Origin of the sequence: Ureibacillus aquaedulcis, from assembly GCF_030418165.1 — a bacterium.
In the GTDB taxonomy this organism is placed as follows: domain Bacteria; phylum Bacillota; class Bacilli; order Bacillales_A; family Planococcaceae; genus Ureibacillus; species Ureibacillus aquaedulcis.
Window position 1 is genome coordinate 115,344 of sequence record NZ_JAUHTQ010000008.1, and the last position, 57,671, is coordinate 173,014.

The 57,671-nt window shown below is 41.1% G+C and carries 49 protein-coding genes (1 of these 49 only partly in view); 43 read left to right on the top strand and 6 right to left on the bottom strand.

Translation table 11 applies throughout. From position 1 onward, the window contains the following. Positions 1-258: 258 nt before the first annotated feature. The 19 genes from uppS to QYB95_RS12140 all read left to right on the top strand — a co-directional run bounded on the left by uppS (position 259) and on the right by QYB95_RS12140 (position 22,443). Positions 259-1,041, top strand: a complete 783-nt coding sequence (gene uppS, locus QYB95_RS12050) for an undecaprenyl pyrophosphate synthase (protein WP_301138575.1) — start codon at positions 259-261, stop codon at positions 1,039-1,041. 5 nt (positions 1,042-1,046) lie between these two features. Beyond that, the gene (locus QYB95_RS12055; RefSeq protein WP_301138576.1) at positions 1,047-1,832 is read left to right on the top strand and encodes a phosphatidate cytidylyltransferase; all 786 of its coding nucleotides are present in this window, start codon (positions 1,047-1,049) and stop codon (positions 1,830-1,832) included. Between the two features lie 98 nt (positions 1,833-1,930). Beyond that, positions 1,931-3,076, top strand: coding sequence for a 1-deoxy-D-xylulose-5-phosphate reductoisomerase (gene dxr, locus QYB95_RS12060; RefSeq protein WP_301138577.1), 1,146 nt, complete (start codon positions 1,931-1,933; stop codon positions 3,074-3,076). A gap of 49 nt (positions 3,077-3,125) precedes the next feature. Further along, the gene (gene rseP / locus QYB95_RS12065; protein WP_301138578.1) at positions 3,126-4,385 is read left to right on the top strand and encodes an RIP metalloprotease RseP; all 1,260 of its coding nucleotides are present in this window, start codon (positions 3,126-3,128) and stop codon (positions 4,383-4,385) included. A gap of 473 nt (positions 4,386-4,858) precedes the next feature. Further along, the gene (locus QYB95_RS12070) at positions 4,859-6,565 is read left to right on the top strand and encodes a proline--tRNA ligase (protein ID WP_301138579.1); all 1,707 of its coding nucleotides are present in this window, start codon (positions 4,859-4,861) and stop codon (positions 6,563-6,565) included. 114 nt (positions 6,566-6,679) lie between these two features. Continuing rightward, the gene (locus QYB95_RS12075; RefSeq protein ID WP_301138580.1) at positions 6,680-11,008 is read left to right on the top strand and encodes a PolC-type DNA polymerase III; all 4,329 of its coding nucleotides are present in this window, start codon (positions 6,680-6,682) and stop codon (positions 11,006-11,008) included. A gap of 359 nt (positions 11,009-11,367) precedes the next feature. Beyond that, a complete protein-coding gene (gene rimP / locus QYB95_RS12080; protein ID WP_301138581.1) occupies positions 11,368-11,844 on the top strand; it encodes a ribosome maturation factor RimP in 477 nt (158 codons plus the stop codon). A 22-nt stretch (positions 11,845-11,866) separates the two neighbouring features. After that, a complete protein-coding gene (gene nusA / locus QYB95_RS12085) occupies positions 11,867-13,018 on the top strand; it encodes a transcription termination factor NusA (RefSeq protein WP_301138582.1) in 1,152 nt (383 codons plus the stop codon). A gap of 210 nt (positions 13,019-13,228) precedes the next feature. Beyond that, positions 13,229-13,507 (top strand): RNase P modulator RnpM, encoded by a 279-nt coding sequence (gene rnpM / locus QYB95_RS12090; protein ID WP_301138583.1) that lies wholly within the window; start codon positions 13,229-13,231, stop codon positions 13,505-13,507. Then, positions 13,504-13,809: a YlxQ family RNA-binding protein gene (locus QYB95_RS12095; protein WP_301138584.1), complete on the top strand. Its 306-nt coding sequence runs from the start codon at positions 13,504-13,506 to the stop codon at positions 13,807-13,809. The genes rnpM and QYB95_RS12095 overlap by 4 nt, the downstream gene beginning before the upstream one ends. A gap of 14 nt (positions 13,810-13,823) precedes the next feature. Next, complete coding sequence (gene infB / locus QYB95_RS12100; RefSeq protein ID WP_301138585.1) at positions 13,824-16,166, top strand: translation initiation factor IF-2; 2,343 nt, start codon at positions 13,824-13,826, stop codon at positions 16,164-16,166. After that, the gene (locus QYB95_RS12105; RefSeq protein ID WP_301138586.1) at positions 16,166-16,444 is read left to right on the top strand and encodes a DUF503 domain-containing protein; all 279 of its coding nucleotides are present in this window, start codon (positions 16,166-16,168) and stop codon (positions 16,442-16,444) included. Before infB ends, QYB95_RS12105 begins: the two co-directional genes overlap by 1 nt. Positions 16,445-16,573: 129 nt before the next feature. Further along, positions 16,574-16,915: a 30S ribosome-binding factor RbfA gene (gene rbfA, locus QYB95_RS12110; RefSeq protein WP_301138587.1), complete on the top strand. Its 342-nt coding sequence runs from the start codon at positions 16,574-16,576 to the stop codon at positions 16,913-16,915. A gap of 58 nt (positions 16,916-16,973) precedes the next feature. Beyond that, positions 16,974-17,213 (top strand): hypothetical protein, encoded by a 240-nt coding sequence (locus tag QYB95_RS12115; RefSeq protein WP_301138588.1) that lies wholly within the window; start codon positions 16,974-16,976, stop codon positions 17,211-17,213. Positions 17,214-17,236: 23 nt separating this feature from the next. After that, positions 17,237-18,145 carry a tRNA pseudouridine(55) synthase TruB gene (truB, locus tag QYB95_RS12120; RefSeq protein WP_301138589.1) on the top strand — a complete coding sequence of 303 codons (909 nt, stop codon included), beginning with the start codon at positions 17,237-17,239 and terminating at the stop codon, positions 18,143-18,145. 19 nt (positions 18,146-18,164) lie between these two features. Further along, positions 18,165-19,121 carry a riboflavin biosynthesis protein RibF gene (ribF, locus tag QYB95_RS12125; protein WP_301138590.1) on the top strand — a complete coding sequence of 319 codons (957 nt, stop codon included), beginning with the start codon at positions 18,165-18,167 and terminating at the stop codon, positions 19,119-19,121. A gap of 130 nt (positions 19,122-19,251) precedes the next feature. Continuing rightward, positions 19,252-19,521: a 30S ribosomal protein S15 gene (gene rpsO, locus QYB95_RS12130; RefSeq protein ID WP_301138591.1), complete on the top strand. Its 270-nt coding sequence runs from the start codon at positions 19,252-19,254 to the stop codon at positions 19,519-19,521. Between the two features lie 436 nt (positions 19,522-19,957). Continuing rightward, positions 19,958-22,072, top strand: coding sequence for a polyribonucleotide nucleotidyltransferase (gene pnp, locus QYB95_RS12135; protein ID WP_301138592.1), 2,115 nt, complete (start codon positions 19,958-19,960; stop codon positions 22,070-22,072). 179 nt (positions 22,073-22,251) lie between these two features. Continuing rightward, positions 22,252-22,443 (top strand): hypothetical protein, encoded by a 192-nt coding sequence (locus QYB95_RS12140; protein WP_301138593.1) that lies wholly within the window; start codon positions 22,252-22,254, stop codon positions 22,441-22,443. Positions 22,444-23,057: 614 nt separating this feature from the next. On the opposite strand, the gene QYB95_RS12145 is transcribed toward QYB95_RS12140, so the two are convergent. Then, the gene (locus tag QYB95_RS12145) at positions 23,058-24,341 is read right to left on the bottom strand and encodes an ABC transporter permease (RefSeq protein WP_301138594.1); all 1,284 of its coding nucleotides are present in this window, start codon (positions 24,339-24,341) and stop codon (positions 23,058-23,060) included. Next, positions 24,331-25,026, bottom strand: coding sequence for an ABC transporter ATP-binding protein (locus QYB95_RS12150; RefSeq protein WP_301138595.1), 696 nt, complete (start codon positions 25,024-25,026; stop codon positions 24,331-24,333). The genes QYB95_RS12145 and QYB95_RS12150 overlap by 11 nt, the downstream gene beginning before the upstream one ends. Before the next feature lie 239 nt (positions 25,027-25,265). Between QYB95_RS12150 and QYB95_RS12155 the strand changes: the two genes are divergently transcribed. From QYB95_RS12155 to dapA, 6 genes are all read left to right on the top strand, one after another. Then, positions 25,266-26,492 carry a M16 family metallopeptidase gene (locus tag QYB95_RS12155; RefSeq protein ID WP_301138596.1) on the top strand — a complete coding sequence of 409 codons (1,227 nt, stop codon included), beginning with the start codon at positions 25,266-25,268 and terminating at the stop codon, positions 26,490-26,492. A 348-nt stretch (positions 26,493-26,840) separates the two neighbouring features. Beyond that, positions 26,841-27,107: a YlmC/YmxH family sporulation protein gene (locus QYB95_RS12160; RefSeq protein WP_301138597.1), complete on the top strand. Its 267-nt coding sequence runs from the start codon at positions 26,841-26,843 to the stop codon at positions 27,105-27,107. Further along, positions 27,108-27,890: a dipicolinate synthase subunit A gene (locus tag QYB95_RS12165; protein ID WP_301138598.1), complete on the top strand. Its 783-nt coding sequence runs from the start codon at positions 27,108-27,110 to the stop codon at positions 27,888-27,890. Further along, a complete protein-coding gene (locus QYB95_RS12170) occupies positions 27,884-28,474 on the top strand; it encodes a dipicolinate synthase subunit B (RefSeq protein ID WP_301138599.1) in 591 nt (196 codons plus the stop codon). Before QYB95_RS12165 ends, QYB95_RS12170 begins: the two co-directional genes overlap by 7 nt. Positions 28,475-28,554: 80 nt before the next feature. Continuing rightward, the gene (locus tag QYB95_RS12175; RefSeq protein WP_301138600.1) at positions 28,555-29,592 is read left to right on the top strand and encodes an aspartate-semialdehyde dehydrogenase; all 1,038 of its coding nucleotides are present in this window, start codon (positions 28,555-28,557) and stop codon (positions 29,590-29,592) included. Positions 29,593-29,605: 13 nt separating this feature from the next. Continuing rightward, a complete protein-coding gene (gene dapA / locus QYB95_RS12180; RefSeq protein WP_301138601.1) occupies positions 29,606-30,508 on the top strand; it encodes a 4-hydroxy-tetrahydrodipicolinate synthase in 903 nt (300 codons plus the stop codon). Between the two features lie 140 nt (positions 30,509-30,648). On the opposite strand, the gene QYB95_RS12185 is transcribed toward dapA, so the two are convergent. Further along, positions 30,649-31,563: a nuclease-related domain-containing protein gene (locus tag QYB95_RS12185; protein ID WP_301138602.1), complete on the bottom strand. Its 915-nt coding sequence runs from the start codon at positions 31,561-31,563 to the stop codon at positions 30,649-30,651. Positions 31,564-32,537: 974 nt separating this feature from the next. Here QYB95_RS12185 and QYB95_RS12190 point away from each other — a divergent pair. The 18 genes from QYB95_RS12190 to QYB95_RS12275 all read left to right on the top strand — a co-directional run bounded on the left by QYB95_RS12190 (position 32,538) and on the right by QYB95_RS12275 (position 55,619). Then, on the top strand, positions 32,538-34,205 hold the full coding sequence (locus QYB95_RS12190) for a ribonuclease J (RefSeq protein WP_301138603.1): 1,668 nt from the start codon (positions 32,538-32,540) through the stop codon (positions 34,203-34,205). A 151-nt stretch (positions 34,206-34,356) separates the two neighbouring features. After that, positions 34,357-36,708: an FtsK/SpoIIIE family DNA translocase gene (locus QYB95_RS12195; protein WP_301138604.1), complete on the top strand. Its 2,352-nt coding sequence runs from the start codon at positions 34,357-34,359 to the stop codon at positions 36,706-36,708. 179 nt (positions 36,709-36,887) lie between these two features. Then, complete coding sequence (locus tag QYB95_RS12200; RefSeq protein WP_301138605.1) at positions 36,888-37,616, top strand: GntR family transcriptional regulator; 729 nt, start codon at positions 36,888-36,890, stop codon at positions 37,614-37,616. Positions 37,617-37,670: 54 nt separating this feature from the next. Next, entirely contained in the window at positions 37,671-38,753 is a 1,083-nt protein-coding gene (locus tag QYB95_RS12205) for a BMP family lipoprotein (protein ID WP_301138606.1), read from the top strand. 441 nt (positions 38,754-39,194) lie between these two features. Beyond that, the gene (locus QYB95_RS12210) at positions 39,195-40,736 is read left to right on the top strand and encodes an ABC transporter ATP-binding protein (protein ID WP_301138607.1); all 1,542 of its coding nucleotides are present in this window, start codon (positions 39,195-39,197) and stop codon (positions 40,734-40,736) included. Continuing rightward, a complete protein-coding gene (locus QYB95_RS12215) occupies positions 40,733-41,782 on the top strand; it encodes an ABC transporter permease (RefSeq protein ID WP_301138608.1) in 1,050 nt (349 codons plus the stop codon). Before QYB95_RS12210 ends, QYB95_RS12215 begins: the two co-directional genes overlap by 4 nt. A gap of 1 nt (position 41,783) precedes the next feature. After that, positions 41,784-42,743, top strand: coding sequence for an ABC transporter permease (locus tag QYB95_RS12220; protein ID WP_301138609.1), 960 nt, complete (start codon positions 41,784-41,786; stop codon positions 42,741-42,743). Between the two features lie 465 nt (positions 42,744-43,208). Continuing rightward, on the top strand, positions 43,209-44,471 hold the full coding sequence (gene yfmF, locus QYB95_RS12225; protein ID WP_301138610.1) for an EF-P 5-aminopentanol modification-associated protein YfmF: 1,263 nt from the start codon (positions 43,209-43,211) through the stop codon (positions 44,469-44,471). Positions 44,472-44,477: 6 nt separating this feature from the next. Further along, a complete protein-coding gene (gene yfmH / locus QYB95_RS12230) occupies positions 44,478-45,773 on the top strand; it encodes an EF-P 5-aminopentanol modification-associated protein YfmH (RefSeq protein WP_301138611.1) in 1,296 nt (431 codons plus the stop codon). Then, the gene (gene ymfI, locus QYB95_RS12235; protein WP_301138612.1) at positions 45,774-46,502 is read left to right on the top strand and encodes an elongation factor P 5-aminopentanone reductase; all 729 of its coding nucleotides are present in this window, start codon (positions 45,774-45,776) and stop codon (positions 46,500-46,502) included. It abuts the gene before it with no gap. Between the two features lie 44 nt (positions 46,503-46,546). Further along, positions 46,547-46,801 carry a DUF3243 domain-containing protein gene (locus QYB95_RS12240; protein WP_301138613.1) on the top strand — a complete coding sequence of 85 codons (255 nt, stop codon included), beginning with the start codon at positions 46,547-46,549 and terminating at the stop codon, positions 46,799-46,801. A 399-nt stretch (positions 46,802-47,200) separates the two neighbouring features. Then, positions 47,201-48,001 carry a DUF3388 domain-containing protein gene (locus tag QYB95_RS12245; protein WP_301138614.1) on the top strand — a complete coding sequence of 267 codons (801 nt, stop codon included), beginning with the start codon at positions 47,201-47,203 and terminating at the stop codon, positions 47,999-48,001. A 174-nt stretch (positions 48,002-48,175) separates the two neighbouring features. Next, positions 48,176-49,063 (top strand): helix-turn-helix domain-containing protein, encoded by an 888-nt coding sequence (locus QYB95_RS12250; RefSeq protein ID WP_345783718.1) that lies wholly within the window; start codon positions 48,176-48,178, stop codon positions 49,061-49,063. 136 nt (positions 49,064-49,199) lie between these two features. After that, entirely contained in the window at positions 49,200-49,778 is a 579-nt protein-coding gene (gene pgsA / locus QYB95_RS12255) for a CDP-diacylglycerol--glycerol-3-phosphate 3-phosphatidyltransferase (protein WP_301138616.1), read from the top strand. 12 nt (positions 49,779-49,790) lie between these two features. Further along, positions 49,791-51,044 carry a competence/damage-inducible protein A gene (locus tag QYB95_RS12260; protein ID WP_301138617.1) on the top strand — a complete coding sequence of 418 codons (1,254 nt, stop codon included), beginning with the start codon at positions 49,791-49,793 and terminating at the stop codon, positions 51,042-51,044. 237 nt (positions 51,045-51,281) lie between these two features. Beyond that, positions 51,282-52,349: a recombinase RecA gene (gene recA / locus QYB95_RS12265; RefSeq protein ID WP_301138618.1), complete on the top strand. Its 1,068-nt coding sequence runs from the start codon at positions 51,282-51,284 to the stop codon at positions 52,347-52,349. A gap of 913 nt (positions 52,350-53,262) precedes the next feature. Continuing rightward, positions 53,263-54,816 carry a ribonuclease Y gene (gene rny / locus QYB95_RS12270; RefSeq protein WP_301138630.1) on the top strand — a complete coding sequence of 518 codons (1,554 nt, stop codon included), beginning with the start codon at positions 53,263-53,265 and terminating at the stop codon, positions 54,814-54,816. 299 nt (positions 54,817-55,115) lie between these two features. Then, positions 55,116-55,619 carry a nucleoside-diphosphate sugar epimerase gene (locus QYB95_RS12275; RefSeq protein ID WP_301138619.1) on the top strand — a complete coding sequence of 168 codons (504 nt, stop codon included), beginning with the start codon at positions 55,116-55,118 and terminating at the stop codon, positions 55,617-55,619. 65 nt (positions 55,620-55,684) lie between these two features. Here QYB95_RS12275 and QYB95_RS12280 read toward each other — a convergent pair whose 3' ends face one another. The 3 genes from QYB95_RS12280 to QYB95_RS12290 form a co-directional block, all read right to left on the bottom strand. Beyond that, positions 55,685-57,064 (bottom strand): MFS transporter, encoded by a 1,380-nt coding sequence (locus tag QYB95_RS12280; protein ID WP_301138620.1) that lies wholly within the window; start codon positions 57,062-57,064, stop codon positions 55,685-55,687. Between the two features lie 84 nt (positions 57,065-57,148). Then, a complete protein-coding gene (locus tag QYB95_RS12285; RefSeq protein ID WP_301138621.1) occupies positions 57,149-57,442 on the bottom strand; it encodes a Dabb family protein in 294 nt (97 codons plus the stop codon). Next, on the bottom strand, positions 57,439-57,671 hold the end of the coding sequence (locus QYB95_RS12290; protein ID WP_301138622.1) for a flavin-dependent oxidoreductase. It continues 1,030 nt past the right edge of the window; only the last 233 of its 1,263 coding nucleotides appear in the window; the start codon falls outside the window, past its right edge; the stop codon is at positions 57,439-57,441. The genes QYB95_RS12285 and QYB95_RS12290 overlap by 4 nt, the downstream gene beginning before the upstream one ends.

Genomic DNA, 57,671 nt, shown 5'->3' on the forward strand with positions numbered 1-57,671 from the left:
TTGACTTTAAAAAAATCGGTCAAGATTAGTCGCAATTGTTAAGAGAGTTTGGATGTGCCAATACATAATACTCATCATGAATTGAAAAATATTAGAAATTATACGAGAGAACGTAAGACACAATCCTTTGTTTTTGATATGATTAGAAAAATACAGTTTTCACACGAGAATCCATATTTTTCTTATTTCTAAAAATATAGGGGATCGTATCCTTAAAAAGAAAAACGTCCAAAATGTTGTCAGGTGGGGGAATTGCTGATGTTAAAAAAGCTATTTAGTAAATCAAAAAAAGGAAAGCACTCTTTGGAGGTCAAAGAATCTCTTGTAAGTAATGAATGTTTACCTTCCCATATCGCAATTATTATGGATGGCAACGGACGTTGGGCAAAAAAAAGAGCAATGCCTAGAATTGCCGGGCATCATGAAGGAATGCAGACTGTACGTAGAATTGCCCGTGTTGCAGACGACATAGGCATCAAAGTGTTAACGCTTTACGCATTCTCGACAGAAAACTGGAAAAGGCCGAAATCAGAGGTGGATTACCTAATGAGTCTTCCTCAGATGTTCCTAAACTCCTTTATGCCAGAATTAATGGAACGAAACATCCGAATTGAGATGATTGGCGATAAAGAAGGCCTCCCATCGAATACTAAAAAGGCTTTAAATGAAGCGATGGAAAAAACCAAAAATAATACAGGCTTAATTTTAAATTTTGCCATGAATTATGGAAGCCGTGCTGAAATAGTTAAAGCAATGAAGGATATAATGGTAGAAGTCGATGATGGGAAGCTGACTTTGGATCAAGTCGATGAAAAAACGATTGATCAATATTTATTGACATCAACACTTCCAGAGCCCGATTTACTTATCCGTACAAGCGGGGAAGTGCGTCTAAGCAACTTTATGCTATGGCAACTCGCTTATACTGAGTTCTGGTTTACAGATATTCTATGGCCAGATTTCAACCAAGATACCTTCTTGGAAGCGGTACGGGCCTATCAGCAGCGCAACAGGCGCTATGGTGGACTGAAAGGAGAATAACTACATTGAAGCAAAGAATTATAACGGGGGTAGTAGCAGGGGCACTATTTATATTATTTGTGCTTTACGGTAACCTACCTTTTACGTTATTAGTATATGCTCTAGCAGCTGTAGGTATATACGAATTACTAAAAATGAAAAATATTCAAATCTTTTCTATTCCAGGTATTCTTGGATTATTGGTTACATTTAGTTTATTGCTGCCACCTTCAGTCAATTTACAGGAAATTGCTATAACAAAGCTGGAGTTATTAATAATTGGCGCCATTCTTTTACTAATCTATTCGGTCCTTGTCAAAAATCATTTTACTTTTGACGATGTAGGATTTATTTTACTTAGTACTATATATGTCGGGATGGGTTTCTATTATCTGATTGAGACACGTAATAGCGGTCTTGAATTTATTATTTTCGCTCTATTAATTGTTTGGTCAACCGACTCGGGGGCTTATTTCATTGGCCGGAAAATTGGAAAGAAGAAATTATGGCCTGAAATTTCCCCGAACAAAACGGTAGAAGGCTTTGTAGGAGGAATTGTAGCTGCAGTTGTGTTTGCGTGTATTATGCAGATGATTTATCCGATTGCTTCCTCATATTTTGTGTTAATCATTATTGCTGTCTTTGCGTCAATTTTTGGACAGATGGGCGACTTAGTAGAATCTGCAATCAAACGTCACTATGGTGTAAAAGATTCGGGCAGCTTGTTGCCGGGACATGGTGGTATATTAGACCGATTTGATAGCCTCTTATTCGTTCTGCCACTATTGCACTTCCTGCATTTTGTTAACTGATAAGCGATCAGAACTTTGCTGTGCAGCTATATTTAAACCAAGGTTACATCACCATGTTAACAAGGAAGTAACTATTCGTTATTGAAGGGAAGATCCATGTGAAGAAAATAAGCTTATTAGGAGCAACAGGTTCGATTGGAATTCAAACTGTCGATATTTTGTTGAATAATCAGGACAATTTTCAACTTGTTGCATTATCTTCAGGAAGAAATATTGAAAAAACTCGTGAAATAATATCTCAACTAAATCCGGAGCTTGTTTCTGTACAAGATGAAAAAGATGCAATAGAGCTTTCAAAAGAATTTCCCCGCACCACTTTCACTTTTGGTCCCAAGGGACTTGTAGAGGTTGCGACGCATCCGGACTCAACTGTACTTGTAAACGCTGTCCTGGGAAGTGTGGGGCTGGAATCTACCTTGGCTGCCATCAGAATGGGAAAAACTATTGCGATTGCCAATAAAGAAACTTTGGTTACAGCAGGTCACTTAGTGATGGCGGAAGCCAAGAAATATAATGTAGCAATCTTGCCTGTCGATAGCGAGCACTCCGCTATTTTCCAATCCATGAATGGCGAAAACCCTAAACAAATTGAAAGACTGATCTTGACGGCATCCGGTGGCTCATTCCGTGACAAAACCCGGGAAGAATTAAAAAATGTCACTATAAAAGATGCATTGAACCATCCGAATTGGTCAATGGGTGCAAAAATCACCATCGACTCAGCAACGATGATGAATAAAGGGCTGGAAGTAATAGAAGCCCATGTTCTATTCGGTATGCCATTCGAAAAAATTGATGTTTTATTACATAAAGAAAGTATTATTCACTCACTAGTTGAGTATCATGATACAAGTGTTATCGCTCAATTAGGTACTCCCGACATGCGTGTACCGATACAATATGCCTTAAGCTATCCAGAGCGGTTGCCATTAATGGGGGGTACTCGCCTAGATCTTGCAAAGATTGGCCAGCTGAATTTTAAAGAGGTTGACTTTGAGCGATTCCGTGCCCTGAAACTAGCCTACGACGCAGGGCAAGCAGGCGGAACATTATTAACGGCCATGAATGCAGCAAATGAAGCGGCAGTCGGGCTATTCCTGCAAGAAAAAATAACTTTCCTGCAAATCGAAGAAGTAATCGAACAAATTATGAACGATCATCAAAATATTCTAGCTCCAGACTTAGAAACTATATTACATGTAGATACCGAAACAAGAAAATTAGTAGAGAGCATGGTAAAATAGAGAGAGCAAGCATAGAATAAGTAAACATGTTCTTTGAAGGTGGGATGATATGCAAACTGTTATAGCATTTATCGTTGTTTTCGGCTCCCTAGTATTCTTCCATGAACTTGGACATTTTATTTTTGCAAAACGAGCGGGTATTCTAGTACGTGAATTTGCAATTGGAATGGGTCCGAAAATTTTTGGAATGATGAAAGGTGAAACGTTATATACACTCCGATTATTGCCTATTGGCGGCTATGTTCGAATGGCAGGAGAAGATACTGATTCAGTGGAACTTCAGCCCGGATTTCGAGTAGGGTTAATTCTGAATCGGGATAACGTAGCTGAAAAAATTTATTTAAACCAGAATGTACAAAACCCGAATGTTCTTTTTTTGGAAGTGGAACGGGCAGACCTTGAAAAAGGGCTATGGATTGAAGGCTACGACGAAGATGATCAGTTTACAAGAATAAATGTATCCAGAACAGCAACTCTTGTCGAGAATGGTACTGAAACAATGATCGCGCCATACGATCGCCAGTTTAATTCCAAAACTGTCGGGCAGCGGACAATGGCTATTTTTGCTGGGCCGCTTTTTAATTTCATCTTAGCATTTTTCCTTTTTGCGATACTTGGCATTATGCAAGGAGTACCTACCTACGAACCAATTATTTATGGTGTCGACGAGAAAGGTCCAGCAGCAGCTGCCGGTTTGCAAGCAGGAGACTATGTGAAGGAAATTGATGGACAACCTGTTGAAAGATGGCAAGATCTGTCCAGTACTGTTCAAGATAAACCTGGTGAGCCAATATCGATTATAGTAGAACGAGATGGTCAGAACATTGAACTTAAAATGACCCCGGATACCTTAGAGGAAAGTGGTAAGGAATACGGGCAAATCGGTGTTTATTATCAAAGTCCGGTTGAGAAAAACCCTTTAAAAGCCCTTGTCTTTGGTGTCACACAAACCTATGATTATACAGTTCTAATACTAGGTCTTCTAGGGGACTTAATAACTGGCCAGTTTACAATCGATGCACTTTCTGGACCTGTTGGCATTTATAAGGTAACGGAAACCGTTGCAAAAGATGGTGTCTATAATCTAATGAACTGGGCAGCAGTCCTAAGTATTAACCTTGGGATCATGAACCTGCTACCTCTTCCTGCACTTGACGGAGGAAGATTATTGTTCTTCGGAATTGAAGCATTGCGCGGCAAACCTGTTGACCGTCAAAAAGAAGGAATGGTTCATTTTGTAGGAATCGTCTTACTCATGATCCTGATGGTAGTCGTTACGTGGAATGATATACAGAGATTCTTCTTCTAAGAAAAGTGGAGAACGATCGCCCAGCTCCGACAACAACTTGGAGGATTCGACAAAAGGACGCTCTTTGTCCTTACGGGCGAAGCAAGTTGCGCGAGGAGCTATCGTTCGCAACTAGACACTAATGAAGTCAGCCAAAGAACGCCACATCGTGTGGCAAAGGCTGACTGACCAACGTCCTGTGGGCCTAAGTGGAGAACGATCGCCCAGCTCCGACGAGGAGAACAATCGCTCTTCAGAAGAAACAGAAGCATTCGACACAATTAAAATCAACAAATTATCTAACCTTATTCATTTGTGGTAAAATCCATAATGAATAAGGTTATACTTTTTTTGATAAGCTTTTAGTACATATTTAAAATTATGGATATTCCAGGATTCTTTCCGACTTGTGAATATTTAAAAGGTACATACGAAGTTACTTCGGTGTATGTTATGCTAAATATGTGATTTATGAAGAGAAAAGGTGGAGCGCTATGAAACAAAGTTCTACGTTAATTCCTACGCTGGGTGATGTACCCTCGGATAGTGAAGTGAAATCTCATCTAATGCTTCTTCGCGCTGGATTCATACGTGAGAGTACTAGTGGTGTCTTTTCCTATTTACCATTGGCTAAACGTGTTTTAAATAAAATAGAGAAAATGATTCATGAGGAAATGGAAGCCTTTGGGGCAGTAGAAATTAGTTTACCCACTTTGCAAGCCCAAGAAGCAATCGAGAAATCCAGAGATCTTGAGGTCCAGCAAGAAGAGTTATTCCAAATCAAGAATCGCAGCAAACAAAAGTTGATCCTTGCACCAACACATGAGGAAGCAATGAAAAGATTGATTCGCGAGGAAGTAGAATCCTTCAACACATTGCCGATTACTTTATATCAAATTCAAACTAACTACCGCAATGAAACGCAATCAAACTATGGATTATTGAGAAGCAAGGAATTTTTGATGAAGGATGCTTACTCATTCCATGATAGTAAAGAAAACCAGGATTCAGCTTTTCAAGATATGGTACAAGTTTATTCAACTATTTTAAGTAAACTCGGCTTGCACTACGAGATTATCGAAACAAATCCGGGACTGGGTGTTGGTGCTAAAGCAATCGAGTTTATCGTAGCTTCGGAACTGGGAGAAGCAACTGTTGTCTATTCAGATGAATCCAGGTATATCGGAAACATAAAAGTTGCACCAGTAATCAAAGAATATATTCCCTCGGATCTACCCGTGAAGCCAATGGAAAAAGTGGCAACACCAAATGTGAACACGCTAAATGAAGTATGTACAATTTTCAATATAGAAGAAAAAGATTGTATCAAATCCGAACTATACAAGGTTGATGATGAATATGTCGTTGTACTTGTACGAGGCGATCATGAGATCAACCCTTATAAATTAAAAAATGTGTTGCAGGCTACATCGGTTTACGTAGCTAAAGACAAAGAAGTTCAAGAATTATTAGGCGCCCATGTCGGGCTGATTGGTCCGGTTAAGCTGCCGATTGACGTAAAGGTTGTAGCAGACAATGCAATCCAGTCGATCAGCAATGGAGTGGCTGGGGCCAATGAAGAGGGATATCATTATGTGAATGTATCTCCTGGACGAGATTTTGCCATTAGCAGCTATGAGGATATCCGCTACATCCAGGAAGGGGACCCTTCTCCTGATGGACAGGGCACCATTCTCTTTAAAAAAGCGATTGAAGTAGGGAAAATAAGCAAACTGGGTGAAAGTGTTGCTGATTATGCTAATGAAAACTTCAGTGATGACAATGAACATTCGGGCGAACTTCTAATGAACTGCTATCATCTGGGGATATCCAGACTATTGGCAGTACTGGCGGAAAATTATCAGGATGATAAAGGCTTTAATTGGCCAAAGCAATTTTCTCCATACGAACTTCATTTAATACCGGTTGATAAAGAGGATGAAGTACAATTTAACCTATCATCAGAGCTATATAACATCTTAACGTTCTACCAGTTTGAAGTATTGTTCGATGATCGGGATATTCATGCAGAAGTGAAATTTGTGGATGCCGATTTAATTGGTCTGCCCGTTCGCATAACGATAGGAAGACGGGCAAGTGAAGGCATCGTTGAAGTGAAAATCAGAAAAACAGGTGAAACTTTCGAGTGGGCAAAAGAAGAACTGATCGACCACTTAAATGAAATTTTCCGGTCAAATTAAAAGGCAAAGTAAAAAACGATCGATTTTCGCTTTCTAGCGAAAATCGTTTCTTTCTGATATAGATACTACTTTAGAATTTTAAATATTAAAAATCCAAAACAGGTGGTGAGTTAAATGGTAGACAGCCAAGAAGCGCGAGAACGATTTTTAACACTTTTACAACAATTACAGCTAACCGAAGATGTCTACATGTCTTTTTTTGAAAAAGGTGAGCTCACTCGACTTACTGTTCATAAAAAAAATCGCATCTGGTGTTTTGCCCTTCAGCTAGAAAATATTTTACCATTCCAGCTGTATCAATTATTTCGTACAAGAATGGCTGAGCAGTTTTCCCATATTGCGCAGGGCATAATAACAATTGAAGCAAGAAATCCGGTAGTAACCGAGCAGCTCATAATGGATTATTGGTTATCTGCTGTTGAGCAATTGGATGCATCTCCGCCAGTTAAAAATCGATTGTTGACTCAAATGCCGACATGGACAGGAAACAAGTTAATTGTTTCATGTATGGCTGAAATGGAACAGTTGACATTAAAATCCAAATACGGAGTGAAAATTGTCGAGGCATATGAAAGCTTGGGATTCCCACAGTTTTCGGTAGACTTCCAACTAGTTGAAGCAACTGACGAGATGAAAGAAGCACAGCAGCAATATATTGAAAAACGTCAATTGGAAGAGGCGGAGCTTGCACGTAAAGCGATGGAAGATTTCCAAAGCCGTGAAAAGGCAAAATCGGATAACCCTGAATCTGTTGCTAGCAGTGGTCCATTCCAGTTAGGAAACCACATAAAAGATACAGACATCATGGAAATTCGCCGTGTGGTAGAAGAAGAGCGCCGAGTTGTTCTTGAAGGGTTTGTATTTGCTGTAGAAATCAAGGAGCTGCGAAGCGGCCGTTCACTTTTGGAACTAAAAATGACCGACTATACCGATTCCATCCTGGTGAAAATGTTCTCTCGCGATAAAGAAGATGCAGAACGTATGGCACAACTGAAAAAAGGTATGTGGGTAAAAGTGCGCGGTGCAGTTCAAAATGACACCTTCGTTCGTGATTTGGTCGTTATGGCCCAAGATATTAACGAGGTGTTCAAGGAATCCCGCAAGGATACAGCACCGGAAGGGCAAAAACGAGTAGAGCTTCATTTACATACACCAATGAGTCAAATGGACGCGGTGACTCCGATTGATCAGTTGGTTGGACAAGCTGCAAAATGGGGGCACTCTGCCATTGCCATCACGGACCATGCTGTAGCACAAGGTTTCCCTGATGCATATGCGGCAGGAAAAAAACATGGCGTCAAAATTATCTATGGCATCGAAGCCAACTTGGTTGACGATGGCTCTCCGATTGCCTATGCCGAACAACATATTGGGCTTGATGATGCAACGTTTGTAGTGTTTGACGTCGAAACAACAGGTCTTTCCACTGCCTACGATACGATTATAGAGCTTGCTGCGGTGAAAATTAAGGAAGGTAAAGTAATCGAGAAATTCGAACGCTTTGCAAATCCCCATAAACCCTTGACAGCAAAGATTATTGAGCTAACGCATATTACCGATGATATGCTGCAAGATGCGCCAGAGGTAGCTCAAGTCGTAACGGAGTTTAAAGATTTTATTGGAGATTCGATCGTTGTTGCCCATAACGCATCATTCGATATGGGCTTCCTATATACTGCCTATGAAAAAGCGGGTATACAAGGTGTTATTCACCCAGTAATTGATACGCTTGAGCTGTCCAGATTCCTAAATCCTACGTTAAAAAGCCACCGTTTAAATACATTGTGTAAACGATACGGCATTGAACTAACACAACATCACCGTGCCATCTATGATACGGAAGCAACGGGTGAATTAATGCTTCATTTGTTAAAAGATGCAAAAGAGCAGCATGGCATCAACTATCACGATGAATTCAACGATCAAATCAATCGGGATGAAAGCTATAAGCAGTCCCGACCATACCATTGTACAATCTTGGCAGTCGATAATGATGGGTTGAAAAACCTGTTTAAGTTAATTTCAATTGCCCATACAAAAACGTACTATCGTGTTCCGCGTATACGCAGATCGGATTTAACCAAGCATCGACAAGGGCTTATAGTCGGGTCTGGATGCAATAATGGCGAGTTATTTGAAACGATGATGAATAAATCGAGTGACCAGGCCGAAAAGGTTGCCAAATTCTATGATTATATCGAAGTGCAGCCAAAGCCTGTCTATGCACCTTTAATAGAAGGCGGCGTCATTCATGATGAATGGAATTTGGAGGATATCATTCGCAAGCTGGTAAAGCTTGGCAAGCGTATGGACAAGCCTGTTGTCGCAACAGGGAATGTTCATTATTTAAATGAAAACGACGCTGTATTCCGTCAAATTTTGGTCGGTTCACAGGGAGGAGCAAATCCTTTAAATCGCTACAAGTTGCCAGCCGTTCATTTCCGTACTACAAATGAAATGTTGGCAGAATTTGATTTCTTGGGGCCGGATCTTGCAAAAGAGATTGTAGTGACCAACTCACAAAAAATTGCCGATATGATTGGCGATGTAAAACCGATCAAGGATGACCTTTATACTCCAAAAATTGAAGGTTCGGATGAGGAAGTAACGAACCTAACCTATGAAATGGCCCATCAAATATATGGAGAAGTGCTTCCTGAAATCGTGAAGGCCCGTATTGAAAAAGAACTAACATCGATTTTAGGAAACGGATTCGGCGTAATTTACTTAATTTCCGCAAAGCTCGTGAAAAAGTCCCTTGCAGATGGATACCTGGTAGGTTCCCGTGGATCGGTAGGGTCTTCGCTTGTTGCGACCTTCATGGAAATTACAGAAGTAAATCCGTTACCACCGCATTACATCTGCCCTAGCTGCAAAAATGTAGAGTTCTTTGATGATGGTTCCGTCGGGAGCGGGTTCGACTTGCCAAACAAGGAATGCCCAAAATGTGGCACGCAATACAAAAAAGATGGCCAGGATATTCCGTTTGAAACCTTCCTTGGATTTAAAGGAGACAAGGTTCCCGATATCGACTTGAACTTCTCGGGTGAATATCAGCCACAAGCCCATAACTATACAAAAGTCCTGTTCGGTGAGGACTATGTATATCGTGCCGGAACGATTGGTACAGTAGCCGAAAAAACAGCTTATGGATATGTAAAAGGTTATTCATCCGATAATAATCTTTCATTCCGCGGGGCGGAAGTGGATCGCCTTGTACAAGGCTGTACCGGGGTTAAACGTACGACTGGGCAACACCCTGGTGGGATCATTGTAGTGCCGGATTATATGGATATTTATGATTTTACGCCGGTTCAATTCCCGGCAGATGCACAGGATTCGGAATGGAAAACAACCCATTTCGACTTCCATTCCATCCATGATAACGTACTGAAGCTCGATATACTTGGGCACGATGATCCGACTGTGATCAGGATGCTGCAGGATCTATCCGGAATCGATCCGAAAACAATCCCGACAGATGACCCGGAAGTAATGAAAATCTTCTCCACACCGGAATCCCTTGGTGTAACGGTAGAACAAATCGGCACGAAAACGGGTACTTTGGGGATTCCTGAGTTTGGTACGCGATTTGTTCGTCAAATGTTGGAAGATACGAAGCCATCAACGTTTAGCGAACTTGTGCAGATTTCTGGTTTATCCCATGGGACAGACGTTTGGTTGGGAAATGCCCAAGAATTAATTCATAACGGGACGTGTGTACTTTCCGAAGTAATCGGTTGCCGTGATGACATAATGGTTTATTTAATCTATCAAGGATTGGAACCAAGCTTTGCCTTCAAAATCATGGAGTCGGTTCGTAAAGGGAAAGGCTTGACGGAAGAAATGGAAGCGGAGATGCGAGCACAAAGTGTACCTGAATGGTATATCGATTCCTGCAAGAAGATAAAGTACATGTTCCCGAAAGCCCATGCCGCTGCCTATGTTTTGATGGCAGTGCGTATAGCATGGTTTAAAGTACATCATCCTATTTTATATTACGCAGCGTATTTTACTGTCCGTGCAAGCGACTTTGACCTGATCGCCATGACACAGGGCTCGGCAATCATTCGCTCACGCATTGATGATATCAACGCAAAAGGTTTAGATGCTTCGAAAAAGGAAAAAGATTTAATGACGGTATTGGAGCTTGCATTGGAAATGTGCGAACGCGGCATGAGCTTCCAGAAGGTAGACTTATATCGTTCCCAGGCAAGTGAGTTTGTCATTGAGGGCAATACATTGATTCCTCCATTTGATGCGATTCCTGGTCTTGGTACAAACGTTGCCAAAGCAATCGTTGCGGCAAGGCAGGACGGTGAATTTTTATCGAAAGAGGACCTGCAGCAACGCGGGAGAGTTTCCAAATCCCTTATCGAGTATATGGATACGTTAGGCTGTCTTGAAGGTCTGCCTGACGCAAACCAGCTGTCATTGTTCTAAAACCAACACTTTGCGAAGCTGCCAATTAGGTAACAGATTTGCGTAAATTTGCATTCTGTTAAATATTGTGCTATTGTTATGGTAATAATTTGTTGATAGTTTTGCAGCAAAAGAGTGGGGCTTTTCCCGCTCTTTTCTGTTGTTACGCTTATTCAAATTTTTCTTACAGCAACATTCGGTCCCTCTTGAATTTCACCTTTCTTCGGTGGAATTTCTGTTTTTATACTGATTAAGTTTTGGATCCTTCACAACAATTAGTAGAAAAGAGGCATAAAATCTCGCATTTAAGTGAAATTTTAATTTATATAAACCGATAATTTGTGGAAAAAGGCAAGAGACAATTACGTTGGGAGGATACTATGAGCAAAGTAACGTCAGTAATTGAAGAACTTGTTACGCCAATTGTAGAAGAGTTGAACCTTGAACTTGTCGAAATTGAGTTTTTAAAAGAAGGACGCAACTGGTTCCTTCGTGTATATATCGATACACCAGAAGGCGGCATTGATATTGAACAATGTGCGCTCGTAAGTGAGCGGCTAAGTGAAGTCCTGGATGAAAAAGACCCAATCGAGCAAAACTACTATTTGGAAGTTTCTTCACCAGGTGCGGAACGACCATTGAGAAAAGAATCAGATTTCGAAAAATCAGTAGGCAAATTTATCTATGTGAAAACATACGAGCCAATAAAAGATATGAAAGAATTCCAAGGCTATCTAAGATCATATACTGATGAAGGTCTAGAACTTGAAGTTCGAATTAAAACACGTAAACTAACTGTTTTTATTGAAAAAGAAAAAATCGCAAAAGCACGACTTGCTATCGATTTTTCATCATAACTGAATATTAGGAGTGAACAAAATGAGTAGTGATTTATTAGATGCTTTAACTGCTCTGGAGCAACAAAAAGGAATTTCGAGAGAAGTAATAGTTGAAGCAATTGAAGCGGCATTAGTAACTGCATATAAAAGAAACTTTAATCAGGCACAGAATGTACGTGTAGATTTAAATCTGGAAAATGGATCAATGTTGGTCTATTCACGCAAAGATGTAGTAGAGGAAGTAGAAGATGACCGTCTTCAAATTGCTCTTGAAGATGCAAAGGAAATTAACCCGGCATATGAAATCGGTGATGTTCTCGAACAAGAGGTAACACCTCGCAACTTCGGACGCATCGCGGCTCAAACAGCAAAACAAGTTGTAACACAAAGAGTTCGCGAAGCAGAGCGCGGTATTATTTACGAAGAATACGTAGATCGCACAGATGACATTGTGAACGGAACAATTGAACGTCAAGATGCCCGCAATATTTATGTAAGCTTAGGTAAGGTGGAAGCTGCATTACCTGTAAACGAACAAATCCAGGGTGAAGCATATAGACCGCAAAGCCGCATTCGCGTTTATATTACGAAAGTAGAGCGTACAACACGCGGACCTCAAGTCATCGTTTCTCGTACACACCCGGGATTACTTCGCAGACTATTCGAAATGGAAGTTCCAGAGATTTTTGAAGGTATCGTTGAAATTAAATCGATCGCTCGTGAAGCCGGAGACCGCTCGAAGATTTCCGTACATGCCCACAATCCGGAAATCGATGCAGTAGGTGCTTGTGTAGGTGCCAAAGGTGCACGTGTACAAAACATTGTGAACGAGTTAAATGGAGAAAAAATCGACATAGTTGAATGGTCTGAAGATCCAATTGTATTTGTTGCAAATGCTTTAAGTCCCTCAAAAGTTCTTGATGTAATCGTTAACGAAGAAGAAAAGTCGACAACTGTAGTGGTACCTGATTATCAATTATCATTGGCGATCGGTAAACGCGGACAAAATGCGCGCCTTGCAGCAAAACTAACAGGCTGGAAAATCGATATTAAGAGTGAAACAGATGCGCGTGAAGCGGGAATTTATCCAAACGAATCAAGTCGTTTTGTTCCGGCTGATGACGCTGACAATGATAGTGATTTCTATGATGAAGATGTAGCTTACGATCTTTATCAAGATGACGAAGAATAAGCAATAGTTGCATGAGCAGGGCACTCGCTAAAAGTATCAGTAATTATAAAGTTTTTGATATTGATCAATGTCTAGCTCCAGCGCCCAGCCCCTCGAGGTCGCTTCAGTTCCTCGGTCGAAAGCGGAAAAGATGCTTTCGATTCGGACCTTCCAGCGCTTGTCGGGGCTAAACAGGGCACTTGCGCTTTTCTAAAAGGAAGGTGAATTCTTATGGCAACACAAAGAAAGGTTCCTTTACGCAAATGTGTCGTAACAGGCGAAAACTTGCCTAAAAAATCAATGATCCGTGTCGTTCGTTCCAAAGAAGGCGAAGTATCGGTGGATGTGACGGGAAAGAAATCTGGACGTGGAGCTTATATTTCCAAATCGGAAGAGGCTGTTGAAACTGCCCGGAAGAAAAATATATTGGAGCGCCATCTGGAAGCCAAAATCCCCGAAGAGGTTTATGAAGAATTGATTAAGCTGATTCGCAGGGAGTCCATTTTATGAGTGAAAGACTACTCCAATTACTAGGTTTAGCAGCTAGAGCTAGGAAGATAGTTACTGGGGAAGAGTTAGTAGTGAATCAAATACGTACAAATAAAGCTAAGCTGGTACTACTAGCATCAGACGCCTCAAAAAATTCTAGCAAGAAGATTCAAGATAAATGTACGTATTATAACGTTGAGTATCATGTGTTTGGTGATCGCTACCAGCTAGGGACTGCAATTGGTAAAGAAGCACGTGTCGCAATTGCTATTGTAGATAGCGGATTTGCGAAAAAGATGTCTAGTCTACTCAACGAAAATTAATCGGGGGTGAGCAGATGACCAAATTAAGAGTTCATGAATATGCGAAAAAAGTAAATAAATCAAGTAAAGAAGTAATCGAAGAACTTAAAAAAATAAACGTTACGGTTTCAAACCATATGTCGATGCTTGAAAGTGATGCTGTAACAAAATTGGATTCTGTTTTTAAAGGTTCTGCAACAAGAAACACAGAAGTACGAAATGAGAAGAAACAAGCTTCACCAAACGGTCAAAGGTCACAATCAAACGATAATCGTCCGAACCGTCCAGCAAATGGTTCAGCAAATAGACCGTCAAATAGCCAGGGCAATCGACCATCCAATGGTTCATCCAATAGACCGGCTAACAACAATTCAGCGAATCGTCCATCAAACAATTCAGCGAATCAACAAAAACCAATGTCACAAAATAGTGGCGAAAAATTTAAGAATGCAAAAGGTAACCAAAATCGAAATATGGCCCAAAATAATAATAACAACTCAAACAACAATAAAAATAAAGGCGGCTTCAACAACCAGCAACGCAAAAAGCCGGGTATTCACGGAGGCAAGCGCCGCCATCCAAAAACACATCAGCCAACTATTCCACAAGCTCCAAAAGAGTTGCCGGAAAAAATTACGTTTTATGAATCTCTATCAGTAGCGGAATTGGCGAAAAAACTTCACCGTGAACCTTCTGAAATCATCAAAAAATTATTCATGCTTGGCGTGATGGCAACGATCAACCAAGAATTAGACAAAGATGCAATCGAGCTAATCTGTGCTGATTATGGCGTAGAAGTTGAAGAAGAAGTGCGTATTGATAAAACGGACTTAGATGTTTACTTCGACCAAACAGAGGTTGTGGAGGAACAACAAGTAATACGTCCACCAGTTGTAACAATCATGGGGCACGTTGACCATGGTAAAACGACATTGCTTGACTCAATCCGTAATTCAAAAGTAACTGCTGGTGAAGCAGGTGGGATTACTCAGCATATCGGTGCATACCAAGTTAAAATCGATGACAAAAAAATTACATTCCTGGATACCCCTGGACATGCTGCGTTTACAACAATGCGTGCTCGTGGTGCAAGTATTACGGATTTAGCAATCATCGTTGTTGCTGCTGATGACGGTGTAATGCCGCAAACAGTTGAAGCAATCAACCATGCAAAAGCGGCAGAAGTGCCAATTATTGTTGCAGTGAATAAAATGGATAAGCCATCAGCTAACCCGGATCGTGTAATGCAAGAATTGACTGAGCACGGCCTGGTACCTGAAGATTGGGGCGGCGATACAATTTTCGTTCCAATATCTGCCTTAAAAGGTGAGGGTATTGATACGCTTTTAGAGATGATACTATTAGTGTCTGAAGTAGCTGAATTAAAAGCTAATCCAAGCCGTTCAGCGATCGGTACAGTTATTGAAGCACAGCTGGATAAAGGCCGCGGTTCTGTTGCAACATTATTAGTTCAAGATGGAACATTGCGTGTAGGTGACCCAATTGTAGTAGGTCATGCTTATGGACGTGTTCGTGCGATGGTAAATGACCTTGGCCGCCGAGTAAAAGAAGCAGGTCCTTCAACTCCGGTTGAAATCACTGGTATTAACGAAGTGCCGCAAGCTGGTGACCGTTTTGTAGTCTTTGAAGATGAGAAAACTGCCCGCCAAGTGGGTGAATCTCGTGCAATGACGGCAATCCAGGCAAACCGTTCTGAAAAACAACGCGTAACGTTGGATAACCTATTTGAACAAATGTCTCATGGCGAAGTTAAGGAATTAAACTTAATCGTCAAAGCCGATGTTCAAGGTACTGTAGAAGCAATGGCTGCATCTTTAATGAAAATCGATGTAGAAGGCGTAAACGTGAAAATCATTCACACTGGCGCTGGTGCGATTACAGAATCAGATATTTCATTAGCTGCTGCTTCAAACGCAATCGTAATTGGATTCAACGTTCGTCCGGACGTGAATGCAAAACGTGCTGCCGATGAAGAAGGCGTAGATATCCGTTTACACCGTATCATTTACAAAGTGATCGAAGAAATCGAAGCGGCGATGAAAGGGATGCTGGATCCAGAATTTGAAGAGAAAATTATTGGTCAAGCAGAAGTTCGCCAAACGATTAAAGTATCAAAAGTTGGTACAATCGCTGGTTCTTATGTAACTGAAGGTAAAGTGACGCGTGATTCAGGCGTTCGTATCATTCGCGAAGGAATCGTTGTTTTTGAAGGCGAATTGGATTCACTGAAACGTTTCAAAGACGATGCAAAAGAAGTGGCTAGAGGCTACGAATGTGGTATCACAATCAAAAACTTCAATGACATCAAAGAAGGCGACATTATCGAAGCCTTCGTAATGGAAGAAATTAAACGATAATGATCGTTTATGCGGAAGTTGAGTTCATCATTTCTGATTCACATTCGTTAAAAGAAAAGCGAGCTGTTCTCCAGCGAATGATTACCCGAACAAAACAGAAATTCAATGTTTCTGTTGCAGAAATAGATCATCAAAATGTGTGGCAACGGACAAGAATCGCTCTTGTCTGTGTGTCCTCATCCAAGATGAGTGCAGAGCGAGAAATCAATCATGCACTAAACTTCCTACAGTCCAATCCATCCTGGGAACAACTCGAGGTTTGGACGGACTACTTATAACAAGAAGCGTAAAGAAAATTTTCAAGATAATAAATTGTCCTCTTACAACACAACTCGTTTGCTTTTTCCAAGCATTGGGTAAGTGACACAAGAGGCAATTTTTTATCTATATTTGAGAGGTGTCACTATATGTCATTACGTTCAAATCGAATAGCAGAACAGATGAAAAAAGAGCTTGGTGATATCATCACTCGTAAATTAAAAGACCCGCGTGTCGGGTTTGTAACAATTACAGATGTAGACGTTACTGGTGACTTGCAACAAGCAACCGTCTATATTTCATCTCTGGGCAATGACCGGGAACGTGAAGATACACTAAAAGCTTTAGGCAAAGCTGCAGGGTTCATCCGTACTGAAATTGGTCATCGCATCCGCTTGCGTCGAACGCCGGAAATTACATTTGAATTTGATTCATCTGTAGAATATGGCAACAAAATCGATGCACTATTACGTTCACTAAATGATGAATAATTGATCGATTAAAAGTAAAGTCTACATCTGCATAACTAAGTGCGATGTAGGCTTTTTATTGTTGAGAATTAATCGGATCTTAACTAGTTTGAAGCGGCTTGAATTTGATAAAATTATGTCGAGACTAATAAAAATACGATTAGTTATTTTGAAGTGGCGAGATTATTGGGCAAAGTGGCTAGAATTCGACAAAAAGTGGCTAGATTATCAGTCAAAGTGGCTAGTATATCAGCAAAAATGGCGAGATTCCCACAAAACACCAGCTGTACATCGAATTTCAACGCAAAAACAATCATAAACAACTTCCAAAGGAGAACACATATGAACGGGATTTTACCTCTCTGGAAAGAACGGGGCATGACAAGTCATGATTGCGTCTTTAAATTACGAAAAATATTAAAAACAAAAAAGGTAGGCCACACGGGCACACTGGATCCAGCTGTTGAAGGCGTACTGCCAATTTGCATTGGACAAGCTACAAGAATAGCAGAATACTTAACCGATGCGGGTAAAACCTATGAAGCAGTAGTATCAATCGGGAGAACAACAACAACTGAAGATGCAGAGGGCGAAACGGTTGAAGAGGATTTAACCTATAAATCAATTTCTCGTGCAATGCTCCTGGAAGCCCTTGAATCATTAACAGGAGAAATCGAACAAACACCACCCATGTATTCAGCGGTGAAAGTTAATGGGAAAAGGCTTTATGAATATGCGCGTAAGGGTCAAATTGTAGAACGCCCAACAAGAAAAGTAACGATTTATGCTTTAGAACTACTTGATGATGACCAAAACTTCGATGGAGAAGAAGTGACTTTCCGTATCCGCATCGCATGCAGCAAAGGGACGTATATCCGCACGCTGGCTGTTCAAATTGGCGAAAAACTGGGTTACCCAGCACATATGGCTTCACTTGTACGAACAGCATCTGGCACATTTACCGAAAAAGAATGTGTTACTCTAAAGCAGGTGGAGGAAATCATGAATGAAGGAAAGATTAATGACGTACTTCTACCGGTAGAATACGCACTGTCACCCTATCCCTTCATAGAAGTTGACGAAGCCAATGAGAAGCAAATTTTGAATGGACAAGTACTTCCCATTCATGCATTATTGAAAGAACATGATAAAATTGTTTATAGCATTCAACATAGGGCGTATGCTGTTTATACACAACATCCAACAAAAGAAGGGTTCATGAAGCCAGAGAAAATGTTCCCGAACAATTGATTAGGAGGCAAATTCCGTAATGAAGGTCGTTCATTTAAAATATCCGCATCAACTAAATCAATCACATGAATTCTCTACTGCCTATTCCCTAGCGGTAGGCTTCTTTGATGGGGTACATAAAGGGCATCAAGCTGTAATACAAAATGCAAAGGAAATGGCAGAGCAGCTCAATATCGAAAGTGCTGTCATGACCTTTGATCCACATCCCTCGATCGTTTTAGGCGGACGCAGGGAAAAGGTTTTTTACATAACGCCGCTCCAGCAGAAACTTGATGTATTAAAAGATTACGGGGTAGAAAATGTCTTTGTCGTTCAATTTACCTCTGATTTTGCAAAACTATCGCCAGAAGATTTTATCCAATATTTTATAAAAGATCTGAATGTAAAACATGTTACGGCCGGCTTTGATTTCTCTTTCGGCCAATTCGGAAAAGGCAGTATGGAGACGATGAAAGAACTAAGTAACGGCGAGTACGGTGTGACGATCATTGACAAACAAAGTGATCAAGAAGAAAAAATCAGTTCGACAAGAATCCGTAATTACCTGCAAGATGGCGAGATGGATAGTGCTGCAAAGCTTCTGGGACGTGCATTTGAAGTGCCGGGGATTGTGGTCCATGGAGACAAACGAGGCCGTACAATTGGTTTCCCTACTGCCAACATCCAATCGATGGAGGGAAGTTTTATTCCGGCAACAGGCGTGTACGCAGTCAAGATTCTTGTTCAAAATAAATGGTATGACGGGGTTTGCAATGTAGGGTATAAACCGACTTTTAAAAACCCTGAGGACAAACAACTATCCATCGAAGTGCATATCCTGGACTTCGATAAAAATATTTATGGTGAAGAAGTAAAAGTAGGCTGGTATAAACGAATCCGCAGCGAGAAAAAATTTGATGGCATCGAATCTTTAAAAGCCCAAATAGAAAAAGATAAAAACGAAGCCATCGAATATTTTGCGTCCTATTCGTTATAGTTGAATGTCAAACAGAAGTATGGTACTATTCATTAAGTGCCAAAGCACAAACCTTGGCTCGGCTTTTCGATTCTCCAACGACTGCTGTGCCACAGGGGTAAAATAATTATTATTAGGAGGTCCATTCAACATGGCAATTACAAAAGAACGCAAAAATGAAATTATCGCTGAGTACCAAACTCACGAAGGAGATACAGGTTCTCCAGAAGTGCAAATCGCAGTATTAACTGCTGATATCAACGCTTTAAACGCTCACTTAAGCACTCACAAAAAAGACTTCCACTCTCAACGTGGTCTTCTTAAAAAAATCGGTCGTCGTCGTCACTTATTAAAATATCTTCGTGAAACTGACGTGCAACGCTACCGTGAATTAATCAAACGTTTAGGCTTACGTCGATAATAAATGTGCAAAGCAGCTACTTTGGCTTGAAGCTACAGCATCTCTCCATGAGAAGCGAATATGCTAAAAGCCAAGCTGCCTAGCTAGACATAAGGAAGCGGGCAACGTTCCTGTGGTTAGAGAAAGCGGGAACATTCCCGCTTTTTATTTATGTAAAAAGTATATGGTCAAATATAACAATTTCACCGATACAAAGTATTTAATTGTAAAATTTGGACATGTTAAAAGAAGACAATAAATAGGTCGTATTCAATCATTCGTTGAAAAATGAACTGATTTTAAGATAATAGATAAATATCTCCTAAAATAATTGTAAAAATTATACGAATTAGACATAATTAAATTGAAAATATTTAGCATATAAATTGGTTTTTTGATACACTTACTATGATTATAGTCGTGAAGTAGTGTGTTTCAAGAGAAAGGGGTTCATTAAATGACCGAAAAGAAAGTCTATTCATATGAATGGGCTGGCCGACAACTAGTAGTAGAAGTAGGACAGCTAGCAAAACAAGCAAACGGTGCTGCATTAATTCGATACGGTGAATCAGCGGTACTTTCAACAGCAACAATGTCAAAATCACCTAAACCATTAGATTTCTTCCCACTAACAGTGAACTATGAAGAACGTCTATACGCAGCAGGTAAAATTCCTGGAGGATTCATTAAACGTGAAGGACGTCCATCTGAGCATGCGATCTTGGTTTCACGCCTTATTGACCGTCCAATCCGTCCAATGTTCCCGGATGGCTTCCGTAATGAAGTACAAGTTATTTCAATGGTAATGTCATCCGATCCAAACTGCCCTACAGATGTAGCTGCCATGTTCGGTTCTTCTTTAGCTTTGGCTGTTTCGGATATTCCATTTGATGGCCCTATCGCCGGAGTTCATGTTGGTTATATCGATGGCGAATTCGTTCTTAACCCAACAACGGAACAATCAGAAAAAAGTACGATCCACCTAACTGTGGCAGGAAACAAAGATGCCATAAACATGGTTGAAGCTGGTGCTTTGGAAGTACCTGAAGAAATCATGCTTGAAGCAATTATGTTCGGTCATGAGGAAATTAAGAAATTAATCGCTTTCCAAGAACAAATTGTGGCAGAAGTAGGCAAAGAAAAAATTGCAGTTGAGTTATATGAAATCAACGAAGAACTTCAATCACAAGTAAAAGCTATGTGTGAAGAGGAAATGATTGCTGCAATCCAGACAGTAGAAAAACATGCCCGCGAAGAAGCGATCGGTGTCGTGAAAGAACGCGTCATGGCTAGCTACGAAGAACAAGAAGCAGATGATGAAACACTAAAACAAGTAAGAACAATTCTAGATAAAATGGTGAAAGAAGAAGTTCGCCGCCTAATTACACAAGACAAAGTGCGTCCAGATGGCCGTAAACCGGATGAGATCCGTCCATTATCTTCTGAAGTAGGATTATTGGAACGTACTCACGGTTCAGGGTTGTTCACACGTGGACAAACTCAGGCTTTATCCATTTGTACATTAGGACCGCTGGGCGATGTTCAAATTATTGATGGCCTAGGTCTTGAAGAATCGAAACGCTTTATGCACCACTACAACTTCCCGCAATTCTCGGTTGGGGAAACAGGACCAATCCGTGGACCAGGTCGTCGTGAAATCGGTCACGGTGCTTTAGGTGAGCGTGCATTATTGGCAGTTATTCCTGATGAAGCAGACTTCCCATACGCAATCCGTTGTGTATCAGAAGTGCTGGAATCGAACGGTTCAACTTCCCAAGCTTCTATCTGTGCATCAACTCTTGCAATGATGGATGCAGGTGTTCCAATTAAAGCTCCTGTTGCTGGTATCGCAATGGGTCTTGTGAAAAAAGGCGAACACTATACAATCTTGACGGATATCCAAGGAATGGAAGATCACCTGGGAGACATGGACTTTAAAGTAGCTGGTACGGCTAAAGGGGTAACGGCACTTCAAATGGACATCAAAATCGATGGTCTTTCTCGCAACATCCTGGAAGAAGCTCTACAACAAGCAAAAGCAGGACGCATGATCATCCTTGAATCAATGCTTGCAACACTTGCTGAGTCTCGTACAAGCCTATCGAAATACGCGCCGAAAATCGAAGTGATTAAAATCAATCCGGACAAAATCCGCGACGTAATCGGATCCGGCGGTAAAACGATCAACAAAATTATAGATGAAACAGGCGTGAAAATCGATACAGAACAAGACGGTACAATCTACATCTCTTCTGCAAATGAAGAAATGAACAAACGTGCCAAAGAAATTATCGAGTCGATCGTACGTGAAGCTAAAGTAGGCGAGTACTACATGGCAACAGTAAGACGTATCGAAAAATTCGGTGCCTTCTGTGAAATCTTCCCAGGAAAAGACGGTTTGCTGCACATTTCGGAAATTCAAGAAGAACGTACGAACAAAGTAGAAGACGTACTAAAACTTGGCGACGAATTACTAGTAAAAGTCATCGAAATCGACAACCAAGGCCGCGTCAACCTTTCACGCAAAATCGTGCTGAAAGAAGAAAAAGAACGCGCTGCACAAGCTGAATAATCGTAGTGAGATGAGTGGAGAAAATGTATAATTTTCTCCGCTTTTTTTTGTTGGGGAGAGAGTTGTTTGGATTAGGATTTGGTTTATCTGAATTGAATGAAAAAGATAGTCATCTGAGTGATGAAACGCGTTATGAAGGAAATGGGAGTGCAAGATGTGTTTGATAAGGGAGATGAAACGTGTTTTGGAAGAAATGGGAGTGCAAGCTGCGTTTTATAAGGGAAATGAAACGCGTTTTGGAAGAAAAGGTAGTGCAAGATGCGTTTGATAAGGGACATGAAACGCGTTTTGGAAGAAATGGAGTGCAAGATGCATTTGATAAGGGAGATGAAACGCGTTCTGGAAGAAAAGGTAGTGCAAGATACGTTTGATAAAGGGGATGAAACGTGTTTTGGAGGAGAGAGAAGTGCAAGATGCGTTTGATGAGAGAGATGAAACGTGTTCTGGAAGAAAAAGAAGCGCGAGATGCGTTTGATAAAGGGGATGAAACGTGTTTTGGAGGAAAATGAAGCGCGAGATGCGTTTGATAAGGGGGATGAAACGTGTTTTGGAGGAAAAGGTAGTGCAAGAGGCGTTTGATAAAGGGGATGAAACGTGTTTTGGAGGAAAATGAAGCGCAAGATGCGTTTGATGAGAGAGATGAAACGTGTTCTGGAAGAAAATGAAGCGCGAGATGCGTTTGATAAAGGGGATGAAACCTGTTTTGGAGGAAAATGAAGCGCGAGATGCGTTTGATAAGGGGGATGAAACGTGTTTTGGAGGATAATGAAGCGCAAGATGCGTTTGATGAGGGTGTTAGATGAAACGCGTTTTGGAAGAGAAAAAAGAGCCAGATACGTTTCATAGAAAGGATAAAACGCATTATGGTGAAAGTAAGACAACCAGTTGAGGTTTCAAGAAGGATATAAATCAAAGCGCAAAAAAAGAGTCATCTCACAAATCGGCCCAATTTCACCACCGATTCCCAAGGTAACTCTTTTCTCTTTTACAATTCCTGTCTCAAAGCTTGAATCACTTCAATTTTCGTAGCATTTCTGGCTGGTCGTAAGCCGGAGAGAATTGCGACCGCCAAGCTAATGCCTCCTGCAATCACCACTAAACTCCACGGGATCAAAGAAAACGTAATCTCATAAGACGACAAATCCTCGTCCGATAAAGCGAAAGATACAACATACGGTAAAATTGCATTAGCTGCAAAACTTACTGCATATGAAACGATTACCGCTAACATTGTGCCCAATAAACCAATAAACGTACTCTCCATCAAGAATAGGCGCTGAATTAATGAAGGGGAAGCACCGATCGCCTTTAAAACACCGATTTCGCGTGTCCGTTCCGTAACTGCCATCGTCATCGTATTAAATATGCCGATGGATGCAATCAGGATCGCAATGGTACCAATGAAAATCAGTCCAATTTTAAAAATTAAGAAAAACATGTCCAGTTCTTCTAGTTGTTCTACCTGGGAATAGACTTGATAGTTTTGTTCTTTTAAAAGTTCCAAGACAGGCATTACATTTTCAATGGAATCTACATAAATCGTTGTTGCCGGATAGGTAATCAACTCAGGAAACTCACCCAGAAGTGAATCGCTAAACATAATTTTCGAATCAACAAACCATTCATAAGAAGGTCTGCTTAACACCCCGACAATAGTAAAAGTAGCCGGTTCCATATATTCCTGTGTGTTCTCATCGTAAAACTGCAGCGTTACTTCTTTATTTAATAGCTCACCCTTGTAGCCTTCCTCTGAACTGTCATAATAAGTGCCCTCTTGTTCCGCCTTTTGGGATTTTTGTTCAATAGCGGCTATATCCTCTTCATTCAGTAAATTTTGAGCATAATGATAGCCGACAACAATTTCATTCGGTTCCTTCGGTAATCGGCCTTCACTCAAAGTAGAAGGAAGTTGTTGCTGCGCTTCCATATCAACGATGGATGCGTTGGATTCGCCTTCACGGTCCTCTAAGGTTGATTTAACCATTCCGCTGATGTCTGCCTTATTTAAAACAACATTGACATGATCGATTCCCTCGATATACTCCTGGTCTTTCTCTGAAAGGATTTCATCTCCCCAAAGTTCAATTTGCGTAATGGCTTCATCATTCAAAATCTCATTTTCCATCGTTTGCTGGATACCAAATCCAATCGATGCCAGCACAATTAAAAAAGCACAGCCGATCATGGCGGCCAATACGGTCATGGTAACCCGAAGTTTATTTTTCTTCATATGTTGTAAAACGAATTGTAGTTGATCCTTAAATAACATGCAGCATTCCTCCAACCAATACGCCATCTGTCATGCGGAATTGGCGGTCTGCAATGGAAGCCACTTCTTCGTCATGGGTAATGATGACAAAAGTTAAATTTTCATTTTTGTTCAGTAGCCTGATAAGAGAGAGAATTTCCTGCTCTGTTTGGGAGTCGAGGCTTCCAGTAGGCTCGTCCGCTAAAATTATCGGTGGGTTTGTAATCATTGCTCTGGCAATCGAAACACGTTGCTGTTGCCCACCGGAAAGTTCATTTGGATAATGATCGGCAACTGATGTCAATCCGACTTTCTTCAGTAATTCAGCCACTTTCTTTTCCCGAATTGCCCGACTCACCCCTTTTAATTTCAATGGAAGTTCGATGTTTTCGAACACTGTTTGAGATGGGAGTAATTGGAAGTTCTGAAAGATGAAACCGAAATGATCGAGACGAAATGCCGCACTTTGCTTTTCTGTAAAACCAGCAATTTCGGTATTATTCACTAAAATTGAGCCAGAATCCGGCTTCATAAATCCAGCGATCGTTTGCAACAGGGTAGATTTCCCTGACCCGCTTTTTCCGACAATGGCCACAATTTCCCCTGTCTGTATGTGAAAGTTAATGCCTTTTAGGACCTCGACCTTCCTTTCGTGTCCCTTCTTGCCGATGGAGAAGGTGTGATGGAGAGATTTAACTGTTATCATATGAGTTCATTCCTTTATCTAATGTGATAACTTCATTGTAGGGTTTGAATATGAAGATAAAGGAAGGAAAATTCTGAAGAAATTCTTAAGAATCATTCCATAAGAAGCGTAGAATAAAAAGTTTCTAAGTTGAAGGTTCGAACAGTTTAGCATATGATTAATCAAATGGGCATTAAAGATGTTCGACTGGCGTATAATGACGTCTCAGTAAAAGAAAAGCAGATAGGTGAGGGGAAAATTTGGTTAAAGTTTATACTTGTCAAAATGGTGTTCGAATTGTTTCAGAGGAGATTCAACATGTACGTTCCATCTCGGTTGGTATTTGGGTAGGGGCTGGCTCTCGATTTGAACTGCCGGAAGAAAACGGAATAACACATTTTATTGAACATATGTTGTTTAAAGGGACAAAAACAAGATCAGCTAGACAAATTGCTGAAGAGTTTGACCGCATCGGAGGGGAAATTAACGCCTTTACATCAAAGGAGAATACTTGCTATTATGCAAAAGTATTAGATCATCATGGTGAACTGGCTGTTTCGATTTTGGCCGATATGTTTTTCAATTCAACTTTTGATGCAAACGAATTGGATAAAGAACGTCAAGTCGTTCTGGAAGAGATCCTTATGAGCGAAGATGCTCCGGATGATGATGTACACGAGCAATTATGGCACGTGATGTATCCTCAGGATGCTTTAGGACTGCCAATCTTGGGGACGAATAAGACGCTTGCAACCTTTACGGGTGAAACAATTCGTCATTATATGGAGAAATATTATTACCCAGAAAATATTGTGATATCAGTTGCCGGAAATGTAACAAAGGAATTACTTTTACATATTGAAAAGCTCTTTGGTCAGTATGAACGTTCATCCAAAGCTGTTGATACAACACTGACGCACCCAGCATTTCATTCGGGCAAATTTGTAAAAGAACGGGATGTGGAGCAATCCCATCTTGCAATTTCCTATCCTGCTATAGGGGTAAAGGATCCGATGTTAAATAGTTTTATTGCGTTAAACAACATTGTTGGAGGGAATATGTCTTCTCGACTATTCCAGGAAGTAAGAGAAGAGCGTGGTTTAGCCTATACGATTTACTCGTATCAGTCCTGCTATGCGGATGTTGGTGCATTTACCATTTACGGAAGTACGAACAATCAACAACTTTCCGTGATGCATGAAACGATCAACACAACATTACAAAAAGTGCGGACAGACGGAATCACTGAAACAGAACTGCTCAATGCAAAAGAACAGCTGAAAGGAAGCTTTGTTCTGGGATTGGAAGGCACCAATTCCCGCATGAGCCGAAACGGCCGAAATGAATTGATTCATGGTCGACATAAATCCATCGATGAAATTATTTCGGATATTGATGAGGTTTCTATGGATAAAGTCAATCATCTCATCGATACAATCTTATCGGCTGAACCTGCCATCTCCATCATTGGGCAAGGGGTAAAATAATCAAAATGGTTGTCTTCTATATATAGGAGATAGCCATTTTTTTGTCTATCATGAACCTTGCTAGAATTGGCGAAATTTATGTTTTTCTTGGTGGATTCAGTAATAATATGAAGGTCTCTTTTAGTAAATTAAACTATCTGCATACTTTTGCAGAAAAGAAAACAAGTTGATTTTAACAAAAATTTCCATAAGACTACTTGCTATAAAATGTTCCTGCTGAACTTACCACTTTCAAAAACGGAACTGCAACGCGAGGAAACTTCCCTGTTAATGGGAGATTCGAAAAAAAGGGCACCAACAATTCTTGTGTAGCATATAGTATCAATAAGCTCATGGAGGAGGGAAAACATGCTGCTATCGGAGCTTGCGGAGAAGGAATTGATTGAAATGGAAAACGGTGTGAGGTATGGCTATTTAGCTGAAACGGAATGTCTGTTTGATCCCAAAACAGGTAAGATTTTTGGTTTTGAACTGCATGAACAATCATCAAAAATGCCATTCCAGAAGAAAAAAGCAACTACACCGTTATTTATTCCTTGGGAAGAAATTCATCTCATTGGCGAGGATCGAATTTTATTCCACCGAACATCATCAAAAAGAAGGCAGTTTGACTAGATGACTGAAGAGAAATGGCTCGTTGTTGGTACAGATATGCGCATGAAAGTGTTAGCGAAAAATTTAAGCAATGATCACCGGACAGTTTATTATAAAAATTTGGCAGTGTGGGATGAAGAGCTAAACCGAACAGTTCTTGAGTTTCATCCTGATTTTGTTGTGCTGCCCATTCATCCATTAAAAATAGAAGTGCCGCTTGTTTTAGGGCTTTCCAATGCTGTTGTTTTTGCTGGAAAGCTAAATGAAGAATGGCAAGAGATACTAGAAGATAACGAAACGCATTTTTATTTGGAAGATGAAGGGTTCATATGGCACAATGCCGTTTTAACAGCTGAAGCATTTGTATCAAGTTTTTATAATACAAAAAGGGCGATCATGGGGAAAAAGTTTATTGTTACCGGTTTTGGCCGAGTAGCGAAAATGGTTGCACATATCCTAAGCAGTATGGGAGCGGAGGTTTGCATTGCGGTGCGTTCCAATGTGCAGCTGAACGAAGCCAGGGCATTCCGATATCAAGCCGTGGATTTAAATGATGTCGGAGAAATTGACGGGGATTTCTTTATTAACACGATTCCTGCAAAATGGCTGGATGAACAATTCAATAAAAATATCACTATGCCGATTTATGATTTAGCCTCCTATCCTGGGTGTTTACAAGATGGTATCATTCGCAAGCAGTATGAACTGTTGCCTGCATTGCCAGGAAAGTTTTTCCCTGAAGATGCTGGAAATGTACTATATGAATCAATTGTTGAACAATTAAGGAGGAGACACACTTGCTAGAAGGTAAACGAATAGGGCTAGGTATAACAGCATCCCATTGTACGTACGAAGATGTCATACCGAAAATTGAGAACTTCACCAAAGTGGGAGCCACAGTTGTTCCTATTATTACTCATTCCGTGTTAACGGCTGCAACGCGATTTGGAACAGGGGAAGAATGGATTCAAAAAATCGAGGCACTGACAGGAGAAAAGGTGGTTTCTTCTATAGTAGAGGCTGAGCCATTCGGACCGAAAAACCCTCTGGATTGCATGGTCATTGCACCGATGACAGGCAACTCAATCAGCAAATTTGCCAATGCCTCAACAGATAGCCCGGTATTGATGGCGGCAAAAGCAACTCTTCGAAATGGATCGCCTGTTGTGCTGGGAATTTCGACAAATGATGCCCTTGGTTTAAACGGCATCAATATCATGAAGCTCATGAACTCCAAAAATATTTACTTTATTCCATTCGGTCAAGATGATCCAATTAACAAACCAAACTCTTTAATCTCCGACTTCACCAAAATGGTAGATACCGTCGAGCATGCGATCAATCACAAAAAACAGCTGCAGCCTCTTCTTATCCAGTATTCAAAATAACTAAAAATTCTAACACAAATAGTTCTTTTTATGATACAATTTTCAACATTATGTTACTTGTATTTGAGGAGAGATGAGTTATGGCGAAAGAATTGACAGTTGCAATTGTAGGTGCAACAGGTGCAGTAGGAACAAAAATGAAGGAACAACTTTTAAAACGCAATTTTCCGATTAAACATATAAAATTTCTAGCTTCAGCTCGTTCGGCTGGAACAGAAATTGAATTCGGCGGCAACACGTATACAATCGAAGAAGCAACTCCGGAAGCATTTGAAGGGGTAGATGTTGCATTATTCTCTGCTGGTGGTTCAGTTTCGGCGAAATTAGCACCGGAAGCTGCTAAACGTGGAGCAGTGGTAATTGACAACACAAGTCACTTCCGCATGCACCCGGATGTACCTTTGGTGGTACCGGAAGTAAACAGAGAAGACCTTGCAAAGCATAACGGTATTATCGCAAACCCTAACTGTTCAACAATTCAAATGGTTGCGGCACTGCAGCCAATTCGCGAACAATTTGGTTTAACGAAAGTGATTGTTTCGACTTATCAAGCAGTATCAGGTTCAGGTGTTTCGGCGATTGAAGAACTGCGTACGCAAAGTGAACAATGGGATGCTGGTAAAAACGTAGAAGCGAACATCCTTCCGGCGAAATCAGATAAAAAACATTATCCGATCGCACGTAATGTCATTCCGCAAATTGACGTATTTACGGAAAATGGCTTTACATACGAAGAAATGAAAATGATCAACGAAACGAAAAAAATCATGCACATGCCAGACTTACCAGTTGCGGCAACATGTGTACGTGTTCCGGTTGTTTCTGGACATTCGGAGTCTGTTTATATCGAAGTAGAAAAAGAAATCAGCGTTCAAGAGATGTTTGATGTGTTAAGAAATGCTCCAGGCATTGTTCTACAAGATGATATTTCAGCACAAGACTATCCAATGCCTTTATTTGTTGAAGGGGAAGATCCGGTGTATGTTGGCCGTATTCGCCAGGACCTGTCGAACAAAAAAGGATTCCACCTATGGATCGTATCAGATAACCTACTAAAAGGTGCTGCTTTAAACTCAATTCAAATTGCCGAAAGCATGTTAGAGGATAACTTACTCTAAGGGGTGTTTATTAGTGGACCTAGGTCGAGTTGCTACTGCCATGATTACCCCATTCGACGACAATGGAGCAATTAATTATGAAGTAGCAGAACGAGTAATTGAGCACTTGATAGCAAATGGTACGGATTCGATTGTGGTATGCGGGACGACGGGAGAAACGCCGACATTATCCATCCCGGAAAAACGCGCTTTCATCGACTTTACGATTCAGAAGGTCAATAAGCGGATTCCGGTTATTGCCGGTGTCGGGTACAATGACACTGCATACACAATCGAAGCAACGAAAGTGGTTGAAGCTTTTGGTGCTGACGGCATCATGGTCGTGGCACCTTTCTATAACAAGCCAAATCAAAGAGGAATTTACGCTCACTTTGAGGCGGTTGCGAGAACTACGGAGTTGCCAATTGTCGTGTACAATGTCCCGGGACGCACGGGTGTCAACATTTCATCTGACACGACGATAGCCTTAAGCAAAATTCCAAATATCCGAATTGTGAAAGAAGCAAGCGGCAGTTTGGAACAAATGACCGAAATCCTGAGAGGCGTTTCTGATGACACGTTTGTGTACAGTGGCGATGATGCCTTAACACTGCCACTCGTTTCCATCGGGGGTAAAGGGGTCATTTCCGTTGCCTCTCACGTGATCGGGAACGAAATGCAAGAAATGATCCGCGCCTATGAAGAAGGGCGACACCAAATTGCGCACGAATACCATCAAGCAATGCTGCCACTAGCCAAACAATTATTCGTAGATCCAAACCCAGTCCCAGTCAAATACGCACTAAGCAAACTCGGCTTCCCAGTCGAACACGTACGCCTGCCACTCGTAGGAATGCTGGACGAAGACAAAAAGAAATACGATGCAATCTGGGAAGAGTTTCAGGAAAATGTTCTTGATATAAAGAGCCACTCGTGAGGGGGGTGAAGAAAAAGCAAACACTGCGGTGTTTGTTTTTTTTTTGAATAAATAGCCAAAAATAGAGGACAGCAAAGGCGGTGTGATGAGAGGTATGGTGCCATAAGTTATTATAGAGCTATAAATTAATAGATTTGCATTTACTCATAATACGACCACTTGTGTTCCCCTAACTGATTAAAATGCTTTTTTAAGCTGCGTTGTATTCGCTGTTTGGAGGAAGTGATTTTACACCATTCCACCATTTTAATTGTAGTGATTTTTTCGTTTGGAAAAAGAATTTTAAATTCTTTCACATTCCTCTCTACAGCAGAATCAAATAATTCGGAATATCCGCAGTTCGGACATGTACATTTTAAACCGATAATTTTAATTTCAAAGGAGTCGCAGAGCGCGCAAGTCATTCCTTTTTTCATTTCATTGAATTCAAATATAGGGAGTTGTTGGTATGGATTTTCTTTGATATGAAGGGATCTAAGTGTTTCAGCTAGTTCCTTATGCTGATCGTTTAAGTTTGTATGGTCTTCATTGAGCCTATTCATCAAACGTTTAACTTGACCGGGGAAGATAAAAGGTTTATCAGTTGGAGCATGATACATAGTAAATTCGGGGTTTATGAAAATTACTGAAGCTTGAATTGGAATAGCTATATTGAGTTTACGCAACATTTGGCGTAATAATGTTTCGGTACGAGATAGTTGTATTAAAGGGTTGGATATTTCTGTACGATCATTATGGAATAATCGATCTGATTTGTAATAATAATCACCCGAATAATTTTTTATCTCAAAAACATATATCTGATTGTTCATAATGATTAATGAATCAATTTGAAAAGTTTGATTGTTCGCTTTAAGTAACAAATCATTCAATATGAGACAGTCGCTCGTTAGATTCTTTGTTAAAGAATCAAACATTAACTCTCCTTCATATCCCTTCTTTAGATTCAAGTAGTTTTGTAAATCCGTTTTAGACAACTGCATTCGACGATTTAGTAATCTTAAAATAACTAACTCTGTGGGTTCAATTCTAGACTTGAAAAACAGATTCCTCATCCTTTCTTCTATTGTTAACTTATATTTTAGTAGAAAAAATCGAAATAAGTAATAAGTTTTTTCATTATTTAAATATTCGAGCATCTGATATAGATTCCAAAAACTTTCATGCATCTTCATATGGAGATCAAACGCGTTCTGAGAGAAAAAGAAGTGCAAGATGCGTTTGATAGGGTGGATAAAACGCGTTTTGAGGGAAAAAGAAGAGTGGGATGCGTTTGATAGGGTGGATGAAACGCGTTCTGAAGGAATAAGTAGAGTGAGATGCGTTTGATAAGTGGAGTCAAACGCGTTCTGAGGGAAAAAGAAGAGTGAGATGCGTTTGATAAGAGGGATGAAACGCGTTCTGAGGGAAAATGAAGAGTGAGATGCGTTTGATAGGGTGGATGAAACGCGTTCTGAAGGAAAAAGAAGAGTGAGATGCGTTTGATAAGTGGAGTCAAACGCGTTCTGAGGGAAAATGAAGTGCAAGATACGTTTGATAGGGTGGATGAAACGCGTTCTGAAGGAAAAAAAAGAGTGAGATGCGTTTGATAGGGTGGATGAAACGCGTTCTGAGGCAAAAAGAAGAGTGAGATGCGTTTGATAAGAGGGATGAAACGCGTTCTGAAGGAAAAAGAAGAGTGAGATGCGTTTGATAAGTGGAGTCAAAAGCGTTCTGAGAGAAAAAGAAGTGCAAGATGCGTTTGATAAGGAGGATGAAACGCGTTCTGAGGGAAAAAGAAGCCCAAGCTGCGTTTGATAAGACTAAACAAGTTCGTACTTAACTAAAAATTTTTGATTACTCTACCTCCTACTCCTACCGCCACTACCTCAAGAACCTAACTCATCCATCCCCCACACCCAAAATCCCCCAATCCACCCCGAACCGCCATACTTTGTAAAAATTTCGCTTTTTTATTTGTGCTTCCACCAACGACACCGTATAATGGGGTATAAGTGGTTGCGTTCGGGATATTATAGGAGGAAATCAAGTGACAAAGACTAAAAACGAAGTAATCCGAGTAATCCCTCTTGGCGGAGTTGGAGAAATCGGAAAATCGATGTATGTAATTGAAATCGATGACGAACTTTTCATTGTGGACAGTGGATTAATGTTCCCCGAAGATGAAATGCTTGGAATTGATATTGTCATCCCTGACATTACATACCTGGAAGAGAACAAAGAGCGTGTGAAAGGGATATTCCTGACACATGGACATGAAGATGCAATTGGTTCGATTGCGTATGTATTGCAAAAGATTAAAGCACCGGTTTATGGTTCAAAACTGACGGTGGCTTTAGCGAAGGAACACCTGAAAGATCTACAAGTTTCACAACCCGTGAAGTTTTTTGAAGTAACAAATAAAAGCCGCATGAACTTTAATACGACGTATGTAACATTCTTCCATACGACACATAGCATTCCGGATTCATTGGGAGTTGTTTTCCATACTTCGGAAGGGGCGATCGTGCATACGGGGGAATTTAAATTTGACCAGTCGGCAAAGGGCAAGTTTAAACCGGATATTGCGAAAATGGCGCAGTTGGGTGAAGAAGGCGTATTTATGCTGCTTTCCGAGTCAACGGAAGCAGAGCGTCCTGGCCATACAACAAGTGAAGTCGTGATTGAAGAAAAACTGGCGAAATACTTCCATGCTGCACCTGCCCGTATCCTTGTGGCTGTGTATGCATCGAATTTCATTCGCATTCAGCAAGTATTCAACCATGCCCAGGAATCTGGCCGAAAAGTGGCTGTTGTTGGGAAGAGCCTGGAAAAAGTAATCGACATCGGTTTAAATCTTGGCTATTTAACGGTGGATGAAACAACACTTATCCCGGTCAACACAATTCAGAAGTATCCGGATGAGGAACTCATTATCCTGGTGACGAGCAATCAAGGTGAACCACTTGAGGCGATCGATAAAATTGTCCGAAAGCAGCACCGTGATATCCGCATAAAAGACACGGATACAGTATTGATTACGTTTACGCCATCTCCAGGGATGGAAGTTCAAATGGGAACAGCCATGAACAATCTTGCGAAAGCAGGGGCAAATGTTCTGGCGGCCGATAAGAAAATTCACGTTTCAGGTCATGGCAGCCAAGAAGATTTAAAAATGATGCTGAACTTAATGAAACCAAAATATTTTATCCCGATCCAGGGCGAGTACAGAATGTTAATTGCCCATTCCAAACTGGCACAACAAGTTGGGATGAAAAAATCGCAGATCTTTATCGCCGACAAAGGGGATATCGTTGAATACAAAAATGGTAAAATGAGGATGAGCGGCCGTGTACAAGCAGGCAATGTCCTGATTGACGGAATTGGTGTAGGTGATGTAGGGAACATCGTCTTGAGAGATCGTAAATTATTATCCCAAGATGGCATTTTCATCGTTGTCGTGACACTAAACCGTGCACAAAAAAGAATTGCCTCCGGTCCGGAAATTTTATCGCGCGGATTTGTTTATGTGCGTGAGTCAGAAGAGTTAATCCTAGAAGCTACTGAACTTGCACGAACTGTTATTGAAAAGTATGTTAACAAAGATACATTTGAATGGACAAACATTAAACAAGAAATCCGTGATACACTAAATGCTTACTTATTCCAAAAAACAAAGCGCCGCCCAATGATTATCCCAATTATCATGGAATATTAAGCGAAAGATTAGGTGCGTTGTAGACAATAAAATACGTTCTTCCTTTTTCGGATGTGAGGAACCGTCGCAACAAAAGGATTTTCTTAACCGTTTCTGGTCGAGGAAATCCTTTTTGTCTTCAACAAAAGTTATAAAGAAGAGGTGAATTCAGGTGGCAGAAAGAAAGACGAAAGCCAAAAAGGGACTACATCCATTAGCATATGAAATTATCGGTTTATTATTAATAGGTTTTGCCATTATCATCTTCTTTGAATATGGGGTGGTCGGGAGAACGATACAAACCGTTTCGATGTTTTTGTTTGGCAATCTTCACATTGTGGTGCCATTTTTTTCGGTACTGATTGCCGTCTTGCTAATGATCAATAGAGAAGGAATCAAGTTTACGGACCGTATTGTGCAAGGTTCGATTTTAATTGTGTGCAGTTTGGCGATTTTTAGCCACAGTGTGCTTTTTGAGGAATTGCATAATAGCGACAAATTATTAACGGACTCCGTTATCCGCGAAACTTGGCGTCTATTAATCGATATGGAAGGAATCCAGAATCGCAGCAATGCCATAGGCGGCGGGATGATCGGCGCCTTGCTTTTCAGTATGTTCCATATTTTGTTTGATTCCACGGGTGCGAAAATTGCCGCATGGTTTCTTTTCTTCACCGGCATGATTTTGATTACCGGTAAAGCACTTGTACCCATTTTGGTCGAAAATGCACCGAAATGGAAAAAGAAATTTCCCCGAAAAAAGCGAAGAGCAAAGCCTGTTGTCAAAGATGAAAAGAAACCAAAACGCTCACGCTCAAAGAATGAGGGGGTTTCGGATGAAATTGCAGCAACCTCTGCAGAACCGGCACGCGGGAAAAAACAAAAAAGGAAACGTCAACCCGAGCCGGTGATTGAACAACTCATCGATGAAGAAGAGGATGATTTCGATGAAGAACCGATCATCTCTGCCTTTACACAGCATATTCAGCATACACAGCCGGCACCTGCCCAAATTACCATTAAAGAAGAAGAGCCGGAAATTGAAGATAAATCGAATATCGACGAAGTGATTCAAAAAGCCGTGGAAACAAATATTGAAAATGTTGATTATCGACTACCTACCATGGATTTGTTACTATTGCCTCCAGCTTATGACCAAAGTGGGGAATATTCGGTCATCCAGGCAAATGCCAAAAAGTTGGAGCAGACCTTCTTAAGTTTCGGGGTGAAGGCGAAAGTGACACAAGTGCATCTTGGCCCTGCTGTAACCAAATATGAGGTAATGCCGGATGTAGGAGTAAAAGTAAGCAAGATTGTCAGTTTAACAGATGACTTGGCATTAGCACTTGCGGCCAAGGATATTCGGATGGAGGCGCCGATTCCGGGGAAATCTGCCATCGGGATTGAAGTGCCGAATAGCGAAATTGCGATGGTGACATTGCGCGAGGTTCTTGAAGCAAAAGAAAATAATAAACCGGATTCAAAATTATTGATTGGCTTCGGTCGGGATATTACGGGACAAGCCATCTTGGCCGAGTTGAATAAAATGCCTCACTTGCTTGTGGCAGGTTCGACAGGTAGTGGTAAATCGGTATGTATCAATGGAATTATCATTTCTATTTTAATGCGGGCTGCACCGCATGAAGTGAAAATGATGCTAATCGATCCGAAGATGGTTGAACTAAACGTCTATAATGGGATTCCGCATTTGCTGGCACCCGTTGTGACAGATGCACGAAAGGCATCCCAGGCACTGCAAAAAGTCGTATCGGAAATGGAACGACGATATGATTTATTTTCTCATACCGGTACTAGAAATATTAAAGGATATAACGATCACATTGATAAGCACAATTTGCAAAATCAAGAAAAGCAACCAAAACTTCCATATATTGTCGTGATAATCGATGAGTTGGCCGATCTTATGATGGTTGCCTCCCATGATGTCGAGGATTCAATCACGCGTTTGGCACAAATGGCCCGTGCTGCCGGAATTCATTTAATCATTGCCACTCAACGTCCATCCGTGGATGTTATTACGGGTGTCATTAAAGCCAATATCCCTTCCCGTATCGCTTTTGCAGTCTCATCTGCAATCGATTCGCGCACAATACTGGATATGGGCGGTGCTGAAAGGCTGCTTGGAAGAGGGGATATGTTATTCTTGCCGGCTGGCTCGTCCAAACCGGTGCGGGTTCAAGGATCATTCCTATCAGATGAAGAAGTAGAAGAGGTAGTGGACTTTGTTATAGAACAACAAAAAGCCCAATATGACGAAACGATGATTCCGACGGATGAACCGGAAAAATCCTTTGAAGAGGAAACGGACGATCTCTATGATGAGGCTGTCCAGCTTGTAGTCGAAATGCAGACCGCATCCGTATCGATGCTCCAAAGACGCTTTAGAATTGGCTATTCCAGAGCTGCCCGTATCGTTGATCAAATGGAAGTCAGGGGGGTAGTCGGTCCACCGGATGGAAGCCGACCAAGACAAGTGCTATTGGATAAGGCGAATGCAGAATGATGGGTAAAGTTGTAAAATACATCAATATGTGATAGTTTTTCTACATCTTGTTACCTATTACACAACAGTTTTTTATTTTTACTATTTTCATTATTCGAGAAAAATGGTATATTATGAATCGATTAGTAGGAAAGTTCAACATCAGATGTCTGATCTTGCGTTGTATGGTGGTGATGAAATTGTCGATAAAAACAGATCATCGTCATTTATATCTCCAAGTTATTGATCGATTAAAGGCGGATATTGAAAATGGTATCTATCGTGAAAATGAAAAGTTGCCATCGGAATTCGAATTATCGAAAAAACTTGGTATAAGTCGAGCAACTCTGCGTGAGGCGCTTCGGCTATTGGAAGAGGAAAATATCATCGTCAGGCGTCATGGTGTAGGAACGTTTGTGAATCCAAAACCTGTGTTTACATCAGGAATTGAACATTTATCAAGCATTTCCTCCATGATTGAAAATGCTGGAATGACACCGGGGACCGTCTTCATTGATGCCACCGAATGTACTCCTTCAGATGATGATATAGAACGCTTTCAATGTGACAAGGATGACCAGGTATTAACAATTGAACGTGTTAGAACTGCTGATGGGGAGCCAGTTGTTTATTGTCTAGATAAAGTACTAGCCAAACATCTTCCAGCTGATTATGTTCAAAACAGGGAAGTATCCATTTTCTCGGCGCTTGAACAAGCAGGTGATATCCATGTTGCCTATGCAGTCACTTACATAGATCCAATAGGCTATCATGAACAAGTATCGCCCATCTTGAATTGTGGCCGGGAAACAGCATTACTCGTATTAAAACAACTTCATTATGATGATAATGATCGTGTTGTTCTTTATTCCAAGAACTACTTCAGGGCTGATAAATTCAGCTTCCATGTAATTCGAAAACGAGTGTAGAACATTTCTGAAATTAATTTCCTGCTAATTACAAATCTTTGGGGGGTAACACAAATGAAAAAACGTAAATTTGGTTTAGCTCTTGCTTCAATCTTTGCGGCCGGTTCAATCCTTGCTGCTTGTGGCGGAGGCGAAGACAAAGAAGAAACAACAAAAACAGATTCTGGCAATACTGAAGAAACTTCAGATTTCTCAGTAGCAATGGTTACGGATACAGGTGGGGTTGACGACAAATCATTCAACCAATCTACTTGGGAAGGTATCCAGGCATTTGGTGAAGAAAACGGTCTTGAAAAAGGCGACGGTGGTTTCGACTACCTGCAATCAGCTGCAGAATCTGATTATGTAACAAATTTAAATAGCTTGATCCGTCGTGATTTCGACTTAGTATTTGCAGTAGGTTTTGCATTACACAATGCTGTAGCGGAAGTTGCTGATCAACAACAAGATGCAAAAATCGCAATTATCGATGAAGTAGTAGCTGAAAAAGATAACGTGGCTTCAATTATGTTCCGTGCAAACGAAGCATCTTACCTTGCTGGTGTAGCAGCAGCAACAGAAACAAAATCTGGTAAAATCGGTTTCCTTGGTGGTGTAACTGGAGAAATTATCGGTGGATTCCAAGCTGGTTTCGAAGCTGGTGTAGCAGCAGTTAACCCTGATATTGAAGTTGACGTAGAATATGCAGAAAGCTTTACTGACGCTGCAAAAGGTCAACAAATCGCTAAAAGAATGTATGATTCTGGTGTAGACATTATCTTCCATGCAGCTGGTGGTGTAGGTAACGGTTTATTCACGGAAGCAAAAGAACGTAAAGCAAAAGATCCTAACGCTAACGTATGGGTTATCGGAGTTGACCGTGACCAATATGACGAAGGACAAGTTGATGATTCAACTAACATCGTATTAACATCTGTATTAAAACGAGTAGACGTTGCAGCTAAAGAAGTTGCTCAATTAGCTAAAGACGGTGAGTTCCCTGGTGGTGAGGTAATCACTTACGGTTTAACTGATGGTGGAGTTGACCTTGCTGATTCTCGTGGTGCTATCTCTGAAGAGACTTTAACAACTGTTGAAGAGTACAAACAAAAAATCATCGATGGTGAAATCACAGTTCCAGAACAACCAGAAGAATAATCACTTTATTTGATCATGAAGGCTAGCTATGCTAGTCTTCATGTTTTGTAAAGAGGTATTCGTTTAAATCTTCAGTAAACTTATATTCATAAAAAAATTTTGCCTAAAACGTAAGGGAAATCTCGAAATCGAATCATATTTGCTTTGCTTATTTACGAAGTTAATTTTCAGAATAAAGAAACTTGTGAAAGCGCTTTTTGCAAAAAGCCTTGGTATGACTGAATTGATAGATGAAAGGTTTGAATTTATACGTATTTTACATAAATTACTGTCTTAAATTAAAACCTTTCTTGTGTTAATTTATATACAACACTAGTAATCTCTTTTTCATACTGATATCAATCTAGTAAAAAGGACATCAGGATGAAAGAAACATAGATTTGCACTTTTTGGCGAATTTATGTTTTCCACTATTAAAAAGTATCCAAGGGAGTGAACACATTGGAATATGTAATTGAAATGCTTGGAATCCGTAAGCAATTTGGGGATTTTGTAGCCAATGATAACATCACCCTTCAACTTAAAAAAGGCGAGATTCATGCACTTCTCGGTGAAAATGGTGCAGGGAAATCTACGTTGATGAATGTCCTGTTTGGGTTATATCAGCCTGAAGCCGGAAAAATCCGTGTTCGTGGGAAAGATGTAAAAATTACTGACCCGAATGTAGCCAATAAGCTTGGCATCGGAATGGTGCATCAACACTTTATGTTAGTTGAAAATTTTACGGTGACTGAAAACATCATTCTTGGTAATGAACCTACGAAGATGGGAACGATCAACATCAAAGACGCTTCAAAGAAAGTACAGGCACTATCTGAACAGTACGGCTTGAATGTAGATCCATACGCAAAAATAGAAGATATTTCTGTTGGAATGCAGCAGCGTGTCGAAATTTTGAAAACACTTTATCGTGGTGCTGACATTATTATTTTTGATGAACCAACCGCTTCGTTGACACCACAAGAGATTACGGAGCTTATGCAGATTATGAAACGCTTAATTGCAGAGGGTAAATCAATTATTCTTATTACGCATAAGCTAAACGAAATTATGGAAGTATCCGATCAAGTAACTGTTATCCGCAAAGGTAAAGGAATTGGGACTGTTACTACTGCAGAAACGAATCCAACAGAACTTGCCGAGCTAATGGTAGGTCGTCAAGTTGTGTTCAAAACTGAAAAAATTGCTGCTAACCCAAAAGAAGTAGTTCTTCAGATCGATTCACTGACAGTGGCAGATAACCGTGGAATTGATAAGGTGAAAAACCTTAACCTGACAGTGCGTGCGGGTGAAATTGTAGGGATTGCAGGGATTGATGGAAATGGTCAATCCGAACTGATCGAGGCAATCACGGGACTTCGCAAAGCCAAAAACGGTCACATTAAACTAAATGGCAAGGAAATTACTGGCTTAAAACCTAGGAAAATTACCGAATCCGGTGTAGGTCATATTCCTCAGGACCGTCATAAGCATGGACTGGTTCTGGATTTCCCAATCGGTCACAATATTGCATTGCAAACGTACTATAACAAACCAATTTCCAAAAACGGTGTGATTGATTATAAGAAAGTAAATGAATTTGCTCGTCAAATCATTGAGCAATATGATGTACGTTCTGGTGAGGGAGAAATGTCCCTGGCCCGTTCACTATCAGGTGGTAACCAGCAAAAAGCCATTATTGGTCGTGAAGTAGAGCGTAATCCGGACTTGCTTATTGCGGCATTGCCAACTCGTGGTCTTGATGTTGGAGCAATTGAATTTATCCATAAACGTTTGATCGAACAACGTGATAAAGGAAAAGCTGTTTTATTAATTTCCTTTGAATTGGATGAAGTAATGAACGTTTCGGACCAGATTGCTGTTATTTATGATGGTTATATAATTGATACAGTAAATCCTCATGAAACAAATGAGCAAGAACTAGGATTGCTTATGGCTGGGCAATCACTGCAAGATAATAAAAAGGTAGGTGGTACTCAATGAGTAAACGAATGGTGAATATACTCGTTCCACTTATCTCGATCCTATTAGGTTTAATCATTGGTGCGATCGTAATGGCAATCAGTGGTTTTAACCCGATAGATGGATATATGGCACTATGGAACGGTATCTTTATGGATACTTATACAATGGGTGAAACGGTCCGCCAAATTACACCTTATATATTTTCTGGTTTGGCTGTAGCCTTTGCATTCCGTACAGGACTATTCAACATCGGGGTTGAAGGTCAGCTGATCATGGGATGGCTGGCAGCTGCCTGGGTTGGGCAAGCTTTCGAATTGCCGGCAGTGGTGCACGTACCTTTAGCATTAATCGCTGCAGCATCAGCAGGTGCTTTATGGGCCTTCATTCCTGGTTTACTGAAAGCAAAACTTCAAGTCCACGAAGTTATCGTTACAATTATGATGAACTATACAGCATTGCATGTTGCAAACGCATTAATCGGCGTGATTTCCGGCGGCGAGGAACGTACAGAAAAGATTCACGAATCTGCATCTTTACGTTCTGACCTCCTGGAATCCATGACTGATTACTCACGTCTGCATTGGGGATTCATCGTTGCATTATTAGCAGTAATCGTCATGTGGTTCATCTTACAAAGAACTACGCTTGGGTATGAGTTAAAAGCAGTAGGGTTTAATAAAAACGCATCCGAATACGCAGGGATGAATGTAAATAAAAACATTATTTTAGCCATGGTTATTTCTGGGTCTTTCGCCGGACTCGGTGGTGCGATGGAAGCACTAGGAACATTTGAAAATATGTCGAAACTACATGCCGCTACAGGTATCGGGTTTGACGGAATCGCCGTTGCCCTGCTAGGTGCCAACCAGCCATTCGGAGTTCTTTTAGGAGCAATTCTATTTGGTGCATTAAAAAATGGTGGTTTAAATATGCCGAGTGAAGCAGGCGTTCCAACCGAAATCGTTTCGATCGTTATTGCGCTGATTATCTTCTTCGTAGCTTCAGGTTACATTATTCGCGTGGCGCTTGAGCGTTTCGGTAAAAAGAGAAAGGAGGAAAAATAACATGAGCTTTTTAGAAGTGCTATATTTTATTATTCCTTCTGCCATCTTCTATGCAGCGCCATTAATCTTTACGGCAATCGGTGGTGTATTCACTGAGAGATCAGGGGTTGTCAACATTGGTCTTGAAGGGATTATGATTGTTGGTGCAGCCAGCAGTATTATTTTCAACCTTACATTTGCGGATCAATTAGGGAATGCAACGCCTTGGATAGGATTGCTTGTTGCAATGGTCTTTGGTATCCTGATTTCATTAATCCTGGCTGTTGCAGCAGTATCATTGCGAGCAGACCAAACTGTTTCAGGGGTTGCGCTAAACCTGCTGGGTCTTGCCGTTGCAGTCTTTGTTGTTAAAATGATTTATGATAAAGGGCAAACAGACTCGATTACAGAACGTTTCTCACGTTTTGATATTCCTGGTTTGAGCGAGATTCCGATCATCGGGAAAATGTTCTTCGTAGACGTATATGCAACTTCTATTTTAGCGATAGCCGTTGCCTTCATAGCTTGGTATATAATCTACAAAACTCCTTTTGGCTTACGACTAAGATCAGTAGGGGAACACCCAATGGCTGCCGATACAATGGGTGTAAATGTAACGAAAATGCGATATGTTGCGGTTATGATTTCCGGAGCACTGGGAGCTATCGGTGGTGCGATTTACGCACAAGCAATTTCCGGAAGCTTTGGTGCTTCCACAATCAGCGGGCAGGGCTTCATGGCCATTGCAGCGATGATCTTCGGTAAATGGCATCCACTAGGTGCTCTAGGCGCAGCCCTATTCTTCGGTTTCGCGCAGGCACTAAGTGTTGTGGGTGGGTCCATTCCATATGTACAAGACGTACCAGATATCTTCCTATTAATCTTGCCTTACGTCTTAACAATCCTGGCCTTGGCTGGATTCATCGGAAAAGCCAATGCTCCAAAAGCAAGTGGTGTACCTTATATTAAAGGTAAACGTTAATTTCATGTGATGAGTTTTAATGAAAAACGTCTTCTCTGTTGTGGAGGAGGCGTTTTTTTGCTTCCTTTTTAGGTAGGGAGAGTGCTGCTCCTGATAATCTCAAGCCACTTTTTGTCGAAATCTAGCCGCTTTTCGCAATAATCAAGCCACTTTTTGTCGAAGTCTGAGCCGCTTTTCGTAATAATCTAGCCACTTCAAATTTCAGGAAGTTTACTGACCCGATCAATATTAAATTCTTTCTCCCGCCAATTTCATGAATCAAACCTACAATCAAGGGCAAAATGTATAAATGGATAAGGTAGTTTAGAAACAAATTGGATTATTTTTGCATAATCACCAATTCTACATGTATAGTAGTATTATCACTCTTTTTTCAAGTCCCACAAGATTCGCGGGACCACAAACCTAGTTAATAAACAATCAGTGTGCATGAGCAGATTACTGATGACGATCGGAGGAATTTTTTTGTTTTTATCGACACAGATTGCAGAGGGTGTAAATCTGCATATTCGACAAACGACACAATTCAAAACTGTGAGTTTTTCAATAAAATTTAGAGCCCCATTAGATCAGCAGACAGCTGCAGAACGTGCAGTATTGTCAAATGTTCTTCAGCACAGTAATGGGAAATTTAAAAAATCGGCCGAATTTAGAAGCTATCTGGATGATTTATTTGGTACGGTTCTTTATTTTGACGCGTCGAAACGCGGCAGTGAGCATACACTTCTATTAAATGTTGAGACTGTAAATGATCAATATCTACAGCAAAACAAAGTATTTAATGAAGTGCTGGAGCTTATTAATACAGCAATTCTGGAACCGAATTATGAAAATGGAACTTTTGTGCCATCAATTGTTGAGCGTGAAAAGGAAATGATCATCCAGCGTATTCAGTCCATTTTTGATGAGAAAACACGCTATGCACAGCACCGTCTAACACAAATTCTTCGTCCGAATCACCCGGCTTCCATCTCGGCAAACGGAACGATTGATACAGTTAAGGCAATCACGCCGGAATCGTTAACTAAAGCCTATGAGACAATGATTAACGAAGATCGCATCGATATCTATGTGGTAGGAGATATCGATGTGGAAGCTGTGCAAAAGAAGCTAACTGAAGCTCTTCCATTTAAAGACCGTACGCCTAAGAAAGCAGAGCCAGTTACGAACGAATCAAAACCGGAAAAAGAGTATACGAAAGAACAGCAGGAAATGAAACAAGGAAAGCTGCATATCGGCTTTAGTACACCAGTGCGTTTTGGCGATGAAGATTATGCCAAGATGCAAATTTTCAATGGTATCTTCGGCGGCTATGCCCACTCTAAATTGTTCATGAATGTTCGGGAAAAAGAAAGCTTGGCTTACTATGCTTCAAGCTCTTATAATTCCCAGTACGGTTTGGTTTATGTTGTGTCGGGAATTGAGCCTTCCAATGAAAAGAAGGCAACAGACGTAATTAAAGAGCAATTGGAAGCCATGAAAAATGGTGAAATCACGGATTTGGAACTTTCTCAAACAAAAGCCATGCTTGTGAACCAGCTGAAAGAAACACTTGATCTTGCACGCGGGCAAATCGAGATTTTCGATCAGTATAAGCAGCTGGATGAAACTTTCTCCGTGGATACTTGGAAGGAACGTTGGGATCAGGTAACAAAAGAGGACGTGCAAAAAATGGCTTCTCAAGTACAGCTGGAAGCAATTTATTTCTTATCTGGGAAGGAGGCCTAAATCGTCATGAAAACGATTGAATTTAAACAACTAGATGAAACTTTATTTTATAAAAAATTACCAAATGGATTAGATGTCTATATTTTGCCGAAAAAGGGGTTTTCGAAAACCTTCGTAACGTTCACGACGAAATATGGCTCCATTGACCGTACCTTTGTACCAATCGGAGAATCGGAAGCCATTACGGTACCGGATGGGATTGCCCACTTCCTGGAGCATAAAATGTTTGAAAAAGAGGATGGCGATGTATTCCAGCAGTTTAGTGAAGCCGGCGCATCTGCAAACGCCTTTACGTCATTCACACGTACTGCGTACTTATTCTCTGCAACAGACCATATTTATAAAAGTACAGAGACTTTACTGAACTTTGTTCAAGAGCCTTACTTCACTGAAAAAACAGTGGAGAAGGAAAAAGGGATCATTGGTCAGGAAATCACGATGTATGATGACCAGGCAGATTGGCGCCTGTACTTCGGTGCGATTGAAAACATGTACCATAATCATCCAGTAAAGATTGACATCGCCGGAACAATTGAGTCAATCGACAAAATTACGGCGGAGCATTTATATACGTGCTATAACACGTTCTATCACCCATCGAATATGTTATTGTTTGTTGTTGGTGCGATTGACCCGACAGAAATGATGGCGTTTATCGAAGACAATCAAAGCAAAAAAGAGTTCCCTGAACCGACGCAAATCCAACGTCATTTTGAAGAGGAACCTACGGATGTGGCGATCAAAGAACGTGAACTGAAGATGGACGTCCAAAAACCGAAAGTATATGTCGGTCTAAAAGCGAAACAAACAGACTTGAGTGGTGATGAAATGCTTAAGCATGAGCTGTCTGTTCAAATTGCGCTGGAATGCCTGTACGGAAGAGCATCGGATTTCTATACGGATGTCTATGAAAATGGCTTGATTGATGAATCCTTCGCTTATGACTTCTCCTTGGAAAAAGGCTACGGCTTTGCTTTAATCGGTTCTGATTCCAGTGAACCTGATCAATTAGCCGACAAGATTAAAGAAGTCATCAATAATGCAGAAAGCTTACTGACTTCCGATGGCATAGAGCGCGTGAAACGCAAAAAAATCGGTTTCTATCTAAGAGCCTTGAACTCCATGGAATTCATTGCGAACCAATTTACGCGTTATGAATTCAATGAAATGGACTTATTTGACGCCGTTCCTGCAATTGAAAAATTGACGCTTGAGGATGTGGTGGAAGCCTTGAAAACAATCCAAGGGGAATCACAGCAAACGGTATTCAAAGTCTTGCCTTCAAGTGAGCGTGCAGAGTAAATGAAAAAATTCGCACTTGTAGTAGGTGCTTCCGGTGCGATAGGTAATGCAATAGCAAAGCGACTGGCATCTAATGGTTGGTCGCTCTATTTGCATTTTAACAAAGGTCGTACAAACGTAGAGCATTTAATGGCACAGCTAACAAATGAGTTTCCAAAACAGGAATTTCTCATGGTTCAGGCAGATTTCGCAGAGGAGGACGGTGCAGACCGTTTAGCTCCGCAAATCTATTCCCTAAAGGCAATCGTTTTTGCTGGGGGCCATAGCTTTTATGGACTCATCGAGGATACCCCGGTGGATGAAATGAGCAGGCTGTGGAAGGTACATGTACAGAATCCGATGAGACTGCTTGCACTCCTTTCTTCAAAACTTCGAAATAATGACAAGAGCCATGTACTATTTATCGGGTCGATTTGGGGAGAAACAGGTGCCGCTTTTGAATCGGTGTATAGTGCTGTAAAGGGAGCACAGCATGCATTTGTAAAGTCCTATGCCAAAGAAGTAGCCTACAATCATATCCTGGTGAATGCCATAGCGCCAGGCTTGATTGATACATCAATGAACAAGCATTTAAATGAAGAGGAAAAACTGGCCCTATATGAGGAAATTCCATTAGCCAGAGCTGGAAATGCAGAAGATGTCGCAAACCTTGCCAGTTTTTATTTAAGCGGCCAAGCAAATTATGTAACTGGACAAATTATCAGAATTAATGGTGGATGGTACATATAAAATCCGAACCTGCACATAATAATTGTGCAAAGGAGGAGAGAAATATGCTATTAGAAAACTGGGAAAAATGGACATCATTTTTAGGTGAACAAGTCACAGAAGCTAAAGAACACGGTATGTCTAAAAAAATGATTGAAAAATCAGCTGTGCAGATCGGTGATTATTTAGCTAAAAATGTAGATCCTAAAAACGAACAAGAACGCGTACTTGCAGACCTTTGGGCAGTTGCGGACAGCGAAGAAAAACACGCTCTTGCCAACTGTATCATTAAACTAGTTCAAAGCCATCGCGTGCAGTAGTATCCACTCTTTATGCCATAAGGCTTATATAAGTAGCTGCTTTGCACGAGCTGTGCACAGGAGCTGCTTCCTTTCATTCAAAACTTATATCATAGAACAAAATCTTTCGTTTCATCATATCTTCTAACTACTCTTTAAGGAGGCTTGTCCTCCTTTTTCTTTCTCTTTTCGCATCAAGGGAAAACGACTTTATGCATTTATGCATTTAACGTTCAGGCTGACACTTTCTACAAAATTTGACATTGAATTTCTCCTGTATGTTAATTTTTACCCCTTCGATGATAAAATTTAATAATTTGGAAGAAAAACGACTGTTTCTAACTTTTCAATACATATAAAATCCGCTATGATGAAACTTATAAGAAAAATTTTCGTTTCGTTAGTAGGGGGACGTTTTTTATGGGCGAATGGTACTTTGAATATGAAATCCAAGTGAATCGTCCGGGTTTATTAGGTGACATTGCATCACTCCTGGGGATGTTACGTGTTAACATTGTTTCGATTAATGGAGTAGATGAAGGACGACGGGGAATGCTATTAAAAACAGAGAAGGAAGAATCCATTCGACGTTTTATTTCGATTGTTTCAACAATGGAAAATATTAATGTGACGAAGTTCCGGGAACCGAAAGTACGCGACCGTCTAGCTGTACGGCATGGCCACTATATAGAACGGGATGCGGATGAAAGAAATACATTCCGCTTTGTGAGAGACGAACTCGGTATTCTCGTTGATTTTATGGCAGAATTATTTAAAAAAGATGGGCATAAATTAATCGGAATCCGTGGAATGCCGCGTGTAGGCAAAACAGAATCCGTTGTAGCTGCCAGTGTTTGCGCCAATAAAAAATGGCTGTTCTTATCATCAACCATGATCAAGCAAACGATTCGCCACCAGTTAATGGGGGATGAGTTTAATGAGAATAATATTTTTATTCTTGATGGAGCAGTAACACGCAGATCGACGGATGAGCGGCATCAGCAGCTCGTTCGTGAAATGATGCGTGTTCCGGCAATCAAAGTAGTCGAGCATCCCGACCTTTTTGTTCAACATTCTGAATATAAGATAGAGGATTTTGACTATATTATCGAACTGCGGCATCACCCAGATGAATTGATTACTTATGAAATCATAGAAAGAAATGAGATGATGTCACAAAACGACCATTTTGGTGGTTTTGGTGATGGATTCAATTTTTAAGCTCCAAAACTGAAAATAGCTATGTTAGGTTTTAACTGTACAAACGTTGACAGATCCACAAAGTTGTGGCCTAAACTCCTGGAAAAGTCACACATTTTAAAATGAATTGCTTTTACATCCATATTAAAATCGTGGACGACAAAATCCCCGAGTTGAAATGATTAAAAAAAGTAGGTGTTATGGTTGACAGAACTCGGAACTCGCCTTAAAGAAGCGAGGTTATCTAAAGGATATAGTTTGGATGATCTTCAAGAGATTACAAAAATACAAAAACGATACTTGGTTGCGATTGAAGAAGGAAATTATTCAATCATGCCCGGTACCTTCTACGTACGAGCATTCATAAAACAATATGCTGAAGCTGTTGGACTAGAGGTAGATGAAATTCTGGATGAGTTTAAGAAGGAAATTCCAAATCAACCGAAAGAAGAAGTTGCCCAATCGATTTCGCAAAGCCCGACCCGTCGTAAGCTAAACACGCGTTCGACGAATCGTATGCTGGAAACGATGCCCAAATTCATTGTTGGATTGTTTATTGTGGTGACTTTAGTGGCAGTTTGGTTTTTATACCAACAGAAGATGGCATCCAACCAACCGGAAGAAGAAGTAGACGAAACCGAAGTGGAGTACGAACAACAAGTGCCGCCGCCAACTGATCCTGCTCTGGAAGAGGAAGAAGAGCCGGCAGCCGGGGACACAGAAGAGCCTGTAGTGGAAGAAGAGGAAGAAGAGCCGACTCCGACCCAAACCATCTCTGAAGGTGTGCCGGAAGGCGAAACAACTTCGTATACATTATCCGGAACAGAAACGATGAATGTGCGTATCGAGGTTTCGGGTGACACATGGGTGGGTATCCGTAACGCAGAAGGAAGCGAGCAAGTGGAGGCCCGTGTTTATACAGCCGGTGAGGTAGTGGAATTTGATGCTACTGCAAATGCCTACGCTCGTATTCGTCTAGGAAACGCAAACAACACAAAAGTGTTTATAAACGATGAACCACTTCAATTTGTTCAAACAATTACAACACAAAATATCATCATTACATTACAGCCGGGAGAATAGTCATCGCTTAGATGGCTATTTTTCACAAGTTTCAGCAATTATCAACATAATCGAAGAAGCTCGGGGGATGGCACCTCATTTTGAAGGGGCCTTCCGCCAGATGTTTCACTTTATTTCGAATGAAAGGTGTTAGCAAATGAATATACCGAATAAGATTACAGTCTCAAGAATACTATTAATTCCAGTCTTTGTGATTGTAATACTATTTGACTTTGGATGGGGAAATATGAATTTCCTGGGAGCAGAAATGCCGGTCAATCACTTTGTGGCGGGGTTAATCTTCATCATCGCTTCATGTACGGACTGGGTAGACGGGTACTATGCCCGCAAATACAACCTTGTCACGAACTTAGGGAAGTTCCTTGATCCATTGGCAGACAAGCTATTAGTAGCGGCTGCTTTTATTGTGTTAGTGGAGCTTGGCATGGCCCCATCCTGGATCATCATCATTATTTTGAGCCGTGAATTCGCGGTTACGGGATTACGTGCGATTTTGGCAGGGGAGGGTGAAATCGTCGCCGCCAGCCAACTGGGGAAAATCAAGACTTGGGCACAAATCGTAGCCATCTCATCACTTCTGTTGCACAATACTATTTTCACTCTAATCAACATACCATTTGATATGATTACGCTTTATATCGCATTGATCTTTACGGTATGGTCCGGATGGGAATATTTCTATCTAAACCGTCGTGTCTTTGTAAACTCTAAGTAAGGAGGGAACATCATGAATGCAGAAATCATTGCTGTTGGCTCGGAGTTACTCCTTGGGCAAATTGCCAATACAAATGCAAAATTTATCTCAACGCAATTATCTGAGCTAGGCATCAATGTTTTTTTTCATACGGTTGTGGGAGATAATGCGAATCGCCTAAAAAGTGCGATTGAAATTGCGGAATCCCGTGCGGATCTGATTATCTTTTCTGGAGGCCTGGGACCGACAAAGGATGATCTTACAAAAGAAACCATTGCAGCGCATCTAGATTTGCCTCTAGTTTTCGATGATGTGGCATTATCTTTCATCGAACAATTCTTTGCTGCACGTGGCCGCGGTATGACTGAAAACAATCGGAAGCAGGCCCTCGTTCTGGAGGGCAGCAAAGTACTGGCGAACCACCATGGCATGGCCCCTGGAATGTTCTTGGAGAAAGAGGGACGCACCTACATATTGCTCCCAGGGCCGCCAAAAGAGCTTGAGCCTATGTTCCAATTTGAAGCAAAACCGAAACTTGCTGCACTTTTGAATGTCGGTAGAGTGATCCAGTCCCATGTGTTGCGCTTTTACGGGATCGGGGAAGCCGAGCTCGAAGATCGTGTGCAAGACATACTGGATAAACAAACGAATCCAACCGTTGCACCACTTGCCAGTGATGGGGAAGTGACACTTCGAATCACGGCAGGGGCACAGAATGTTGAAGAAGCCTGGACACTCATTAAAGAGAAGGAAGCTGAAATTCTGGCCATCGTAGGCGAGTACCACTACGGCTATAATGATGATTCCTTAGCATCGAAATTGGTGGAAATGCTCAAGCATAACAATTTAACGATTTCGGCGGCAGAAAGCCTGACAGCCGGGCTCTTCCAATCCGAGCTTGCCGAAATTCCAGGTGTGGGATGCAGCTTGATAGGCGGGGTTGTAACCTACACGCCGGAAGCCAAAATAGAGCATTTGGGGATTGAAAAATCGCTGCTCGACCAATCCGGAATTGTAAGCAGTGAGTGTGCCGGTGCGATGGCCAGTAAAGTGCGGGAGAAGTTTGGCACGGACATCGGGGTTGGCTTGACGGGCGCTGCAGGACCAGATCCCCATGATGGGGAAGTGCCGGGAACAATCTGGCTTGGTTTTAGCATTGGCGATCAGGTAGTCACTCACAAGCTGTTGCTGCAGGGAATGCGCAATACCAACCGTATTCGTACAGTGAAATTTGCATGCAGCTATTTAATGCGCTTGCTTGTTGATAGAGGATACAAAAAGATATAATATAATAGAGTAGTATCACTTTTTTAAGAAGTGTTGCTAGTTTAAATGCGCGGCTTTACATGCGTGTTTGAAAATTAGAAATTTGGGCTGCATAAAATAGCTCAAATTTTTATTTTGCCCCAAAAACGAAAATATGTTCGCTTTTTTCTTGAAACTTGTCTCAAAAAGAAGTATAGTAGAGACATAAGAAATAGAACAAAAGAGAATTTAGTTTTATATATATAAGGAGGAAATATTTTGAGTAATGATCGTAAAGCTGCCTTAGATATGGCGTTAAAGCAAATTGAAAAGCAATTCGGTAAAGGCTCTGTTATGAAGCTGGGTGAACAATCAGATCGCCAAATGGAGACTTCTTCAAGTGGTTCACTAGCAATCGATGCAGCATTAGGTGTTGGCGGTTATCCAAGAGGACGTATCGTGGAAATCTACGGTCCGGAATCATCAGGTAAAACTACTGTTGCCCTGCATGCTATCGCTGAAATCCAAGCTAAAGGCGGACAAGCTGCATTTATCGATGCCGAGCACGCATTAGACCCTGTCTACGCACAAAAATTAGGCGTTAACATTGATGAATTATTACTTTCTCAGCCAGACACTGGTGAGCAAGCATTAGAGATCGCTGAAGCATTAGTGCGCAGTGGTGCGATTGACATTATCGTAATCGACTCCGTTGCAGCCCTAGTACCAAAAGCAGAAATCGAAGGCGAAATGGGTGACTCTCACATGGGTCTGCAAGCTCGTCTAATGTCTCAAGCATTACGTAAACTATCAGGTATCATCAACAAATCTAATACACTAGCAATCTTCATCAACCAAGTACGTGAAAAAATCGGTGTTATGTTCGGTAACCCTGAAACAACTACTGGTGGACGTGCCCTTAAATTCTACGCATCAATTCGTCTAGAAGTACGCCGCGCAGAAACAATCAAGCAAGGCACTGAGATGATCGGGAACAAAACAAAAATCAAAGTCGTGAAAAACAAAGTGGCACCGCCATTCCGTACAGCAGAAGTAGACATCATGTACGGTGAAGGGATTTCAAAAGAAGGAGAAATCGTGGACATCGGTGCAGAACTGGATATCATCCAAAAAAGCGGCTCATGGTACGCTTACGATGGCGAACGCATTGGACAAGGTAGAGAAAATGCAAAAGCCTTCCTTAAAGCAAACCCGGAAATTCGCGAAAAAGTATCCAACCAAATCCGTGAATCTTACGGCATGACAGCCAACTCCTACACTATCGGCGCACATGACGAAGAAGAAGAAATGGACAAAGAACTAGCTTTATTACTAGATGAAGAATAAGATTCTTGAATACTCGCCCGTCCCAACTTGTTGGGGCGGGTTTTGCTATGTGCTGAGAATGTGTGAAAAAGCAGGAAGGAGAGAGTAGAATTAAAGTGATAAAAATTTATGATTGCTAATAAAAACTTGCAGCGCTAATGGACTTGACGGATTTATTGGAGAAGTTGGCGGATAACTTAAAAAAAGGGCGGATAAAATTCAAAATGTGGCGGATTTCTCGGGCAGGGAGCGGATAAAATTTGAAGTGGCTAGATTATCGAAGAAAGTGGCGAGATTATCCGGAAAAGTGGCTAGAATATTCGAGAAAGTGGCTAGATTATTTAGAAAAGTGGCTAGAATATTCCTGAAAGTGTCTAGATACTCTAAAAAGCAGTTAGATTCAAAAGTAACCTCAAATACAAAACCTCATCACCAACACAATTTTAACAAACTCGGTCCCCCGAATCGTTCACAATAACAAAAACCCCACCCTAAAAAACTTACTTTCTTCATTCCCAAATTCCACGTTATTATACGGATTTTCTCTTAAATTGATTAGAATTGATTAATTTTGCCAATAATAGTTAGAAATATCTTTTTAATTTGGTATTTTAGAAAATTTAGTAAATCGTTAGACTCTCGCAATAAGAAGACTACTAATTCTAAAGACTTATAAGATAATTGCTGGCTGATTGAAACTGCTTACACAATTTAGACACATCTAGTGGGAAACCTTGACATTACTAGGTTAGAGCTATACAATTAAAATTGTATAATTTCTAAATTTCGAAATGAAATAGGCAGTATGTTGAAAGCGTAAGTTTTGTTAACAATAGATTATCAAATCACTTTGAATTTGGTATATTGAAAAACTTTAGTCAATGTATGGGCCGATGAAAATGAAACGAATATAGCAAGAGGAGGTGTTCGAATGATGGAATACATTATCTCCGCTTTGCTTGGACTCATCTTCGGTGGCGTTGTTATCTATTTCTATATGAAAAAAGTGAACGAATCAAAAGTAAATGGTGCGAAAAATTCAGCTGAGCTTATCATTGATGAAGCTAAGCGAGAAGCGGAAGCTATGAAAAAAGAAGCACTACTTGAAGCAAAAGATGAAACTCACAAAATTCGAACTGAAGCAGAAAAAGACATCCGTGAACGCCGGGCAGAGCTTCAGAAACAAGAAAACCGGTTATTGCAAAGAGAAGAAAATCTTGATCGCAAGGATGATGCTCTGAACAAGAGAGAATCAGGCTTAGAGCGAAAAGAAGAGGCTCTAACTGAGAGACAACAGCATATTGAACAGATGGAAAGTAAAGTGGAAGAGCTAGTACGTGAACAAACGTCAGAGCTTGAACGTATCGCTGCCCTAACTCGCGAAGAAGCGAAAGGAATCATCCTGAAAGAAGTTGAAAATGAACTTTCAACAGATATTGCTGTGATGACTAAAGAAGCAGAAACACGTGCGAAAGAAGAATCTGACAAAAAAGCTCGTGAGATATTATCACTTGCACTACAACGTTTTGCAGCAGATCACGTTGCTGAAACAACAGTATCCGTTGTAAACCTACCGAATGACGAAATGAAAGGCCGCATTATCGGTCGTGAAGGGCGTAACATTCGAACACTGGAAACGCTGACGGGTATCGATTTAATTATCGATGATACACCAGAGGCAGTAATCCTTTCTGGCTTTGATCCAATCCGTCGCGAAACTGCACGTCTTGCACTAGAAAAATTAGTACAAGATGGAAGAATCCACCCAGCTCGTATTGAAGAAATGGTGGAGAAATCACGCCGTGAAATGGACGAGCAAATCCGAGAAACAGGTGAACAAACAACGTTCGAAGTAGGCATTCACAATTTACATCCAGACTTGATGAAAATCCTAGGCCGCATGAAGTATCGTACAAGCTATGGCCAAAACGTATTGAAGCATTCAATCGAAGTAGCTCACCTATCCGGGCTTTTAGCAGCAGAGTTAGGGGAAGATGTGACATTGGCAAGACGCGCGGGCTTACTTCATGATATCGGGAAAGCCATTGACCACGAAGTTGAAGGCAGCCACGTAGAAATCGGTGTAGAGCTTGCAACAAAATACAAAGAGCATCCTGTTGTAATTAACAGTATCGCTTCCCACCATGGTGACACAGAAGCAACGTCTGTCATTGCAGTAATCGTTGCAGCTGCCGATGCATTATCAGCAGCAAGACCTGGTGCGCGCAGTGAAACACTTGAAAACTATATCCGTCGTTTAGAAAAACTGGAAGAGATTTCAGAAAGCTATGACGGCGTAGAGAAATCATTCGCGATTCAAGCAGGTCGTGAAATTCGTATCATCGTACAACCTGAGAAAATTGATGATCTTGCCTCCCATCGCCTGGCGAGGGACATCCGCAAGAAAATCGAGGAAGAGCTCGATTATCCGGGCCATATCAAAGTTACGGTCATCCGTGAAACACGTGCAGTTGAATACGCTAAATAGAAATCAAACCTCTTTTGACATTAATGTCGAAAGAGGTTTTTATTGTTTATGGAAATTGCTATTAGGGTCATTCAAAGGCGAAACCGCTCCAAACCGTAGCAAAGCGTGTTCAGCCAACGAATTTTAACTTGCACGATCCCAGGAGGTTTTAAAATCATCGAATTTAGGGAAAAGAGTTACTACTTGTCAACGGTGACTTTCTTGCTCAATGAATAGGTGCAACAGGGAGGGTTCAACTAGAAGATCTAGGGGAATAAGAGACGACAGGTAGAAACAGAGTGATAGAAGGGGTGGTTTATTTGGGGAAAAAGGACAAGATTAAAAGGTTAAAGGATCAAGCGATTGCGAATCTTCATTTGGTTGAAATAGAGTACAAACAAATTGTTAAGAAATCTTCTCAGGAGCCCGATTCGTTCAATTGGGGAGAACTGTTGAACGATGCAGAATTAAAAGGATTGTATAAGGTCCGCAAAGACAGAAAATATGCGTCCTTGACCGTCGAGCTTTACGCCATTATTGAGCAGCTATTAAAAGATATTTATCATACTTTTTATGATAATCAATATGTGCAGACGCCGGAAGTCAATATCATTCTGGATTTGGAGGAAAAGTTGGGTCATCGTGTAAATTTTAAAAATAATACGAAAACGCTCGCTGATTTAAGAAGTATTATTATCCATGAAGACTTTTCTTTAAAAAAAGCTAGGAAAAGCGCAAATATCGATACCAATAATCGAAATTTATTTAAGCAATTACTGAAAGATGCCGAAAGCTATATCAAAAATATAGAAATAACATCATAGAGGTCCCCACGCAAATATTCAAGCCCCGCCCGGAAATCCAGGTGGGGCTTGTTATTTAATTGCGATTAAATTGAAGGGGAATCCTTAATTTCGCCAATTTGTGTACGAATAGGAGTTTCTTCCTCCGTAGACTCCTCTTGGCGGTAGTAGGCATGCTTTTCCTGAACAAAAAGGATTGCAATCCCTCCAAGCAGTGCCGCCAAACCGATGAGTGTGAAGTTCATCTGTGCAGACAAATTCATCGTCAAAAGAATCCCCACAAACGTCGGTGCAAAAATACCGCCCACGCGTCCGAATGCCATGGCCGCGCCTACACCGGTAGAACGAACTTCCGGCCGGTAATACTGCGATACAAGGGCATTGCTGATATTTTGGACCCCTACAGAAGCCGCCCCGATAATGCCGATTAATAGATACGCAATCATCGTGTTGTTTGTTAACCCGATGGCAGACAGGGCAATGGCGCCAAGGAAGTACAGCGGAACCATGACTTTCTTGAAGCCCCAGTGATCCGTCAATCGGCCAAAAATAACCGTTCCGACGATTGCGCCGACGTTTAAAGCAACGACAAATAAGAGACTGTTGCCCAAGCTGTAGCCTGCTTCAATCATCAGCTTCGGCAACCAGACGTTCATGGCATAGATGAGCACGAAGCAGGAGAAGCAAGAAATCCAGAACATGATGGTGCTGAGGGCCAGCTTGTTTTTAAACAGCATGGCCAATGGCGAACCTTTTGCTGCTTCTGCTGGTTTCGCAAAGACCGCATTCGGAGCAAGTGGTTCTTCTGGTGTTAAGCGGTTCATGATTTTTCGTACTTCTTCCTCTTTTCCTTTTGACAATAGGAAGCTTGCCGATTCCGGAAGCTGTTTCACCAGGAAAGGAAGAAACAATAGTGGAAGCGCGGCAATCCAGAATATCGGTTTCCAGCCCATTGCCGGTAAAATCGATTTACTGAACATGGCAGCAGCAATTGCACCGATGGAATATCCACAGAAAATGAACGATACAATCGCGCCCCGGATTTTCTTCGGTGCATATTCCGCTGATAGGGCAATAACGTTTGGCATTACACCGCCCAGTCCAAGCCCTGCGATAACGCGCATGATCGTGAACAAAATTGGACCTCCTGCAAATGTCGATAGCGCTGTAAATAGACTGAACATGATTGTACAAAGCAGGATGACCTTTTTTCGTCCGATCTTATCGGCCATTAAACCGAAAAGGACGGCGCCGATTGCAGTTCCGGCCGCCGAATAGCTTCCGATCACGCCAGCCTCCACCGTCGTAAGAGACCATTCCTCCATCAGGGCAGGTACAACCGAACCATAGATGACGACATCATAGCCATCCATCAAGATGATGAAAAAGCACCAAAAAATTAAGGAAAGATGGAAAAAACGAAAGCGACTTTGGTCGATTATTTTGTGAACATGAACAACATTCATTTTTGGACACCCCTAACAGTATTGGTACTTTAGCGCTTAAAAGCTTCAACGCGCCTACGCGCTAAAGTGAATGGGTAAAAAAAATTAAATCTCAAAATCCACGATAATTGAATCCTCAACACCAATCTCCTTCAAGAAAGAAAGGACTTTCTGGTGCTCAGGGTGGGGGAGGTAATTTTCCAGCGCCTCACGATTTTCAAAACGCACCGTTAACCCGACATCATAGCCTTTGCTTCGCTCGGAAAAATTGATGCCCTGCTGGATATCGATCACACCCGGAATTTTTTCCTTGAGCAGCAGCGTTCTGGCGATCAATTCCTGTTTTTGCTCCAGGGTTGTAGCGGGTGAAAACTTTATCAACACAATATGTTCAATCATACTGAACTACCTGCCTTGCTGTTTAATGTTTCGCGGTCGAAACCTGCTACCTGCTTATATTTATTGGCAATTTCCGCAAGCTCTTCATATGAAATGACGTCGTCCAGGTTATCAAAGCCGTTTGGAGCGCGCTCTTCAACAATCTGCATCACTTGCTCCGGTCCATTTTGACGATTCATCAATACGATGTTTGCGGTAGCTTCACGTCGCTTAGCCTCGTATTCTTTCA

Coding starts and splice junctions, on each gene's coding strand:
- uppS (WP_301138575.1), top strand. CDS start 259: ATGTTAAAAAAGCTATTTAGTAAATCAAAAAAAGGAAAGCACTCTTTG.
- rseP (WP_301138578.1), top strand. CDS start 3,126: ATGCAAACTGTTATAGCATTTATCGTTGTTTTCGGCTCCCTAGTATTC.
- QYB95_RS12070 (WP_301138579.1), top strand. CDS start 4,859: ATGAAACAAAGTTCTACGTTAATTCCTACGCTGGGTGATGTACCCTCG.
- QYB95_RS12075 (WP_301138580.1), top strand. CDS start 6,680: ATGGTAGACAGCCAAGAAGCGCGAGAACGATTTTTAACACTTTTACAA.
- rimP (WP_301138581.1), top strand. CDS start 11,368: ATGAGCAAAGTAACGTCAGTAATTGAAGAACTTGTTACGCCAATTGTA.
- nusA (WP_301138582.1), top strand. CDS start 11,867: ATGAGTAGTGATTTATTAGATGCTTTAACTGCTCTGGAGCAACAAAAA.
- rnpM (WP_301138583.1), top strand. CDS start 13,229: ATGGCAACACAAAGAAAGGTTCCTTTACGCAAATGTGTCGTAACAGGC.
- QYB95_RS12095 (WP_301138584.1), top strand. CDS start 13,504: ATGAGTGAAAGACTACTCCAATTACTAGGTTTAGCAGCTAGAGCTAGG.
- infB (WP_301138585.1), top strand. CDS start 13,824: ATGACCAAATTAAGAGTTCATGAATATGCGAAAAAAGTAAATAAATCA.
- QYB95_RS12105 (WP_301138586.1), top strand. CDS start 16,166: ATGATCGTTTATGCGGAAGTTGAGTTCATCATTTCTGATTCACATTCG.
- rbfA (WP_301138587.1), top strand. CDS start 16,574: ATGTCATTACGTTCAAATCGAATAGCAGAACAGATGAAAAAAGAGCTT.
- truB (WP_301138589.1), top strand. CDS start 17,237: ATGAACGGGATTTTACCTCTCTGGAAAGAACGGGGCATGACAAGTCAT.
- ribF (WP_301138590.1), top strand. CDS start 18,165: ATGAAGGTCGTTCATTTAAAATATCCGCATCAACTAAATCAATCACAT.
- rpsO (WP_301138591.1), top strand. CDS start 19,252: ATGGCAATTACAAAAGAACGCAAAAATGAAATTATCGCTGAGTACCAA.
- pnp (WP_301138592.1), top strand. CDS start 19,958: ATGACCGAAAAGAAAGTCTATTCATATGAATGGGCTGGCCGACAACTA.
- QYB95_RS12145 (WP_301138594.1), bottom strand. CDS start 24,341: ATGTTATTTAAGGATCAACTACAATTCGTTTTACAACATATGAAGAAA.
- QYB95_RS12150 (WP_301138595.1), bottom strand. CDS start 25,026: ATGATAACAGTTAAATCTCTCCATCACACCTTCTCCATCGGCAAGAAG.
- QYB95_RS12160 (WP_301138597.1), top strand. CDS start 26,841: ATGCTGCTATCGGAGCTTGCGGAGAAGGAATTGATTGAAATGGAAAAC.
- QYB95_RS12165 (WP_301138598.1), top strand. CDS start 27,108: ATGACTGAAGAGAAATGGCTCGTTGTTGGTACAGATATGCGCATGAAA.
- QYB95_RS12175 (WP_301138600.1), top strand. CDS start 28,555: ATGGCGAAAGAATTGACAGTTGCAATTGTAGGTGCAACAGGTGCAGTA.
- QYB95_RS12185 (WP_301138602.1), bottom strand. CDS start 31,563: ATGAGGAATCTGTTTTTCAAGTCTAGAATTGAACCCACAGAGTTAGTT.
- QYB95_RS12205 (WP_301138606.1), top strand. CDS start 37,671: ATGAAAAAACGTAAATTTGGTTTAGCTCTTGCTTCAATCTTTGCGGCC.
- QYB95_RS12215 (WP_301138608.1), top strand. CDS start 40,733: ATGAGTAAACGAATGGTGAATATACTCGTTCCACTTATCTCGATCCTA.
- QYB95_RS12220 (WP_301138609.1), top strand. CDS start 41,784: ATGAGCTTTTTAGAAGTGCTATATTTTATTATTCCTTCTGCCATCTTC.
- yfmH (WP_301138611.1), top strand. CDS start 44,478: ATGAAAACGATTGAATTTAAACAACTAGATGAAACTTTATTTTATAAA.
- ymfI (WP_301138612.1), top strand. CDS start 45,774: ATGAAAAAATTCGCACTTGTAGTAGGTGCTTCCGGTGCGATAGGTAAT.
- QYB95_RS12240 (WP_301138613.1), top strand. CDS start 46,547: ATGCTATTAGAAAACTGGGAAAAATGGACATCATTTTTAGGTGAACAA.
- QYB95_RS12245 (WP_301138614.1), top strand. CDS start 47,201: ATGGGCGAATGGTACTTTGAATATGAAATCCAAGTGAATCGTCCGGGT.
- pgsA (WP_301138616.1), top strand. CDS start 49,200: ATGAATATACCGAATAAGATTACAGTCTCAAGAATACTATTAATTCCA.
- QYB95_RS12260 (WP_301138617.1), top strand. CDS start 49,791: ATGAATGCAGAAATCATTGCTGTTGGCTCGGAGTTACTCCTTGGGCAA.
- rny (WP_301138630.1), top strand. CDS start 53,263: ATGGAATACATTATCTCCGCTTTGCTTGGACTCATCTTCGGTGGCGTT.
- QYB95_RS12280 (WP_301138620.1), bottom strand. CDS start 57,064: ATGAATGTTGTTCATGTTCACAAAATAATCGACCAAAGTCGCTTTCGT.
- QYB95_RS12285 (WP_301138621.1), bottom strand. CDS start 57,442: ATGATTGAACATATTGTGTTGATAAAGTTTTCACCCGCTACAACCCTG.